This is a genomic window from Frigoribacterium sp. ACAM 257 (genome assembly GCF_007954365.1).
In the GTDB taxonomy this organism is placed as follows: Bacteria; Actinomycetota; Actinomycetes; order Actinomycetales; family Microbacteriaceae; genus Frigoribacterium.
Map to the genome: position 1 here is coordinate 1 of NZ_VOLO01000006.1, position 56267 is coordinate 56267.

General features: G+C 71.8%; 54 protein-coding genes and 1 pseudogene. 37 read left to right on the forward strand and 18 right to left on the reverse strand.

The window, feature by feature from the left end; translation table 11 throughout:
* Positions 1-714: 714 nt before the first annotated feature.
* The 4 genes from ES689_RS13935 to ES689_RS13950 all read right to left on the reverse strand — a co-directional run bounded on the left by ES689_RS13935 (position 715) and on the right by ES689_RS13950 (position 4267).
* Positions 715-1635, reverse strand: a complete 921-nt coding sequence (locus ES689_RS13935) for an ABC transporter substrate-binding protein (protein ID WP_146905909.1) — start codon at positions 1633-1635, stop codon at positions 715-717.
* Between the two features lie 126 nt (positions 1636-1761).
* Complete coding sequence (locus ES689_RS13940; protein WP_146905911.1) at positions 1762-2562, reverse strand: ABC transporter permease; 801 nt, start codon at positions 2560-2562, stop codon at positions 1762-1764.
* Positions 2559-3212 carry an ABC transporter permease gene (locus ES689_RS13945; protein WP_146905913.1) on the reverse strand — a complete coding sequence of 218 codons (654 nt, stop codon included), beginning with the start codon at positions 3210-3212 and terminating at the stop codon, positions 2559-2561. Before ES689_RS13945 ends, ES689_RS13940 begins: the two co-directional genes overlap by 4 nt.
* Complete coding sequence (locus ES689_RS13950; protein WP_146905915.1) at positions 3209-4267, reverse strand: ABC transporter ATP-binding protein; 1059 nt, start codon at positions 4265-4267, stop codon at positions 3209-3211. The genes ES689_RS13945 and ES689_RS13950 overlap by 4 nt, the downstream gene beginning before the upstream one ends.
* A 321-nt stretch (positions 4268-4588) precedes the next feature.
* Between ES689_RS13950 and ES689_RS13955 the strand changes: the two genes are divergently transcribed.
* The 3 genes from ES689_RS13955 to ES689_RS15955 all read left to right on the forward strand — a co-directional run bounded on the left by ES689_RS13955 (position 4589) and on the right by ES689_RS15955 (position 7900).
* Positions 4589-5632 (forward strand): NAD(P)-dependent alcohol dehydrogenase, encoded by a 1044-nt coding sequence (locus ES689_RS13955; RefSeq protein ID WP_146905917.1) that lies wholly within the window; start codon positions 4589-4591, stop codon positions 5630-5632.
* Between the two features lie 202 nt (positions 5633-5834).
* A complete protein-coding gene (locus tag ES689_RS13960; protein ID WP_146905919.1) occupies positions 5835-6632 on the forward strand; it encodes a hypothetical protein in 798 nt (265 codons plus the stop codon).
* Between the two features lie 8 nt (positions 6633-6640).
* Entirely contained in the window at positions 6641-7900 is a 1260-nt protein-coding gene (locus tag ES689_RS15955; protein ID WP_223269625.1) for an amidoligase family protein, read from the forward strand.
* A gap of 174 nt (positions 7901-8074) precedes the next feature.
* Here the strand turns inward: ES689_RS15955 and ES689_RS13970 are convergent, their stop codons facing one another.
* On the reverse strand, positions 8075-8782 hold the full coding sequence (locus ES689_RS13970) for a DUF4232 domain-containing protein (protein WP_146905921.1): 708 nt from the start codon (positions 8780-8782) through the stop codon (positions 8075-8077).
* A gap of 84 nt (positions 8783-8866) precedes the next feature.
* Here ES689_RS13970 and ES689_RS13975 point away from each other — a divergent pair, with 84 nt between their 5' ends.
* The 4 genes from ES689_RS13975 (at position 8867) to ES689_RS13990 (ending at position 13740) form a co-directional block, all read left to right on the forward strand.
* Positions 8867-10348, forward strand: a complete 1482-nt coding sequence (locus ES689_RS13975) for a sensor histidine kinase (protein WP_146905923.1) — start codon at positions 8867-8869, stop codon at positions 10346-10348.
* On the forward strand, positions 10345-11157 hold the full coding sequence (locus tag ES689_RS13980; RefSeq protein ID WP_146905925.1) for a response regulator transcription factor: 813 nt from the start codon (positions 10345-10347) through the stop codon (positions 11155-11157). Before ES689_RS13975 ends, ES689_RS13980 begins: the two co-directional genes overlap by 4 nt.
* Before the next feature lie 190 nt (positions 11158-11347).
* Positions 11348-12862, forward strand: coding sequence for an FAD-binding oxidoreductase (locus ES689_RS13985; RefSeq protein WP_146905927.1), 1515 nt, complete (start codon positions 11348-11350; stop codon positions 12860-12862).
* A complete protein-coding gene (locus ES689_RS13990) occupies positions 12862-13740 on the forward strand; it encodes an alpha/beta fold hydrolase (RefSeq protein WP_146905929.1) in 879 nt (292 codons plus the stop codon). The genes ES689_RS13985 and ES689_RS13990 overlap by 1 nt, the downstream gene beginning before the upstream one ends.
* Positions 13741-13842: 102 nt before the next feature.
* Here ES689_RS13990 and ES689_RS13995 read toward each other — a convergent pair whose 3' ends face one another.
* Positions 13843-15759: a GAF domain-containing protein gene (locus ES689_RS13995; RefSeq protein WP_146905931.1), complete on the reverse strand. Its 1917-nt coding sequence runs from the start codon at positions 15757-15759 to the stop codon at positions 13843-13845.
* Between the two features lie 107 nt (positions 15760-15866).
* On the opposite strand from ES689_RS13995, the gene ES689_RS14000 reads away from it, so the two are divergent.
* The 4 genes from ES689_RS14000 (at position 15867) to ES689_RS14015 (ending at position 21200) form a co-directional block, all read left to right on the forward strand.
* Positions 15867-17255, forward strand: coding sequence for an MFS transporter (locus tag ES689_RS14000; RefSeq protein ID WP_146905933.1), 1389 nt, complete (start codon positions 15867-15869; stop codon positions 17253-17255).
* A 94-nt stretch (positions 17256-17349) separates the two neighbouring features.
* Complete coding sequence (locus ES689_RS14005; RefSeq protein ID WP_146905935.1) at positions 17350-18081, forward strand: alpha/beta fold hydrolase; 732 nt, start codon at positions 17350-17352, stop codon at positions 18079-18081.
* 175 nt (positions 18082-18256) lie between these two features.
* Entirely contained in the window at positions 18257-19852 is a 1596-nt protein-coding gene (locus ES689_RS14010) for a hypothetical protein (RefSeq protein ID WP_146905937.1), read from the forward strand.
* A 334-nt stretch (positions 19853-20186) separates the two neighbouring features.
* On the forward strand, positions 20187-21200 hold the full coding sequence (locus ES689_RS14015; protein WP_146905939.1) for a hypothetical protein: 1014 nt from the start codon (positions 20187-20189) through the stop codon (positions 21198-21200).
* 60 nt (positions 21201-21260) lie between these two features.
* Here ES689_RS14015 and ES689_RS14020 read toward each other — a convergent pair whose 3' ends face one another.
* On the reverse strand, positions 21261-21866 hold the full coding sequence (locus tag ES689_RS14020; RefSeq protein ID WP_146905941.1) for a TetR/AcrR family transcriptional regulator: 606 nt from the start codon (positions 21864-21866) through the stop codon (positions 21261-21263).
* Between the two features lie 55 nt (positions 21867-21921).
* Here ES689_RS14020 and ES689_RS14025 point away from each other — a divergent pair, with 55 nt between their 5' ends.
* The 4 genes and pseudogenes from ES689_RS14025 (at position 21922) to ES689_RS15720 (ending at position 24491) form a co-directional block, all read left to right on the forward strand.
* Positions 21922-22719, forward strand: coding sequence for an SDR family NAD(P)-dependent oxidoreductase (locus tag ES689_RS14025; RefSeq protein WP_146905943.1), 798 nt, complete (start codon positions 21922-21924; stop codon positions 22717-22719).
* Between the two features lie 150 nt (positions 22720-22869).
* Positions 22870-23421 carry a YbhB/YbcL family Raf kinase inhibitor-like protein gene (locus ES689_RS14030; RefSeq protein ID WP_146905945.1) on the forward strand — a complete coding sequence of 184 codons (552 nt, stop codon included), beginning with the start codon at positions 22870-22872 and terminating at the stop codon, positions 23419-23421.
* 190 nt (positions 23422-23611) lie between these two features.
* Positions 23612-24109: pseudogene (locus ES689_RS14035) on the forward strand (putative immunity protein); the annotation flags it as partial.
* Positions 24110-24344: 235 nt separating this feature from the next.
* Positions 24345-24491, forward strand: coding sequence for a hypothetical protein (locus tag ES689_RS15720; RefSeq protein ID WP_191330491.1), 147 nt, complete (start codon positions 24345-24347; stop codon positions 24489-24491).
* On the opposite strand, the gene ES689_RS14040 is transcribed toward ES689_RS15720, so the two are convergent.
* Positions 24481-24912 carry a multidrug efflux SMR transporter gene (locus tag ES689_RS14040; protein ID WP_146905947.1) on the reverse strand — a complete coding sequence of 144 codons (432 nt, stop codon included), beginning with the start codon at positions 24910-24912 and terminating at the stop codon, positions 24481-24483. The genes ES689_RS15720 and ES689_RS14040 overlap by 11 nt on opposite strands.
* Positions 24912-25226, reverse strand: coding sequence for a multidrug efflux SMR transporter (locus ES689_RS14045; RefSeq protein WP_146905949.1), 315 nt, complete (start codon positions 25224-25226; stop codon positions 24912-24914). Before ES689_RS14045 ends, ES689_RS14040 begins: the two co-directional genes overlap by 1 nt.
* Positions 25227-25361: 135 nt before the next feature.
* Here ES689_RS14045 and ES689_RS14050 point away from each other — a divergent pair, with 135 nt between their 5' ends.
* The gene (locus ES689_RS14050; RefSeq protein WP_146905951.1) at positions 25362-25985 is read left to right on the forward strand and encodes a TetR/AcrR family transcriptional regulator; all 624 of its coding nucleotides are present in this window, start codon (positions 25362-25364) and stop codon (positions 25983-25985) included.
* Between the two features lie 321 nt (positions 25986-26306).
* Here the strand turns inward: ES689_RS14050 and ES689_RS14055 are convergent, their stop codons facing one another.
* Complete coding sequence (locus ES689_RS14055) at positions 26307-27353, reverse strand: NAD(P)-dependent alcohol dehydrogenase (RefSeq protein ID WP_146905953.1); 1047 nt, start codon at positions 27351-27353, stop codon at positions 26307-26309.
* Between the two features lie 400 nt (positions 27354-27753).
* Here ES689_RS14055 and ES689_RS14060 point away from each other — a divergent pair, with 400 nt between their 5' ends.
* Positions 27754-29187, forward strand: coding sequence for an MFS transporter (locus tag ES689_RS14060; RefSeq protein ID WP_146905955.1), 1434 nt, complete (start codon positions 27754-27756; stop codon positions 29185-29187).
* A gap of 59 nt (positions 29188-29246) precedes the next feature.
* Here the strand turns inward: ES689_RS14060 and ES689_RS15725 are convergent, their stop codons facing one another.
* Positions 29247-29867: a VanZ family protein gene (locus tag ES689_RS15725; protein ID WP_191330493.1), complete on the reverse strand. Its 621-nt coding sequence runs from the start codon at positions 29865-29867 to the stop codon at positions 29247-29249.
* A gap of 162 nt (positions 29868-30029) precedes the next feature.
* On the opposite strand from ES689_RS15725, the gene ES689_RS15730 reads away from it, so the two are divergent.
* The 3 genes from ES689_RS15730 (at position 30030) to ES689_RS14075 (ending at position 31358) form a co-directional block, all read left to right on the forward strand.
* A complete protein-coding gene (locus tag ES689_RS15730; protein ID WP_191330494.1) occupies positions 30030-30221 on the forward strand; it encodes a hypothetical protein in 192 nt (63 codons plus the stop codon).
* Positions 30222-30558: 337 nt separating this feature from the next.
* Positions 30559-31164 carry a hypothetical protein gene (locus ES689_RS15735; protein ID WP_191330496.1) on the forward strand — a complete coding sequence of 202 codons (606 nt, stop codon included), beginning with the start codon at positions 30559-30561 and terminating at the stop codon, positions 31162-31164.
* Positions 31161-31358 carry a hypothetical protein gene (locus ES689_RS14075; protein ID WP_146905961.1) on the forward strand — a complete coding sequence of 66 codons (198 nt, stop codon included), beginning with the start codon at positions 31161-31163 and terminating at the stop codon, positions 31356-31358. The genes ES689_RS15735 and ES689_RS14075 overlap by 4 nt, the downstream gene beginning before the upstream one ends.
* A gap of 96 nt (positions 31359-31454) precedes the next feature.
* Here the strand turns inward: ES689_RS14075 and ES689_RS14080 are convergent, their stop codons facing one another.
* A complete protein-coding gene (locus tag ES689_RS14080) occupies positions 31455-32024 on the reverse strand; it encodes a MarR family winged helix-turn-helix transcriptional regulator (protein ID WP_191330498.1) in 570 nt (189 codons plus the stop codon).
* 223 nt (positions 32025-32247) lie between these two features.
* Between ES689_RS14080 and ES689_RS14085 the strand changes: the two genes are divergently transcribed.
* Positions 32248-32490: a hypothetical protein gene (locus tag ES689_RS14085; RefSeq protein WP_146905965.1), complete on the forward strand. Its 243-nt coding sequence runs from the start codon at positions 32248-32250 to the stop codon at positions 32488-32490.
* 101 nt (positions 32491-32591) lie between these two features.
* Here ES689_RS14085 and ES689_RS14090 read toward each other — a convergent pair whose 3' ends face one another.
* Together ES689_RS14090 and ES689_RS14095 are read right to left on the reverse strand one after the other, a co-directional pair.
* Entirely contained in the window at positions 32592-33791 is a 1200-nt protein-coding gene (locus ES689_RS14090) for a Fic family protein (RefSeq protein ID WP_146905967.1), read from the reverse strand.
* Positions 33792-33886: 95 nt separating this feature from the next.
* Positions 33887-34291 (reverse strand): hypothetical protein, encoded by a 405-nt coding sequence (locus ES689_RS14095; RefSeq protein WP_146905969.1) that lies wholly within the window; start codon positions 34289-34291, stop codon positions 33887-33889.
* A 186-nt stretch (positions 34292-34477) separates the two neighbouring features.
* Here ES689_RS14095 and ES689_RS14100 point away from each other — a divergent pair, with 186 nt between their 5' ends.
* The 4 genes from ES689_RS14100 to ES689_RS14115 all read left to right on the forward strand — a co-directional run bounded on the left by ES689_RS14100 (position 34478) and on the right by ES689_RS14115 (position 38181).
* Positions 34478-35107, forward strand: a complete 630-nt coding sequence (locus ES689_RS14100; protein WP_191330500.1) for a helix-turn-helix domain-containing protein — start codon at positions 34478-34480, stop codon at positions 35105-35107.
* Positions 35104-36582 (forward strand): MFS transporter, encoded by a 1479-nt coding sequence (locus ES689_RS14105; protein ID WP_146905973.1) that lies wholly within the window; start codon positions 35104-35106, stop codon positions 36580-36582. Before ES689_RS14100 ends, ES689_RS14105 begins: the two co-directional genes overlap by 4 nt.
* 9 nt (positions 36583-36591) lie before the next feature.
* Positions 36592-37095 (forward strand): tetratricopeptide repeat protein, encoded by a 504-nt coding sequence (locus ES689_RS14110; RefSeq protein ID WP_223269626.1) that lies wholly within the window; start codon positions 36592-36594, stop codon positions 37093-37095.
* 342 nt (positions 37096-37437) lie between these two features.
* Positions 37438-38181, forward strand: coding sequence for an SDR family oxidoreductase (locus ES689_RS14115; protein ID WP_191330502.1), 744 nt, complete (start codon positions 37438-37440; stop codon positions 38179-38181).
* A 121-nt stretch (positions 38182-38302) separates the two neighbouring features.
* On the opposite strand, the gene ES689_RS14120 is transcribed toward ES689_RS14115, so the two are convergent.
* A complete protein-coding gene (locus tag ES689_RS14120; protein ID WP_146905979.1) occupies positions 38303-39325 on the reverse strand; it encodes a LacI family DNA-binding transcriptional regulator in 1023 nt (340 codons plus the stop codon).
* Between the two features lie 163 nt (positions 39326-39488).
* Here ES689_RS14120 and ES689_RS14125 point away from each other — a divergent pair, with 163 nt between their 5' ends.
* The 8 genes from ES689_RS14125 to ES689_RS14160 all read left to right on the forward strand — a co-directional run bounded on the left by ES689_RS14125 (position 39489) and on the right by ES689_RS14160 (position 48796).
* Positions 39489-40745, forward strand: coding sequence for an extracellular solute-binding protein (locus ES689_RS14125; protein ID WP_146905981.1), 1257 nt, complete (start codon positions 39489-39491; stop codon positions 40743-40745).
* A 68-nt stretch (positions 40746-40813) separates the two neighbouring features.
* Positions 40814-41800, forward strand: coding sequence for a carbohydrate ABC transporter permease (locus ES689_RS14130; protein WP_146905983.1), 987 nt, complete (start codon positions 40814-40816; stop codon positions 41798-41800).
* Between the two features lie 116 nt (positions 41801-41916).
* A complete protein-coding gene (locus ES689_RS14135; protein ID WP_305038358.1) occupies positions 41917-42678 on the forward strand; it encodes a carbohydrate ABC transporter permease in 762 nt (253 codons plus the stop codon).
* Between the two features lie 65 nt (positions 42679-42743).
* Positions 42744-44726 carry a glycoside hydrolase family 127 protein gene (locus ES689_RS14140; protein WP_146905987.1) on the forward strand — a complete coding sequence of 661 codons (1983 nt, stop codon included), beginning with the start codon at positions 42744-42746 and terminating at the stop codon, positions 44724-44726.
* A gap of 142 nt (positions 44727-44868) precedes the next feature.
* Positions 44869-46593, forward strand: a complete 1725-nt coding sequence (locus ES689_RS14145) for a CBM35 domain-containing protein (RefSeq protein ID WP_146905989.1) — start codon at positions 44869-44871, stop codon at positions 46591-46593.
* Between the two features lie 133 nt (positions 46594-46726).
* Complete coding sequence (locus tag ES689_RS14150; RefSeq protein WP_146905991.1) at positions 46727-47200, forward strand: hypothetical protein; 474 nt, start codon at positions 46727-46729, stop codon at positions 47198-47200.
* 44 nt (positions 47201-47244) lie between these two features.
* Positions 47245-48399 (forward strand): DUF4232 domain-containing protein, encoded by a 1155-nt coding sequence (locus ES689_RS14155; protein ID WP_146905993.1) that lies wholly within the window; start codon positions 47245-47247, stop codon positions 48397-48399.
* Positions 48400-48547: 148 nt separating this feature from the next.
* Positions 48548-48796, forward strand: coding sequence for a DUF4287 domain-containing protein (locus tag ES689_RS14160; protein WP_146905995.1), 249 nt, complete (start codon positions 48548-48550; stop codon positions 48794-48796).
* A 51-nt stretch (positions 48797-48847) separates the two neighbouring features.
* Here the strand turns inward: ES689_RS14160 and ES689_RS14165 are convergent, their stop codons facing one another.
* Positions 48848-50749 carry an ABC transporter ATP-binding protein gene (locus ES689_RS14165; protein WP_146905997.1) on the reverse strand — a complete coding sequence of 634 codons (1902 nt, stop codon included), beginning with the start codon at positions 50747-50749 and terminating at the stop codon, positions 48848-48850.
* Between the two features lie 1071 nt (positions 50750-51820).
* Here ES689_RS14165 and ES689_RS14170 point away from each other — a divergent pair.
* The 4 genes from ES689_RS14170 (at position 51821) to ES689_RS14185 (ending at position 54593) form a co-directional block, all read left to right on the forward strand.
* Positions 51821-52774 (forward strand): FRG domain-containing protein, encoded by a 954-nt coding sequence (locus ES689_RS14170; RefSeq protein ID WP_191330503.1) that lies wholly within the window; start codon positions 51821-51823, stop codon positions 52772-52774.
* A 58-nt stretch (positions 52775-52832) separates the two neighbouring features.
* The gene (locus ES689_RS14175) at positions 52833-53225 is read left to right on the forward strand and encodes a hypothetical protein (protein WP_146906001.1); all 393 of its coding nucleotides are present in this window, start codon (positions 52833-52835) and stop codon (positions 53223-53225) included.
* A gap of 119 nt (positions 53226-53344) precedes the next feature.
* Positions 53345-53671 carry a hypothetical protein gene (locus tag ES689_RS14180; RefSeq protein ID WP_146906003.1) on the forward strand — a complete coding sequence of 109 codons (327 nt, stop codon included), beginning with the start codon at positions 53345-53347 and terminating at the stop codon, positions 53669-53671.
* A gap of 325 nt (positions 53672-53996) precedes the next feature.
* Complete coding sequence (locus ES689_RS14185; RefSeq protein ID WP_146906005.1) at positions 53997-54593, forward strand: hypothetical protein; 597 nt, start codon at positions 53997-53999, stop codon at positions 54591-54593.
* Between the two features lie 82 nt (positions 54594-54675).
* Here ES689_RS14185 and ES689_RS14190 read toward each other — a convergent pair whose 3' ends face one another.
* Both ES689_RS14190 and ES689_RS14195 read right to left on the reverse strand, forming a co-directional pair.
* Positions 54676-55350, reverse strand: coding sequence for a hypothetical protein (locus tag ES689_RS14190; protein WP_146906007.1), 675 nt, complete (start codon positions 55348-55350; stop codon positions 54676-54678).
* A gap of 178 nt (positions 55351-55528) precedes the next feature.
* Positions 55529-56209, reverse strand: coding sequence for a hypothetical protein (locus tag ES689_RS14195; RefSeq protein WP_146906009.1), 681 nt, complete (start codon positions 56207-56209; stop codon positions 55529-55531).
* Positions 56210-56267 lie beyond the last annotated feature (58 nt).

A 56267-nucleotide genomic window follows, 5' to 3' on the forward strand; every position in this document is an offset into this window, starting at 1 on the left:
TCCTCGAGGGCACCACCGTCCACATCAGCCCCGACGCCGCCGCCCTGCTGAACCAGACCTTCAACACCGACGCCGTCCAGGACGAGATGCTCGTCGGCGTCGCGAAGATCACCGTCGCCACCGAGTAGTACCCGTACTGCTCACCGAGGAGGGCTCATCGAGCAGCCCTCCTCGGCTGGCGTCCCCCGTCGGCACCCGCCGACGTTCCCGGTGAAGCCCCGTCCCGCGACCTGCGGGACGGGGCTTCCCGCGTCCCCCGACCCGCACCTCCTCGGCCCGCACCTCCTCGGCCCGCACCTCAGCCGACCGCTACCACGACCGCGACCGCGACCCGCAGCATCCAGGAACACCCGACCCGCACCTCCTGAACCATGCACGACTCAGGACTCGCACTCCCCCCGCTGCGCAACTCAGGCCACATCTTCCTGAACGAGGAGAGACACCATCCCGGGTCGACTCCGGTCGCAGGTCTGTTCCCGGCCCGGGCAGACAAGGCCCTGCGGCTGCTCTCGGCATTCAGGAGATCACGACCCGCACCTCCTGAACCCTGCACGACTCAGGACTCGCACTCCCCCCACCGCGCAACTCAGGCCACATCTTCCTGAATGAGGAGGGGCACGGTCGACGAGGGCGGGACGACGAAGAAGGTCCTCCCCGAGACCGGGGAGGACCTTCTTCGTCGGTTCGCGAGCGAGACCTCCGGTACGGCGAGACCTACAGCAGGTCGTACTCCGTGAGGAACGCGGTGGCGACGGTCGCCGAGTCCTGCTTGTCGACCTGCACCATGGCGAGGTACTCCGTGAGGTTCTCGGTGGTGAGCGCCTCCGAGACGGCGTTGAGCGCCTCCTCGACGGTGTCGCTCGACTTGTCCTCGCGGATGATCGGCACGATGTTCTCCGAGAGGAACAGGTTCTTCGTGTCCTCGAGGGTGACGAGGTCGTTCGTCGTGATGGCCGAGTCGGTCGAGAAGAGGTTCGCGACCTCGACGTCGCCGTTCTCGAGCGCGGCGAGCGTCAGCGGCCCGCCGGCGTCGAGGGGCACGAACTCCTTGAAGGTGAGGCCGTAGACCGACTCGAGGCCGACGACGCCCTGCTGGCGCTCCGCGAACTCGGGGCCGCCGGCGAGGCGGAGCTCGCCCGCGACGGGCTCGAGGTCCTCGATGGTCTCGAGGCCGTACTGGTCGGCCGTCGCGCGGGTGACGGTGAGGGTGTCCTTGTCCTCGGCGTCCGACTGGGGCAGCGAGACGATGCCCTCGGGCAGCACGTCCTGCAGTGCGTCGTAGACGTCGTCGGGCGAGGTGACGCCCTCGTCCACGCCGTCGGTCGCCAGCGCGGCGAGCAGGGCGCCGTTGTACTCGGGCAGCAGGTCGATCGAGCCGTCCTCGAGCGCCTTGAGGTAGACCTCGCGGGCGCCGATGTTGAAGGTGCGGCTGACCTCGACGTCCTTGGCCTCGAGTGCCTGGGCGTAGATCTCGCCGAGCAGCTCGCTCTCGGGGAAGTTCGCCGAGCCGATGGCGATCGTGTCGCTGTCGGACGACGCGCCGCCGCCGGTGCTGGCGGTGGGGTCGGAGCAGGCGGACAGCGCGAGGACGCCGACGCCGATGACGCCGATGGCGCCGAGGAGGGTCTTCTTCATGGGGTGTGAGCCTTTGCTCTCGTGCACCTGACGACGATTCGTTCGGGTGCGGGGGTGTGGGTGAAGGGGATGACCGGGAGGTGCCGGTCGAGTCGAGGAGGCGCGGGCCAGGAGGCGCGCATCGGGTCAGGAGGACGCGCCGTCGCGCCCCGAGGAGACGGGCTCGGGCGTCGAGGTCGTGGACGCGACCCCGTCGGCAGGGGCCAGCGCCGGCGCGGGTGCGGCAGCGGCAGGAGCGGCACGCCGCAGACGCCGCGGGATGCGCCCGGTGAGCCCGGGCGACACGACCAGCCGCTGCGTCCCCGCGGCGAGCAGGTCGAGCACGATCGCCAGTGCGGCGACGACGACGGCGCCCGCCACGACGCGGCCGTAGTCGTTGAGCGACAGCCCGTCGATCAGCAGCCGGCCGAGCCCGCCGATGCCGACGTACGCGGCGACGGTCGAGGTGGCGACGACCTGCAGCAGGGCGTTGCGGAGGCCCGACGAGATCAGCGGCAGCGCGATCGGCACCTCGACCTTGAACAGCACCTGCAGCGGCCGCATCCCCATGCCCCTGGCGGCGTCGATCGCTGCCGGGTCGACCGCGCGGATGCCCGCGTACGTCGTGGTGAGGATCGGCGGGATCGCGAGCACGACGAGCGCGATGAGCACGGGGCCGAAGCCGAGGCCCATGATCACGACGAGCAGGATGATGAGCCCCAGCGTCGGCAGCGACCGGCCGGCGTTCGCGGCGTTGATCGCGATGAACGAGCCCTTGCCGGTGTGGCCGATGTAGAGGCCGAGCGGCAGGGCGATCACGGCGGCGACGACGAGCGCCTGCACCGTGTACCAGAGGTGGGTCCCGATCAGCGCGGGGATGGAGGCGCGCACGCCCCCGCCCTGCCAGTTGGCCGGGTCGAGCAGGTAGCCGAGCAGTCCGTCGCTCATGCGGCGATCCTCCCTGCCGCGCGCGTCCAGGGCGTCACGCGACGCTGGATCAGCACGATGATGCCGTCGCAGACGGCCGCGAGCAGCACCGAGAGCACGATGCCGACGACGATCGGCGGCGCGTAGTCGAGCTGCTGGCCGCGCGTGAAGAGGGCGCCGAGGCCGCCGACGCCGATCAGGGCGCCGACGCTGACGAGGCTGACGTTGGCGACGGTCGCGACGCGGAGCCCCGCGAGCATGACCGGCAGCGCGATCGGCAGCTCGACCGAGACCAGGCGCCGGAGGCGGCGGTAGCCCATCGCGGACGCGGCCTCGGTCACGAGCGGGTCGACCGACTTGAGCCCGTCGGCGACGACCCGCACGAGCAGCGCGATCGTGTAGACGCTGAGGGCGATGATGATGTTCAGCGGCGACAGGATCTGGATGCCGACGATCGTCGGCACGAGCACGATCAGCGCGATCGACGGCACCGCGTAGAGGATCCCGCTGAGGTTGAGCAGCGGGTGGTAGAGGAACCCGAACCGGACCGCGAGGTAGCCGATCGGCAGGGAGACGACGATGCCGATCAGCACCGGCACCAGCGCGAGGAACACGTGCTGCGACAGCGCGGCCTGGATCACCGCGACGTTGTTCTGCAGGTACTGGATCACGCCGGGTCGACCTCCCGTCGACGGCGGGATTCCAGCTGCTGCATGAGGCTGGTGTGGCGGATCACGCCGTCCGCGACCCCGTTCTCGTCGACGCGGACGACGACGCCGACCGGCGACGTGATGGCGAGGTCGGTGACGAGGCGCAGCGAGTCCGTGCTCGTGAACGCGCCTCCGGTGGGCGTCGGGGAGGCGGTCGACCCGAGACCCGCACCCGTCCAGCCGAGCGGGCGGCCGGCCTGGTCGAGCACCAGCTGCTCAGGGCCGGACGTCACCTCGGACAGGGGCGCGACGTCGAGGCTCGCGGCCGAGTCGAACGAGAGGCTGCGGAAGCCGCGGTCGCGGCCGACGAAGCCCGCGACGAAGTCGTCGGCCGGGTTCGCGAGCAGCTCGCGGGGGGTGGCGAACTGGGCGAGGCGGCCGCCCTCCTGGAACACGGCGACGTTGTCGCCGAGCTTGATCGCCTCGTCGATGTCGTGGGTGACCATCGCGATGGTCTTGCCGAGGTCGCGCTGCAGGCGCAGGAACTCGGCCTGCAGGCCCTCGCGGACGATCGGGTCGACGGCGCTGAACGGCTCGTCCATGATCATTACCGGCGGGTCGGCGGCGAGGGCACGGGCGACGCCCACGCGCTGCTGCTGGCCCCCCGAGAGCTGCACCGGGTAGCGGTCGGCCATCGCCGAGGTGAGCCCGACCCGCTCCATCAGCTCGACCGCGGTGGCGCGGGCCGCCTTCTTGCTCGTGCCGACGAGCGCGGGCACCGTCATGATGTTCTCGACGATGGTGCGGTGCGGGAACAGGCCGGCGGCCTGGATGACGTAGCCGATGCCGCGGCGCAACAGAGCCTCGTCCTGGCCGGCGACGTCGACGCCGTCGATGAGCACGCGGCCGGTCGACGGGGTGACCATGCGGTTGATCATGCGCAGCGAGGTGGTCTTGCCGCACCCGGAAGGGCCGACCAGGACGGTGAGCTCGCCGGTCGGCAGCTCCATGTCGAGCTGCTCGACGGCCACCGTGCCGTCGGGATAGACCTTGCTGACGCCCTCGAACGTGATCATCTGTTCTCCTTGCCTGTCGGAACCGTGGTGGCCGGGTGTTCGACATGACCGGTAGAACAGCCATACGTCACTCATTGTCGCCGATTCCTGGTCGGTGCGCGGTGATCGAGGCCTGATCGTGACCTTGGGGTCTTGCGTTCCGTGCGGCGCGGGGGAATTTGCCCGCGAGATCCGACGGCACCGGCACCGAGTGGTCAGAAAGAGTTCCTCGCGAGCCCATGGAGGACGTGTTGTGACCACTCGCGGCGCTCGAGCACGCCAGCGGTCCAGCCAGCCGACAGGTGTCGGGCACGGGCCGTGCGCCCGGCGTAGCCTCTGGCCATGAAGGCACTCCAGTACACGAAGATCGGTCAGCACCCCGAGGTCGTCGAGATCGAGAAGCCGTCGCCCGGCCCCGGCCAGGTGCTGTTGAAGATCACCGCCGCCGGCGTCTGCCACAGCGACGAGTTCGTCATGGGCCTCAGCGACGAGGAGTACACGGCGGGCGGCTATCCCCTCCCCCTCACGCTCGGCCACGAGGGCGCCGGCGTCGTCGCCGAGCTCGGCGAGGGCGTCGAGCACCTGCAGGTCGGCGACGCGGTCGCCGTCTACGGTCCGTGGGGCTGCGGCCGCTGCCGCCCCTGCTCGCAGGGCAAGGAGAACTACTGCGTCAACGCGGCCGCCGAGGGCATCAAGCCTCCCGGCCTCGGCGCGCCCGGCTCGATGGCCGAGTACATGGTCGTCGACGACCCGCGCCACCTGGTGCCGCTCGGCGACCTCGACCCCGTCGAGAACGTGTCGCTGACCGACGCCGGGCTCACGCCGTACCACGCGATCAAGACGTCGCTGCCGAAGCTCGGCGCCGGCACCTTCGCGGTCGTCATCGGCGCCGGCGGCCTCGGCCACGTCGGCATCCAGATCCTCAAGGCGCTCTCGGGTGCGCAGATCATCGCCCTCGACGTCAGCGACGACAAGCTCGAGCTGGCCACCCACGTCGGCGCCGATCACGTGCTGATCAGCGACGAGACGGCCGCCGACGGCATCCGCGAGCTCACGGGCGGGCTGGGCGCGAACGCGGTCTTCGACTTCGTGGGGGCGCCTCCCACGGTGGCCCTGGCCACGTCGGTCGCCGCCTCGGAGGCGGACGTCACCATCGTCGGGATCGGCGGCGGCACCGCACAGGTCGGCTTCGGCTCGATCGCCTACGACGCCGCCGTCCGGGTGCCGTACTGGGGCAGCCGCTCCGAGCTGATCGAGGTGCTCGACCTCGCCCGGTCGGGTCGCGTCTCGGTCGAGACGCAGCGGTACTCGCTCGACGACGGCCCGGCCGCGTACGAGGCCCTCGCGGCGGGCACGGTCCGCGGCCGCGCGGTCATCGTCCCGTAGCGCGTCCGCCACGCTCGGTCGTTCGGAGGAGCGGACGAGGGGTGCCCGGCGCGTGCGGCTCATCCCTCCGGACCGAACCGGACGCCGTGCGGACGGGACCGGGCCGGATCGCTCGACCCGCGCCTCCTCGTGCTCGTAGCGTCCGGAGGGTCGGCACCGCGACGCACCGTCGCACCCCGCCGACCCGACCGAGGAGCACCTCATGGACCAGGACAGCAGCACCTCCGAGACCCGCGGCACCACGAGCACCGGCCACATCAGCCCGACCGCCCGCACCGCCCCCGGCACCGGCCGGGGAGCCTCGTTCCGCCGCGCCGGCGTCGTCGCCGTCGTCGCCTGCGCCGTCACCGGCTCCGCGCTGGGACTCGGCGCGGCCGGCGCCTTCGCCGCCGACGGCGCGGCCCCGGCCACGTCGTCGGCACAGGCCGCGGCCGACGCCGCAGCCGCCCAGGCCGCGAGCACGCCGGAGGGCGCCGAGGCCCCGGCGCCGAAGATCACCTACAGCGACGCCGACCTCGCGGCCTTCGCCGCCTCGCCCTACGCAGACGACGCCCTGAACCTCGCCGTCGTCTGGGGCACGCCCGACGTCGCCACGGCGAAGGGCAAGGCCGGGGCGGCGATCTCGGCCGGCACCCCGTTGCCGTTCGGCCCCGACGAGGCTCCCGGCGCCTCCTACACTGACGACCAGCGGCTCGTGGCGTTCGTTCTCGGACGCGGCGGCTGGGAGCAGGCGCTCGGCCTCACCGTGGCCTGGGGCGAGCCCAGCGTGTACTCCGTGAAGAGCACCATCGGGGCGACGCTGCTGGCCCACCAGGAGGTGCCGGCCGCGCCCGCGACGTTCACCGAGGACCAGCAGGTGGCCGCGTTCACCGCGAGCGGCTACACCGAGGCGAACGCGACCGAGCTCGCCGCGATCTGGCAGAGCGGCTCCGTGCGCGAGGCCGAGGCCCGGGCCGGGGCGGCGCTGCTCGCCGGCGACAGCCTGCCGGTCGTCCCCTGAGCCACGCCGTGACGACGCTGCGGCGCCGGATCGGCGTCGAGATCGAGCTGCTCGCCCCGCCCGGCGTCGATCGCGGCGTGCTCGCCCGCCGGGTCGCCCACGCCTCGGGCGGGGCGGCCCGTCGGGTCTTCCACACCGACTCCGAGCCGTCGCTCGTGCCCGGGATGGGTCATTTCTGGCACCTGACACCGGCGTGGGAGGTGTCCGACGCGCACGGCGCGCCCGTCGCCTCCTTCGTGGACGACATCACGATCGCCGACGACCTGCGACGTGGACACGAGGAGGAGCGGGTCGGCCGGGCCGCGCCCGTCACCTCGGCGTCGCCGTCTCCCGACCTGTGGCGCGTCCTCTCGGACGACCCGCGCCTCCTGCGCCTCGTGGCCGACCACAGCGACCCGGACGCCCCCTTCCACCAGGCGCTCAACGGGATCGCTCGGCTCTTCGCCACGGACGTCGACGTGGTGGGCGGCGTCCGGCGTCTCCGCGACCGCTCAGGGGCGAGCATCGCGATGGCCGCCCCGCTCGCCCCGGGCCGCGAGCGCCCGTGCGAGATCGTGACGGCTCCCCTGATCGTCGACCACGAGGCTGCGCTGGAGGCGCTGCTCCGGCCCGCGAGGGAGCTCGGCTTCACCGTCCCCCTCGAGGCTGCCGTGCACCTGCACGTCGACGGGGAGCCGTTCCGGTCGGCGCACGCTTTCGCGAACCTCGTCCGACTCGTCGGGAACTGGCGCGGGGCGCTGCACGAACTGCTCGGGACGAACCCGGCCTGCACGCGGCTGGCCCCGATGCCGCCCCCGCTTCTCGCCCTCGTCGAGGAGGAGGGGGCCGAGTGGGCCGCGTGGGCCGCGGCGCGGCACGCCGACGCGACGAGCGGAGGAGGTGCCGCCTCCGCCCAGCGCTGGCACCGCCTCCAGCAGGCCGCGGCCGGCACCGGGCTCACCGAGCCCGGCCTCATCAGGCCCGGCCTCACGAAGCCCCGCCTCACGAAGCCCGACCTCACGAAGCCGCTCCTCACGAAGCCGCTCCTCACGAAGTACATGGACGTGAACCTCACGGCCCTGCTCACCGACAGCCCGGCGCGCGACACGGTCGAGGTGCGGATCCTGCCCGGCTCGCTCTCCGCCTCCGACATCACCGGTCGTGCCCGGCTCGTCGAGGCCCTGCTCGACCGGTGCCTCGAGGAGGCGCCCCTCCCGCGCCCGACGACCGCCGCCTCCGTGACTCCCGACCGAGCCGTCGCCGAGCTCCGACGGCTCGCGGGCGTCTGAGCTGTGTGCCGGGGCCACTCAGGCGCGCCCGGCCCGGCCACGTGAAGCCGGGTCACGTGAGGTGAGGCACGGTCATGTGACTTCTCGTGCGGTCAGGGCGCTGGTCGACCCTCACGACGCGACACATGAGATCCACTCGACCGATGCGCGGACGAGCGACGCGTCGCGTGCGCGCTAGAACGCGGCGAGCGCGCTCGTCGAGAGCTGCTGCACGGCCGTGTTCGCGCACGCCTCGAAGCTCGAGCCCGACGCGCCCACGAAGATCGAGCGGACCGACCCGGGCGGGTAGATGCGGAACCCGTCGGTCGCGGTCGGCTGGCAGGTGGCGGCGTCGAAGCCGCCGGCCTGCACGATCTTCACGAGCGCCTGGACCTCGCCGCCGGGCGCGAGGCTCTGGGTGTCGTGCGGGGTGCCGCGGTCGAGCGTCGCGGAGGCGCCGATCTGGGTGCCGTCCCCGCCCCCGACGAACGAGACGCCCGGCCAGCCCTGCAGCGTGCAGGTCCGGTCGCCCGTGTTGGTGAAGATGAACGCGATGCCGTAGCTGCCGGCCGCGCCGCCGCCTCCGTCGGCGATCTCGACGCCGAGCTCGTCGACCGTGCAGCGGGCCGAGGCGTCGCCCGAGGCGCCGTCGCCGAGGTCTCCCCCGCCTCCCGAGGCGCCGTCGGGTCCGGGCGTCACGCTCGGCTCGGCGGGTGCCGACGCGGACGCCGACGGGCTGGCCGACCCGTCGGGCGCGGCGGACGCTGACGAGGCGGACGAGGGCGGAGCCGAGGAGGCGCTGGTCGCCGACGAGTCGGGGTCGCCGGAGGTGCAGCCCGAGACGAGCAGGCCGAGCGACGAGGCCAGCACGAGGGGCAGGAGGATCTTCGCGGAACGGTTCATGCCCTCGATCGTGCACTCACTGCAGAAATATCGTTCATCCTTCTGGCCGAGAAACGCACCCTGGGCCGGAGCTAGCGTGTGGACGTGCAGACAGCAGACGCCCAGGCCGGTGCCGCGACGGCGGAGACGCCGCGGGCCACGAGCCAGGGCTCGTCCCTCGTCGCCCGCCTCCGTGCCGTCGCGCCGCTCCGCGACCTCGGCCCCGGGCTCCGCCGCGTGCTCCTGCTCGGGCTCGGCGTCGCCGCGTACCTGACCGCGCTGATCATCGCGCTGCAGTTCAACTGGTACCCCTCCAGCCTGCCGGGCTACGTCGTCGTCGGCCTCACGGGGCTGGTCGCGGCGGCGACCACGAAGCGGTTCCCCCTCGCCTCGCTCACCGCCGTCTCCGCGATCACCGTCGCGATCGCCTTCGGGCCGGTGCCGGGCGACTGGTACGTCCGTGCGCCCGAGCTGCTGGTGCCGCTGGCGGTGACGGTCTTCATCTCGGTGGCGAACGGGCTCCCGGTGTTCGCGCCCGCCGCCTCCTTCGCGGTGCTCGCCGTGCTCACCATCGTCCCGTGGCCGGTCGTCGTGGGGTCGTGGCTGGCCGACGGCTCCGTGTTCGACGCCCTCGACTGGGCCGTGTTCTACGACCGCTCGACGCAGTTCGGCTACCTGGTCGGCTGCGCGCTCGTCGTCGCCGCCGCGGTCGCCCTGCAGCGCCAGCGGCGGGCCACGGCGCAGCTGGCGGCCCGCAACCGCGAGCTCGTCGCCCTTCGCGCAGAAGAGGCCCTGCGCATCGCCGAGCGCGAGCGCACCCGGATCGCCCGCGACGTGCACGACGAGGTGGCGCACCACGTCGCCGCCCTCGTGATCGGTGCGCAGGCGGCGGTGCGCGTCGCCGACCAGCACCCCGACCGGCTGGTCGCCGCGCTCGACGACGTGGTGCTCGGCGGCAAGGACGTGCTCACCCGCATCCGCACCGTCGTCCGCGTGCTCAAGGCCGCACCGGTCGGGCCGCTCGCCGACACGACGGGCGACCTCGACGTCGAGCTCGAGGCGATGGCGGCCAGGCTGCGCGCGATCGGCTACCTCGTCGACTGCACCGTGCTGGTGCACGGCGAGCTGCCCGCGCCGCAGCGGATCGCGGTGCTCGGGGTCGTGCAGGAGTGCCTCACGAACACGATGCTGCACTCGTCCGCCGAGGAGGTGCGGGTCGCGATCACGGAGGGCCCCACGGCCTGGCAGGTGGTCGTCACCGACCCCGGCCCCGCCGCCGAGCGGTTCCCCGACGTGCCCCGGGGCGGCGCCGGCATAGCGAACATGCGCGAGCGGATCGCAGGGCTGGGCGGCGTGCTCGTCACGGGGCACGACGCGGCCGGCACGGGCTGGGCCGTGAGGGCGGAGCTGCCCCGGGGAGGCGCCTCCTTCTCGGTCGGACCGGCGACGGCCGCCGAGGCGGCTGACGCGGTGGCCGGGACCGGGGTCGTGACGACCGGATCCGTCACGGCGGGGCCGGCGGCCGACGCCTCGACGGCCGACGCCCGCCGCGCCCTCGTGGCGAAGTCCGAGGGAGCCGCGTCGTGACCCTCCGGGTGCTGGTCGTCGACGACCAGGCGATCGCCCGCGCGGGCATCGCGACGATGCTCGACGCCGAGGACGACCTCGTCGTCGTGGGCCAGAGCCGCGACGGCGAGGACGCCGTGCGCGACGCGCGCGAGCTGCGGCCGGACGTCGTCGTCATGGACATCCGCATGCCGCGCCTCGACGGCATCGCTGCCACCCGGCGCATCGTCGCCGAGCCGGCCACGGCCGTCGTGCTCATCACGACCTTCGACGACGACGAGCACCTCTTCGACGGCATCGCCGCCGGTGCCTCGGGGTTCTTGCTCAAGGACTCGGGGCCCGACCTCATGGCCGCCGCCGTCCGCTCGGCCGCCCGCGGCGACTCGCTGATCGACCCGGCGATGACGCGGGCGCTGATCGAGCAGACCGTCGCGACGGAGGCGGCGCGCAGGTCGGGCGACTCGTCCGCGCGCCTGCCCGCCCAGTCGCCCGCCCAGGCGCCCGTGCAGGCGTCCGCGGCCGCGGCCGCTGGAGCGCCGGCGGCCGCCGTCGCGGGGCCCGCCGCGTCCCGGCCGGCCCCGCCGCTCCTCCGAGCGGCGCTCGACGGGCTGAGCGACCGCGAGCTCGACGTGCTCGACGGGGTCGCGCGGGGCCTCAGCAACGTCGACATCGCCCAGGAGCTCTACCTCAGCATCGCGACCGTCAAGACGCACATCTCGAACCTGCTCGCGAAGACCGGCACCCGCACGCGCGTGCAGGCCGCCGTCTTCGCCTACGAGTCGGGCTTCGCGCGGGCCGGCCGCGAAGCCGGCGGCGGCGCAGCCCGCTGACCCGCACCACTCCGCACGCCGCCGCACACACGTCCACACCCCTCGGACCCGCGCACACCCGCGTGCACGCTCGCGGGTGTGCGCGGGTACGAGGGGTCTCGCGCACGCGGCGGGCTGCCAGCCGGAGGCGCGGCCCGGGGAGCGGGGCTACAGTCGGTGCGCACCGAGCCGAGCCAGGAGGACGCCCCGCATGACCGTCACCAGCGAAGCGGACGCACGCGCCGCCTCCTCCGCACCCACGGCCGCGCCCGCGCAGGCCCCCGCACCCGCGCAGGCCCCCGCATCCACGCAGACCCCCGCCGTCTCGGCGCCTTCCCTCGCTGACGAGGCCGTCGCCGCGCTCGTCGCCGACCTCGTGGCGGCGCTCGACGCCGACCGCGTGCTCCTCGACCCGGACTCGCTCGCCCGCTACAGCCACGACGACGCCGAGTGGGCGCCGTTCGAGGCACCCCTCGCGGTCGTGCGCGCCCGCAGCACGGACGAGGTGAGCGCGGTGCTCCGCCTGGCCGCCGCCTCCGGCGTGAGGGTCGTGCCGCGCGGAGCGGGCACCGGTCTCTCCGGCGGCGCGAACGCCGTCGCGAACTGCGTCGTGCTGTCGCTCGAGCTGATGGACGCCGTCACCGAGATCGACGTCGACGAGCGGTACGCCGTGGTGCAGCCAGGTGTGATCAACGAGGCCCTGCGCGCCGCCGTGGCCGAGCACGGCCTCTGGTACCCGCCCGACCCGGCCAGCTCGGCGATCTCCACGATCGGCGGCAACGTCGCCACGAACGCGGGCGGGATCTGCTGCGTCAAGTACGGCGTGACGCGCGACTACGTGCTGGGCCTCACGGTGGTGCTCGCCGACGGCTCCGTCGTCGAGCTCGGCCGCCGCACGGCGAAGGGCGTCGCCGGCTACGACCTCGTCGGCCTGATGGTGGGGTCGGAGGGCACGCTCGGCGTCGTGACCTCGGTGACGGTGCGGCTGCTGCCGCTGGCCGGCCGCGACGAGCGCGCCGTCATCGGGTACTTCCCCTCACTCGTCGCGGCGGGCGACGCGGTGGCGGCGATCTCGCGGGCGGGCATCATCCCGGCCGCGCTCGAGATCCTCGACCGGACCTGCCTCCGCGCGGTCGACGACTGGGTGCACCTCGGGCTGCCGTCCGACGTCGACACGCTGCTGCTGGCCCGGGTCGACGAGCGCGGCGCGGCCGGCGACGAGCTCGCCGACCAGGTCGCCCGGGTGTTCGCGGAGGCGGGCGGCACCGACGTCGAGCTGGCCACGGACCCCGCCGACATCGACCGGCTGTTCCAGGCCCGCCGGCTCGCCTACCCGGCGCTCGAGCGGCTCGGCCCCGTGCTCACCGAGGACATCTGCGTGCCGCGCTCGGCCGTGCCCGAGATGCTCCGGCGCATCCAGGCCACCGCGGCGAGCGCCGACGTCGTCATCGCGAACATCGCGCACGCGGGCGACGGCAACCTGCACCCGCTGATCATCGCTCCCGAGGGAGACGACGCCGCCAAGGCGAGGGCGAAGGAGGCGTTCGACGCCATCGTGGCCGACTGCCTCGACCTCGGCGGCACCGTGACCGGCGAGCACGGCGTCGGCCTGCTGAAGCTGCCCGGCCTCCGGGCCGAGCTGGGCGACCGCGTGCTCGCGATGCACCGCTCCGTGAAGGACGCCCTCGACCCTGCCGGCACCCTCAACCCCGGGAAGGCCTTCTGATGGGCACGTTCGTCAGCACCGACGGCGTGACGCTCGCGTACACGGACTCGCAGGAGGCGCCCGTCGCGACCGGCAGGACCGACGCGGCCGCCGCCTCCCCCGCGACCACCGCCTCCCGCACCACCGCCTCCCGCACCGTCGTGCTCGTCGCCGGCTACGCGATGCCCGCCGTGGCATGGGCGCTGCAGACCGACGCGTTGCTCGCGGCCGGCCACCGCGTCGTCGAGTTCGACCGACGCTCGCACGGCGCCAGCGAGGACGTGCTGCACGGCCAGCGGATCGCCCGCCACGGTGCCGACCTGCACGAGCTGCTCGTGCACCTCGACCTCCACGACGTCGTGCTCGTCGGCCAGTCGATGGGCGCGAGCACGGTCTGGGCCGTGATCGACCTCTTCGGCACCGACCGGGTCGCGGGCGTGCTGACGATCGACCAGACGCCGAAGCTCGTGAACGACGCCGGGTGGAGCCACGGCTTCTACGGCATGACGCCCGAGAACAGCGGCACGTTCTTCGACGCCGGCATCCCCGACACCGGCCGCGGCGCCCGCGTCGACCCGGCGAACACCGGGGTCGCCCGGCTGTTCGAGCGGCTCGGCGGCCCGCCCGCCGTCCGGCAGGCGAACGCGCCGGAGACGCGCAGGCTGCTCCGCGACCACGGCCTCCAGGACTGGCGCGACGTGATCGCCCGCCTCGACGTGCCCTTCACGATGGTCGCCGGCCGCGACAGCCAGCTCTGGCCCTGCAGCCACGCGGAGGCGGCGGTCGGCGACCACGAACTCGGCCGGTCGGTCGTCATCGACGACGCCGGGCACGCGACGAACTTCGACCGCCCCGACGAGTTCAACGGGGTGCTGCTCGCGTTCGTCGCGGGCCTCTGAGGCCGCGCTCGCCCTGCGCGGGCGCGCGTCCGGACCCGTCGAACCCGCGCACACCCGCCGACGCGCACGAGGGTTCACGCGGGTTCGACGGGTCCACGCGACTCAGCGCGAGCGGCCGAGCGCGGGCCCGGGCGAGTGCGCAGGCACGAGGCCGTCCAGCTCCCGCGCTGCCCGGCCGAGCCGCAGCAGCACCTGCAGCTCGAGGGCCCGCTCCCGCCACGCCGGCCCGAGCAGTCCGTCGAGCGTCGCCAGCCGCTGGTAGACCGTGTTCACGTGCACGCGCAGCGCGGCAGCCGTGGCCGTCGGGCGTCGTCCCTGGTCGAGGAACACCTCGAGCGTCTCCGTGAGCGGCACGCCGCGCCGGCCCTCCTCCGCGAGGACCGCCCCGAGCTCGCGCTCGACCTGCTCCTGCAGCTCACGGGTGCCGGCGCGGCTGAGCAGCACGGCGAAGACCCCGAGGTCGTCGCCCCTCGAGAGCCCGCCGCCGCTGCCGGGGCGTCGGCCGAGCGCCGTGAGCGCCCGGGCCGTCCGGGCGGCCTCCGACCACGCGGCGCGCAGCCCGGCCGTCTCGACGACGGGGCCGGCGAGGCCCGCGACGGGCGCCTCCTGCGCTCCCCACCGCGCCTCGACGTCGAGCGCGGCCGGGGCGACCAGCACGAACCGGTCGTGGTGCACGGCCGACGCGACGTGCGCCCCGAGCCCGAGCCCCGCGACGTGCCGCCGAGCAGCGTCGGGGTCGCCCTCGACGACCACGACGACGTGCGGCCGGCGGGGGTCGAGCCCGGCGCCGCGCCAGCGTCGGTGGTCGGCGGCGACGTCCGGCTCGGCCCGGCTGAGCAGGTCGACGGTGGCGATGTCGCGGCCGAGCTGGGCGGCCCGCGCAGTGGCCCTCGCCCCCACGAGCGTGAGCGCGATCAGGGGCGCGGCCCGCTCGAGCAGCAGCAGCGCGTCGGCCGGGTCGGGCTCCCCCGACAGGCCCCGAGGAGGCGCGACCCCGGTGACCGGGTCCGTCACGGCACCCGGCCCGCTCGCCACCAGCGCCCCGAACAGCTGGCCCGCGGCGGCGACCGGCTGCACGATCTCCGCCCCGGCGACGACCGGCCCCGGCTCCCCGCTGCGGGCCGCCCCGGCGAGCGCCGCGCCCACGGCCCCGTCCGCGGGGTGCTCGACCCACCGCACGGGCACGTCCGTGAGCGCCTGTACCCGCTCGACGAGCGACTCCGGGTCGCCCCCGGCGAGGACGGCCCGGGTCAGGTCGGCGTCGAGGCGCAGGGTCGACTCGAGCCCCTCCTTCGCCTCCCGCAGCTCCGCGGCCGTCCGGGCGTTGTGGATCGCGACCGCCGCGTGGGCGCCGAGCCCGCTGAGCAGGCTGATCTCGTGCGGGCCGAAGCGGCGCTCCTCGCGCTTGGCGGCGAGCAGCACGCCGAGCACCCGGCCCCGAACGGCGAGCGGGACGCCGAGCAGGCCCCGGATCGACTCGGCGCGCGCAGCCCGGTCGGCGCCCTCCTCGTGGACGAGCTCGGGGTCGGCGGCGTAGTCGGAGGTCCAGCGCGGCGTCCCGGTGCCGGCGACGCTGCCGACGAGCCCGGCGGTGCGCGGCAGGCGGATCCCGACCAGGGCCGACGACCGGTCTCCGCTCGCGACCTCGATGCGCAGGTCCTCGCCCGAGAGCAGCGCGACGTACGTGAGGTCGACCCCGAGGAGGCGGCGGGCCTGGTCGACGACCTCCACCAGCAGGTCGGCCGGATCGGCCACGGCGGCCAGGTGGCCGGCGATGTCGTTGAGGGCGGCGAGCTCGACGGCGCGCTGTCGGCGTTCCTGCAGCAGCAGGGCGACCTCGACGGCCGAGCGCGCCTCCTGGTCGGTGCGGGCCTCGTCGGCGCCGTCGGCGACGAGGAGGCGGCGGTGCGCCTCGAGCTCGGGCACGCCGGCCTGGTCGACGAGCAGCTGCAGCCAGCCCGGCCCCTGCCGGTCACGTGCCTCGTGCGGGTCGCGCGTCGCCATGGTGGTTCCCTCCATCGGATGAGTCGAGAGTAGACGGATCCGCCGTTGTGGCGACAGGGGGCCGAGGCGCAGGGTTAGGCGTTCCCCGAGCGGCAGCGCCGCCCCTCAGCTCAGGAGTCCCCATGACTGACGCCGACCACCCCACCGCCCCCGCCGGCACCGCAGCCGGCACCGCGCCCTCCCTGGTCGCGCCGACCCCCGGCTCGGCCGGTCCTGCCGGCATCGCCGCCGTGGCCGAGGCGACCGACGTCAGCGTGGGCCCCCCGCGCCTCCGTCGCCTCTCGATCGGCCTCGCGCTCGTCTACGTGTCGATCCTCGCGATCAACTCCGGCGGCCTCGGCATCCTCATCCCGAACCTCGTCGCCGACATCGACGAGGCCTCGAAGATCGGCAACCTGGCGATCGTGACGACGGTGGCGTTCCTGGCGAACGTGTTCGCGCAGCCGATCGCCGGTGCACTGTCGGACGCCACCCGCTCGCGCTTCGGCCGGCGCTCGCCCTGGATGGTCGGAGGCGCCCTGCTCGCCGCGGGCTTCTTCGCCGGCCTGCCGCTGGCGAGCTCGATCGTCACCGTCGCCCTGATCTGGCTCGTCGTGCAGCTCGGGCTGAACGCCCTGCAGGCCGCTGCCACGGCACTCGTGCCCGACCGGTTCCCGGCGGCCAAGCGCGGCGGCGTCTCGGGCCTGATCGGCCTCGGCATCACCGTCGGCAACGCGGTGGGGGCCGTCGTCGCCGGCTCGACCTCCGGTGCGGGAGCCCTGCCCTACCTCGTGCTCGCCGCCCTCGTGCTCGTGGTCGTCGCCGTGTTCGTCGTGGTCAACCCCGACCGCTCGAGCCTCGACGAGACGGTCGCGGGCAGTGCCGGCACCGCCGCGCCCCGACCGACCCTCCGCGAGTTCGCCAAGGGCTTCTGGGTCTCGCCCCGCAAGCACCCCGACTTCGCGTGGGCCTTCGCGGCGCGGTTCCTCATGGTGATCGGCTTCTACGGCGCGCAGACCTTCGGGCTCTACATCCTGCGCGACTACATCGGGCTGAGCGACGCCGCCTCGAACGCCTTCGCCGCCCAGATCGGCGTCGTGCTGCTGCTCGGGGTGCTCATCTCGGCGCTGGCCAGCGGCGTGCTGTCCGACCGGATCGGCCGCCGCAAGCCCTTCATCATCTGGGCCTCCGTCGTCATGGCGATCGGCCTGGTCGTGCCCCTCGTGATGCCGACGACCACCGGCATCCTGATCTACAGCTTCCTGCTCGGCCTCGGCTTCGGCGCCTACATCTCGATCGACCTGGCCCTCATGACGGAGGTGCTGCCCGCCTCCCTGACGTCGGGCGCCAGCTCCGCAGGACGCGACCTGGCCATCCTCGGCCTCGCCACGACGCTGCCCCAGGCGCTCAGCCCCTCCATCGCGGCCGGCCTCGTGTCGATCACCGGGGGCTACCCGGTGCTCTTCATCTCGGGCATCGTGTTCGTGGTGCTCGGCGCCCTCGCCGTGATCCCGATCAAGTCGGTGCGCTGAGGCGGGGGCGCACCCGCTCGCCCCTGCACCGCCCCGCTCGCACCTGTTCGACCTGCCCCACCCGCCCCGTTCGCCACGAATCCCGAGGAACCCCATGCAGCTGCACACGATCACCACCGGCGACGGCGAGCGGCACGTGGGGCTGGTGCACGGGCTCGGTGCGGACGGGGCGACCTGGCAGCCGCTCGTCGACCGGATGCTCGCCACCGGGCGGTACACGGTCACGACGGTCGACCTGCGCGGCCACGGGCACAGCGGCCGCGCGTCGTCGTACCGCCTCGACGAGTTCGCGACGGACCTGGTCGAGGCCCTGCCGTCCGGCCTGCACAGCGTGGTCGGACACTCGCTCGGCGGGTCCGTGCTCGTGCGGGCGGTCGCCCGGCTGGAGCCCCTCAGGGCGGTCTACCTCGACCCGGGCTTCCACCTGGCGCTGCCGACCAGCGGCCTCGCCGGGCGGCTGTTCTGGGCCGTGCCGCCGCTGACGCTGGCCGTCGCCGGGCTCGCCCAGGCGCGGACGACGAAGGCGGTGCGCGCGCGCTACGACGCGGCGACGGTCGCGCTGCTCGACGGCGCCCGCGAGCGGTTCGACACGAAGATGGCGATCGGGGTGTTCCGTGACGTGGCGCACGCGCCGATCGAGGTGGCGCCTCCTGCGGTGCCCTCGGTCGTCGTGCTCTCGGACGACAGCCCGGCCGTGCTGCCCGAGCCCGTCGCCCGCTCGCTCGAGGGAGCCGGCTGGGAGCTGCGCCGCCTGCCCGGCGTGCACCACGACATGCACCTCGAGGCGCCCGACCGCGTGTTCGAGCTGATCGCGGACGCGCTCTAGCGCCACCTCGGCCGATCAGGGCGCGCGGGGACGCGAACGAACTCACAGCACCCTCTTACCGCGGGCATGAGCTTCTGTTATGTTCCGGCCAGGGGCTCGCCCCTGTCTCCTCGGGGCGCTGGGCCGCGACGGACATGCAATGACGCACGTACCCATCTCGAGAGAAAGAACGCCCTTGCGCTCATCAGCCAGAAGGGGACTCGTCGCCGCGCCGACGGCCCTCGCCCTCGCCCTCGGAGGCGTCCTGCTCGCCGCAGGGCCCGCCTTCGCGGCCGGACCCGTGACGATCACGTCGCCGGCGCCCGACTCCACCTACGACAACTCGGCCGGCCTGCCCCAGGTCGTGCCGATCACGGGCACGGGCCTGCCGACCACCGACGACCTCGTGCTCACCTACGACATCGGCACCGGCACCCCCGCTCAGGGACTCTTCGCGGGCACGACGCACAACCCCGACGGCTCGTTCAGCGTCAACGCGAACTTCGGCCAGCTGCCTGCCGGCGAGACCACCGTCGTCGCGAACCTCTCGGCAGCGGACGCCCAGTCTGGTGTCGCCGACCCCGAGGTGACGCCCTCGACCTACACGTTCGAACTCGCCGTCGCGCCGAACCCCGCCTTCCCGTTCCGGGTGGACTACCCCGGCACCGGCACGGTCGTCGACACGACGACCCCGGTCTTCACGGGCGTGGCGCAGCCCGGCAGCACCGTCACGGTGACCTACAGCAACAAGAACCTCGGCAACTCGGTCGCCGGCTCCGCGACGGCGAACCCCGACGGCACCTTCTCGGTCCCGACGACGTTCCTCGACCTGGCTCCGGGCTCGCTCGGCTCGGGCGCGAACGTCACCCAGTCGGACCCGGCCGCGCAGGTCGGCTCGCTCGGCGTGGCCTTCACGTTCGCCGAGGCGCCCGTGCCCGCGATCGCCCCGACGATCACGGCGACGCCCGACGAGGTGACCGTCGACGAGGCGAGCACCACCGGCATCGCGATCGCCGCGACCGGCTTCAGCCCCAACGAGGAGGTCACCACCGTCGTGACCGACTCCGACGACGCCGTCGTCGTCCTGGCCGACCGGGACCTGAACTACTACGCGGACGACAACGTGGGCGCCTACGCCGACACGATCGTCTTCGCCGACGGCGTGCTCGCCGACGACTACACGATCACGCTGACCGGCGTCCGCTCGGGCATCGTCCAGGCCGTGGCCGTCACCGTCGTCGACGAGGACATCCTGCTGACGCCCACCCCGGTGATCACCAGCCCCACGGAGGGGCAGGTCGTCACGGGCGGCACCGTCACGATCTCGGGCACCGGCCCCGTCGGCACGGGCATCGTCCTGACCGTCGCCGACCCGTCGTTCCTCGACGGGACCATCACCGAGTCGCCCGCCGAGGGCCGCTTCTACCTCACCGACCTCGCCGACCCGATCCTGGTCGACGCCGACGGCAACTGGACGGTCTCCGTCGAGCTGCTCCCCGGTGAGTACGTGACCCAGGCCATCGCGGCCGAGCTGAACGCCGACGGCTCCGTGAACGAGACGGGAGGCGTGTCGGACTTCTCGAACGCCGTCGCCTTCTCGCTCGTCGCCGCTGCCGTGGTCCCGCCCGTCGTGACCCCGGTCGCCCCCGGGACGCGTCCGGCCGGTCTCGCCTACACCGGTTCCGAGGCGTCGCAGGGCGTCGTCGGCGCCGCGCTGCTGCTGCTCGTCGGCGGAGGGCTGCTCGTCGCCGCCCGTCGCCGCCGCGCGCTGACGGCCGACTCGGCCGAGTAGGCGTCCTGCGGGGCCGAGCTCCCCGCACCGCTCCACCGCACCTCAGCTGCACCTCGCCCGCCCCGAGCGGCACCACGGACTCCCGTCGGTCGCCGCCCGGGGCGGGCGTCGCTCTGCCCGGTGCGGCACGCCTCCCGGACGCGGGCGAGTTCGTCGTCCGCGGGCTGCCCCGACGGCCCGCGCCCGACGAACACGCCCGTGATGCACCGGTCGCGCGAGCCCAGCAGGCTGCGGCCACGCGAGCCGAGGAGGCGGGCGAGCAGACGAGGCAGTTCGGATGACTTCCGCAGGTGCTCCCGGGGATCTGCACATCGGGGGCCAGCACGATGTCCTCATGCCCGACTTCAAGCGCCTCCTGGGCGCCGCCGCGAAAGCGCTCGGCGACTCGAACTCCTCCTCCTCCTCAGCCCGCAACGGCCAGCAGCGCCCGGGCGCCGGCTCGGGCTCCGGCACGGGCACCGACTGGCGCGACCTCGTCCGCACGGCGGCCGACAAGCTCACCGGCGACGGCGGCCCGCAGCAGGGCGACCAGCGAGGAGGCGGACAGCGGCAGGGGCAGGCCCGCTACGGCCAGCAGGGCTACGGCCCGCAGGGCGGCTACGACGCTCGTCAGCAGCAGGGCTACGACCAGCAGGGCCAGCACCCGCAGCAAGCCGGCGCGCAGCGCGCCGCCGCCGGCGCTCCCCGCGCCACCGAGGCCGACCGCGTCGCCCTCGGCAAGTACGACTACCTGCTCCGGACGGCCGAGCCCGAGCAGCTCGAGCAGGTGCACCGCGACGCGTTCGCCCGCCTGACCCCGCAGCAGCGCGAGCTCGTCCAGGCCCGCCTCACGGAGGAGCTGCCCGCCCACGAGCAGCCCCGCAGCGGTAGCACCGACGACCTCGCGCGGGCCGCAACACGTGGCGAGACCGTGCACCCCGGGCTCATGCAGCGTGTCTTCGGCGGCCACGGACGCCCCGGCCAGAGCTCGGGCGGCCACGCGACCGGCACCCGTCAGGGCTCGGGCGCAGGGAAGTTCGCCGCGGGAGCAGCGGCGGGCGCGGGAGTCGCCGCGCTCGGCGGCCTCGCCCTCGCCGTGGCCGGCGGCGCCGCCGTCAGCAGCGTCGCGGGCCCGCTCCTCTCAGGAGCGCTCGCGAACGGCATCGACTTCGGCGGCCTGGCCGAGAACTTCGGGCTGGAGGGCGTCGCCGGGCTCTCCGAAGGCCTCGGCGGCCTGACCGAGGGCGTCGACGGCATCGCGCAGGGCGGCGAGGAGTACCTCACCGGCCTCGGCGAGCAGGTCGGGGGCCTCGGCGACGGGTTCCAGATCCCCGGGCTGGGCGACCTTGGCGGCCTCTTCGACCGCTAGCGCGCCTCCCGGGGCACCGCACCTGCAGCCGGGCAGCTCACGGTGCCCGCGCGGCGCTCTTCAGACCCGCACGCGGTGCAGCGGGTCGAGCGCCGAGTCCAGCGCCGCCTCGAGCGGCCACGCCGACCGCAGCGGTTGGCTCATCACGAGCCCGCCCTGCACCGCCGTGAGGATCACCATCGCGATCCGCTCCGGGTCGGCCTCGCGGTCGACGTCGCCCGACGCCTGCATCTTGCGGACCCCCGCGGCGAGCAGGTCGCGCCACGCGCCCATGCTCTCGACGATCACGCGCTCGAGCTCGGGGTCGGTCATGGCCGCCTGCGTCGCGAGCGACCCGATCGGGCAGGCCCACCGGCCGAGGCCGAGGTAGTAGTCGACGAGCGCTTCGCGCCAGGCACTCCACGACTCCCACGAGCCGAGGTCGTCGACGTGCGGCTGCTGCGCGGCGAGCAGCTGCCCGCCCTCCCATGCGGCGACCTCGCGGACGAGCTCCGCCTTGCCGCCCGGGAAGTAGTGGAACAGCTGGCTCTTGCTCGTCAGGGTCGCCGCCCGCACGGTGTCGAGGGTCGTCCCGCCGATCCCGGACGCGAGGATCTGCTCCCCCGTCGCCTCGATGATGCGCTGCCGGGTCGCCCGGCCGCGCTCGGTGAGCTTCTTGTCGTCCACCCGTCGATCCTACCGCGATGGACCATGCGGTCCATTCATGTGCTAGGAATGGACCATGAAGTCCAATGACGAAGAACTGCAGACCCTGACCCCCGACACCCGCCTGGTCGGCACCACGGCGCTGGTCACCGGCTCGACCAGCGGCATCGGCGAGGCGATCGCGCGCGTGCTCGCCGCCTCCGGCGCGGAGGTGGTCGTGAGCGGTCGCGACGCGTCGCGTGCTGCCTCCGTCGTCCGTGCCGTCACCGAGGCCGGAGGCCGTGCGCACGCCGTCGTCGGCGACCTCGGCGGCTCGCCGGCCGAGGTGCGACGCGTCGCCGCCGAGGCCGAGGCCGCGCTCGGCGGACGCGTCGACGTCCTCGTCAACAACGCGGGCATCTACCCCGCGGGGCCGACGGCCGACCTCTCCGACGCCGAGCTCGACGCCGTCCTCGCGACGAACGTGCGGGCTCCCCACCTCCTCGTCGCGGCACTCGCCCCGGCCATGGCCGAGCGAGGGCGGGGCTCGATCGTCAACGTGGGCTCGTGGATGGCGCGCGTCGGAGTCCCGTTCGGGGCCGCCTACACCGGCTCGAAGGCCGCGCTCGAGCAGATGACCCGCACCTGGTCGGCGGAGTTCGGCCCGCACGGCGTCGGCGTCACGACCGTCGCGCCCGGGGCGACGAGCACGCCCGGCAACGCCGACAGCGCCGACGTGCTCGCCGCGATGACGGCGGGCACCGTCGCCGGCCGCCCCGTGCGCCCGGTCGACGTGGCGTTCGCGGTCCGCTGGCTCGTCTCGGGCGAGGCCGCGTTCGTGCACGGCAGCACCGTCGACGTCGACGGCGGCATCGCGGCGACCCGCCTGAGCTGACCGGCCGCACCTCCTGCGGGCGTGCCCGCGTCCGCACCCGCGGGACCCGCGCAGGCCCTCGTGCGCGCACGGGGGTCTGCGCGGTTTCCGAGGGTGCCGGAGCATGATCCCCCAGGAGGCGCCACCCGGCCGCCCCAGGAAAGGACCGTCATGAGCGACACCACCGGAAACGACCCCTTCGCCCGCCTCCCCGAGGTGCCGAGCTTCACCGTCACGAGCGCCACCGTCGAGGACGGCGCCCCCTTCGCGCAGCAGCAGTACTCCGGGGCGTTCGGCGTCCCCGGCGGCCAGGACGTGTCGCCGCAGCTCTCGTGGTCGGGCGCCCCCGAGGGCACCAAGAGCTACGCGGTCACGGTCTACGACCCGGACGCCCCCACGCAGTCCGGCTTCTGGCACTGGGCCGTCGCGAACATCCCGGCGTCCGTGACCGACCTGCCCGAGGGCGCGGGCGACGCGACCGGCGCGCAGCTGCCCGAGGGCGCGTACCAGCTGCCGAACGACTCGCGGGCTCCCTCGTTCATCGGCGCCGCACCTCCTGCGGGCCACGGTCAGCACCGCTACTTCGTGACGGTGCACGCGCTCGACGTCGAGGACATCGAGGTGCCCGCCGACGGCACGCCCGCCTACCTGAACTTCACGATCGCGTCGCACATCCTCGCGCGCGCCACGCTCGTCGCGACCGGCGAGATCCCCGCCGAGTAGCCCGCCCCCGCCGCTCGCTCTCCTCATTCAGGAAGCTGAGTCCTGAGTCCGCACTGCGCAGGACTCAGCTTCCTGAACCGTGCACAGTTCAGGAGGCGCCAGTCGCGAACTCCTGGATCAGGCACGAGACCGCACGGGCGCTTCCGAACGGCTGCCTCCACGCGGGTGAGGCCGCGCGTCGGGGCGACTCGTCGCCGCGTGGGCGGCCGACTGCGCCGAGCGCGTCCTCCCCCTCTTCGAGCAGGAGGCGCCCGACGACGGCCGCCCCCGCGACGGCATCGCCCGTGCCCGCGCCTTCGCCCGGGGCGAGCTCGACGCCGCCGGCGAGATCCGCCGCCGCTTCGTCGCCGGTCGAGCCGCGCAGTCCGTGACGTCGCCCGCAGCCCGGGCCGCCGCGTGGTCGGCAGGCCAGGCGTCGGGCGTCGCGCACCTGGGCGCGCACGCCCTCGGCGCAGCGGCCTACGCCGCCAAGGCCGTGGTTCTGGCAGCCGGGTCCTCGCAGGGCGCGACCGCAGGAGGCGCCGCCGAGATCGCCTGGCAGCTGCGGCACCTGAGCCCGCCGGTCCGCACGGCCCTCGCGCGCCTCCCCCTGCTCGGAGAGGACCGCTCGGGCCCCCTCGGCCCGGGCCTGCTCGCGTCGGGGACGCTCGGCGAGGCGATCCGCACGCTCCAGGCGGGCCTGCGCTAGGCGCCCGAGCCTCCCCTCCCCCGCTCGTCCGCGCCTCGCACTCGACGAGTCGCCCCGAGCTGCTGCCCTGAGACCCGTGGAGCAGCGGTTCGGGGCAACTCGATGCCGCCACTGTCCACTTCGCGAAGGTCGGCGGCGACATCGCTAGATGATCTAGCCGATCGTGACAAGATGCACATGCATAGAAATGCGACGTCGTCCCCCTGCAGCACGACGCTGCCGAGAGGAGCCCACCATGAGCATCATCCGCCCCACGAGCCCCTTCTCCGAGGTGCGGGACCACGAGCGCCAGGTGACGCTCTTCGTCCTCGCGTCGTCGGCCGTCGCGACCTGCGCCAGCCTCGTCGTCGGGATGCTGTTCCTCCTCGGCCTCAGCGCGTAGGCCGCCCGGCGGCGCCTTCAGCCGCGCCGCCTTCGTCGCCGCCAGTCGCAGCCGCAGCAGCCGCGGCACCCGCAGCAGCAGACGCCGCCTCGCCCGCGGCCGGCCCCGACTTCAGCAGCTTCAGCCCGACGACGCTGCCGACGATCCCCGCGAGCAGCAGCACCCGCACGACCGTGACGGCCTCGCCGCCGGTGAGCATGCTCCAGGTGACCGTGAACGCGGCGCCGAGCCCGGCCCAGATCGCGTACGCGGTGCTGATCGGGATGTGCCGCGTCACCCAGCCGAGCGTCAGCATCGAGGCGGCGAGGCCGAGAACGAAGACGACGGAGGGGGCGAGCACCGAGAGCCCCTCGCTCCGACCCAGCGCGGTCGCCCAGACCGCCTCGAGCACGGCGCTGACGACGAGCACGACCCACGGCATCAGCTGACCACCTTGAGGCCGACGACGCAGCCGATCAGCACGGCGAGCAGCAGTGCGCGGGCGACGGTCAGCACCTCCTGGCCGCGGACGACCGCGATCACGACCGTGAGCACGGCGCCGATCCCGACCCACACGGCGTAGGCGGTGCCGACCGGGAGGTCGTTCATGGCCAGCGCGAGGCCGACCATGCTCAGCACGAGCGCGACGACGAACAGCGCCGTCGGCCCCTTCTTCGTGAAGTTCTTCGACGCCCCCAGAGCCGAGGCCCACACGGCCTCGAGCACCCCCGCGACGATCAACAGCAGCCAGGCCATGACGGGCCCCTCTCCTCCTGCGCACCGAGCCGACCGGATGTCGACGGCCCTGTGCGACCCGTGGTCGCACAGTCGTGCGGAATCAGTTCTAGCACGTTCTCGCCCGTTTTCGCACGGTCGTGCCAGAATCGACGGATGCCCCGCACCGTGGACCTCGACGACCGCCGCCGCATCGTCGGCGAAGCCGCCTGGCGAGTGCTGGTCCGCGACGGACCGACGGAGGTCTCCGTCCGCAAGGTCGCGGCCGAGGCAGGGCTGCCGCCCTCGTCGCTGCGCTACACCTTCCCGACGCAGGCGAGCGTGCGCGACGCCGCGGTCGCGCTGCTCGTGTCGCGGCTGCGCGAGCGCGTCGACCGAGCGGCGTCGGCGAGCGGCGGGCACGACGCGGCCCGGGCCGTGCTGCTCGAGCTGCTCCCCCTCGACGACGAACGCCGCGCCGAGATGGAGGTGACCGTCGCGTTCGCCGCCCTCGCCCTCACCGACGCCTCGCTCCGCACGGCGCACGAGCAGACGCACGCGGCTGTGCGCGACGTCTGCGCGCTCGCGCTGGCGCATCTCGACGCCCCTGCGTCGGCACGCGCGGCCGGCGCGACCAGCACCCCCGGCGCCCCCCGGCTGGCCGACGTCGACGTCGAGCTCACCCATGCCGTCGTGGACGGCCTGGCCCTGCACCTGCTCGCCCAGGCGGTCGGGACCGACGCCTCCTGGGCGGTCACCGCTCTCGATGCGCATCTCGCACTGCTGGCACGGCGCCCCTGACGCATCGCACCGGGTTTCGTACACTGCACCGCGTCTAGACCTGGTGCAGTGTCCGAAACCCGGTGCGACGTGATGCGGCCGCGCTGACGGCCAGCCCGGCGCCCACAGGAGGTGCGGCTCGCGTCCGCGAGACGGGGTCCGCCCGCCCATCGCAGCCGCCCGGCCGCTCGCACCCGTCGAAGCCGCGCACACCCCTCGGCGCGCGCGAGGGTGTGCGCGGGCCCTAGGGGTCCGAGCGGGAGCGCGCCGGCCAACCGACGCCCGCTCACGCACGAACGCCCCGCGCAGAGCGAGGGCGTTCGTGCGACTGGCGGGTGCGACCTACGCGAACGTCGCCGCGTCGATCACGAAGCGGTAGCGCACGTCCGACTTGAGCACGCGGTCGTAGGCCTCGTTGATCTGGTCGGCGCTGATCAGCTCCGTCTCGGGCAGGATGCCGTGCTCGGCGCAGAAGTCGAGCATCTCCTGGGTCTCGCGGATGCCGCCGATGGCCGAGCCGGCCCAGCTGCGGCGAGCCGGGATCAGCGCGAACGCGGGCACCTCGAGGGGCTCCGAGGGGGCACCGACGTTGACGAGGGTGCCGTCGACGGCGAGCAGGCCGAGGTAGGCGCCCATGTCGATCTTGGCCGACACGGTGTTGACGATCAGGTCGAACGAGTTCGCCAGGTCGGTGAAGGTCTGCTCCTCGCTGGTCGCGTAGTGCGCCTTCGCGCCGAAGCGCAGCGAGTCCTCCTTCTTGGAGGTGGTCTGCGACAGCACGGTCACGTCGGCGCCGAGCGCCGCGGCGATCTTGACGCCCATGTGGCCGAGGCCGCCCATGCCGACGATGGCGACCTTGGTGCCCTCGGTCACGCCCCAGTGGTGCAGCGGCGAGTACAGCGTGATGCCGGCGCAGAGCAGCGGCGCGACCTTGTCGTAGTCGAGCGACTCAGGGACGCGCAGCACGAAGTCCTCCGTGACGACGACGGCCTGCGAGTAGCCGCCCTGGGTGACGGTGCCGTCGGCCGGGTCGACGCTCGTGTAGGTGCCGGTGTTGCCCTTGGCGCAGTACTGCTCGTCGCCGCGCTCGCAGTACTCGCACTCGCCGCACGAGTTGACCATGCAGCCGACGCCGACGCGGTCGCCGACCTTGTGCTTCGTGACCTCGGAGCCGACCTCCGAGACGGTGCCGACGATCTCGTGGCCGACGACCTGCGGGTACTGGATCTCGCCCCACTCGCCGCGGACGGTGTGGATGTCGCTGTGGCAGATGCCGGCGTAGGCGATGTCGATCATGACGTCCTTCGGGCCGACGTCGCGGCGCTCGATGGTCGTCGGGACGAGGGGCTCGGTGGCGGACGGTGCCGCGTAGGCCTTGACGGTGCGCATGTGTGCTCCTGTGTTCGTGTGGTGATGTCGGGGAAGTGGAGAAGAAGAGGGGGAAGAGAAGGAGGCGCGGGCCCGACCGCGGGAGAGGGCCGACCCCGTCGAGCAGCAGCGCTCCGAGGACACCCGCGTTCCACGCTACGCACACGCCCTGAGGGCTGACAGGCACTGTCAGGACACCCCTCGCGCCCGCGATCCGCCGCGAAAGCGACGAACCTCCGCGATCTTCCCCGCCGCTTCGTCGCTTTCGCGTCGGCACGGCACGGCACGGCACCGCCCGGCACCGCACGCGCGAGTGAACACCGGATGTCCCCCGAGCGGACTCCAGGTGTCATTTGCATGAACTGCAACCTTGTGTTCAGCTATGAGTTCGCCCACAAGGCCGTGGACGAGGAAGGCCGAGATGACCACTGATCACCGCACCCCCCGCGCCCCCGCCGAGACGTCGTCACGTCGAGGGCTGACCGCGTTCCTCGCGGCCCCGCCGCCCGCTCCTCGTCTCGACGACGCGACCGTCGCGCGTCGTTACCCGCGCCTCCGGCTGCAGGTGTTCCTGGGCATCTTCATCGGCTACGCCGCCTACTACCTGATCCGCAACAACGTGCCGCTCGTGTCGACGATCCTCAAGGACGAGAACGGCTTCAGCACCGTCGGCCTCGGCGTCATCACCAACGGCGTACTGCTCGCCTACGGCTTCAGCAAGTTCCTCAGCGCGATCGTCAGCGACAAGAGCAGCGCCCGGTTCTTCCTGCCGATCGGCCTCGCGCTGTCGGCCCTCGCGAACCTGTTCATCGCCTTCGTCCCCGCGGTGGGCGCCTCCGTCGCGTTCTTCGCCGTGGTGATGATCTTCAACGGGTTCTTCCAGGGCATGGGCTGGCCGCCCAGCGGGCGCACCCTGGTGCACTGGTTCTCGACCTCCGAGCGCGGCGGCAAGACCGCGATCTGGAACGTCGCGCACAACGTGGGAGGCGCGGGTGCCGGAGGCCTCGCCGGCGTCGCGCTCGCGTCGTTCGGCACCTGGCAGAGCGTGTTCTGGTTCCCCGCGGTCGTCTGCCTCGTCATCGCGGTCGTCGCGCTGGTGCTGCTGCGCGACACCCCCGAGTCCGAGGGCCTGCCGCCCATCGAGGAGTACCGGAACGACCCGGCCCCCGTCGAGACCGACGCCGCCGACGAGGGCGCCTCGACCTGGTCGACGATCCGCCGCTACGTGCTCACGAACCGCACCATGGTGAACCTGGCCCTGGCCAACGTGTTCGTCTACACGCTGCGCTACGGGGTGCTCGTCTGGGCGCCCGTCTACCTGTCGGAGGTGCGCGGCGCGAGCCTCGGCGAGGGCATAGCAGGCTTCTCGCTGTTCGAGCTGGCCGGGATCCCCGGCACCCTGCTCTGCGGCTACATCAGCGACAAGGTGTTCAAGGGACGCCGCTCCCCCACGGGCATCCTCTTCATGAGCGCGGTCGGCGTGGCTGTCGCCATCTACTGGCTGTCGCCCGTCGAGGGCCCGCTGTGGATCTCGCTCGCGATGCTCGTGGCGATCGGCGGGCTGATCTACGGCCCGGTCATGCTGATCGGCCTGCAGGCGCTCGACCTCAGCCCGCGCTCGGTCGCCGGCACCGCGGCAGGGTTCACGGGGCTGTTCGGCTACGTGCTCGGCGCGACCCTCGCCTCCACCGGCATCGGCCTGGCCGTGCACGCCTTCGGCTGGGACGTCACCTTCGTGTTGATCCTCGCCTGCGTGGTGCTCGCGATCGTGCTGCTGGCGATCGTCGGCCGCGACGAGCGCGCGCTCAACGAGCGCAAGCGCGCCCGTGACGCCGAGGAGGCGGCGGCCCGCTAGCCGGGACCGCCTGCGCTCGTCGCCCGCGCACCTCCCCGAGAGCGACCGCGTCGGCACCCTCAGGACCCGCGCGCACCCTCGCTCGCGCGCACGGGTGCACGCGGCTCTGAGGGGTGCGGACGCGGTGCGGGCGTCCGCACGACGAGCAGCACCGCCCGCCAGAGCAGCGCGCCGGCGACGGCTCCGGCGGTGTTGGCGATCACGTCGTCGATGTCGGTCGCGCGGTTGCCGCCGATCGACAGGTGCAGCGCCAGCTGCAGCAGCTCGACCGACACGCTCGCGAGCAGCGCGAGCGCGCCCACCTGAACGATGCCGCGCAGACGACGTCGGGGCGTCTCCCCGCGACCGGCCCGCGCCCGCCCCGTCAGGTACGCGCCGAGCGGCACGGTCATCACGATGTTCAGCCAGAACGATCGGAGGTGCAGCGAGCTGAGCGGATCGAGGTTCATCATCGGGCGCCACGGCGAGTCAGGCGGGGCGTCGAGGTCGATCACGAACGGGAAGAACGTGACCGCGACCAACGCCCCGAGGTAGGCGACCAAAGAGGTCCGCCAGAGGATCGTCCCGAGGCCTGCCCCGGTGCGCCGCGAGCGCAGCTCGACGAGCACGACGGCGACGATCGTCACGGGGACGACGGAGGCGAGCGCCGGGACGACGACGTGCCAAGAGGAGTCGGGCATGGAGTCCTTTCTTCGGCAGCAAGTCTCACGGCCCGCCGCCGCCGCCGCTTCGCCCCCAGGGCTGAATCCCCGGGGCTGGTCTCCGGGGCCGGCCTCCGGGGCTGGACCCCCAGGGCGGGAGTCCCCGGGGCCGGATCCGCCGCGCCTGTGTAGACAGTCCACATGAAGATGAACACGCGCTTCGGGCGCATCATGTACGGCATCAGCCTCGTCGTCAGCGTCGGGATAATCGCCGTCGTGTGGCTCGTGATCCAGCCCGGCGTCGTGTTCTCGGTCCTCTTCACGCTCTTCGTGCTGGCCATCGACGTCTACAACGGCCGCAAGGCCTTCGGCGTCTCGCCCGAGCCTCGCTGACCGCCGGGACGCGCCCGAGTCGCGCCGACTGTCGGCCCGGCCGCGGGACCGGCCGCGGGTCCGGATCCGCACATGCCGACCGGGAGGGCTGCAATACGGGTTCTTCCCTGCATTGCAGACCTCGCCACGCCTCACCGGTCGGGTTCTGCGGGCGCACGGTGACGGCGGCCGCAACGGCAACGGCAACGGCAACGGCACCGCAAGCGGACGGGACCGGAGGAGGCGCCGCTCGCCCCGCCCCCGGGCCCGACCCGGCGCGCCCCTCGCACCCGCGGCCGGCGCATCCCACGATGGAACAGTCCCCGTGACAGATCTGACCACCCCGAAGGAGCTGGGCGTGAGCGCACTCGAGCACCAGGCCTCCCTGGCCGGAGAGGCCGATGTCGACGCGCCGGTCGCAGGCCCAGCCGCGAGTCGACCCCACCGCCCCTCCTGGGAGCTGCTCCTCTGGCTCCTCTCCGCCGCCCTCGTCGCGACCGGAGCAGCCCTGCTGTGGCAGTCGAGCGCGAACGGCTCGTTCGACACGGGGCTCACTTCGTCGACACTCGAGGTGGACCCCGAGACGGGCCACATGATCTCCTGTGAGACGGACGCCGGCCCTTGCCCGTGGACCCTCGCGACGGGCAGCCTCGCCTACGCCCTCGCGCTCCCCGCCCTGGGCTCGGGCACGACCGGACTCCTGCTCGGCATCGCCCTCCGAGCCCGCCGAGCGACCTCGCAGCTGCAGCTGCAGCGGCTCGCTCAGCCACAGCCGCACCCCCAGCGCGACGAACGCCGAGCACCCCCGCAGGAGGCGCCCGCCCAGCCAGGACGACCACCCCAGCCCCGGGACGCCCACGCGACACCGCCCTCGGCACGCTCCCTGCGGGACGGGACCGCCGCCTCCTTCGCCCCCTTCATGCCGCCCGGGCAGCAGCCCGACGACGACCCCGCACGCCGATGAAGCGCCGGTCCCGCGGGGTCGTGGTCGCAGTCGCCCTGGTCGAGCTGGCCGCCGGTCTCTTCCTGGTCGGAGTCGCCCTGCTCGAGCTGCACCGCGTGGTCAGTCTCGGCATCGTCCTGGTGCTCGTGATCGGTGCGGGACTCGTGGTCGCCGGGGTCCAGGCCCTCGCGAGGGGCCGGTCGCCACACGGCTGACCGCGAACGAGGTGACGCGTCGCAGGGGCCTGCCCCGAGCGGACCCCTTCGACGTGTCACATGGTTCGCGAGTGCACCCGCGCACCCGAGCACGCGCTAGAGCGTGGCGCCCGTCGCGCGCGCAGCCGCGTGACGCGTCATCGAGCGGGCGAGCTCGGCCAGCGCGGTCGTCACGACAGCGAGCTCGGGTCGCGACGCGAGCCCGTCGAAGACCTCGAAGTAGTACCTGATCTCGCCCTCGATCAGCGTGACGCCGGCAGGGGCGATCACGAGGACGCTGCTGCGCCGGTCGCTCGGGTGGGCCGCACGGTCGAGGAACCCGGCGTCGGTCATCCGGTCGACGAGGCTCGTGACGGAGCCGGACGAGAGCTCGAGGTACGCCGCGAGCTCGCGCGGCGTGACGTCGGTGCCGCCGTGCACGAAGTACAGCGCACGGAGGTCCGAGACGCCGATGCCGTGGTCGTTCGCGACGATCTTCATCAGGGCCTCGGCGCGCATCTGCGCCGCGCCGAACGCCTGCATGAACCCGGTGACGGAGTCGGGGCCGACACCGGAGTCGTGGCCGGCGCCTCCGTCGAGGGAGGGCGCCGCGGCCGGGGTCGGGTCCGGTGCGGTGTTCGGTCGGGTCATGTGCCTAGGTCGGGTCGAGAGTGTCGGGGTGGTCATGTTCGCTCCTGCGCTGAGATCGGCATCCGTGCCGACCATTAGATTAGCGAGAATCTCGATCGTCGAGACACCCCCCGTTCGGTGCGGCGCAAAACGGATAGCCGAGGAGGCGCGAGGCCGTCGACCGCACCGCCTCGCGACGCGTGCGCGCACCCGCGGCCCTGCTCGACCGTCACCCTCTCGACGGACGCGCCGCGCCTCCTCGCCGACCTACGGTCGAGGCATGACCCGTCGACTGCGCACGCTCCTCCTCGTCGTGGGCGGGGTCGTGACCGCCGTCGGCGGGAGCCTCACGCTGCTCTACCTGTTCCAGCCGTGGAGGACGTGCTCGTACGACGACACCCCTTCTGCGTGCGCGATGCTCCCGGGCGACGCGGCCGTCCTGGCGCTGTCGGCGGTGGGCACGCTCGTCGGCGCGACCGTCCTGCTGGCCGGCCTCCTGAGCCCGAGGCTCGCGGCCGGCTGACGGTCGGCCGGCCAGTCCGTCGCCGACGGGCCGTCGCGACGGCCCGCCCCCGACGAACCCGCCCGCCCCCAGGAGCGACCAGCTGGCGACGGAGACCGCGCTCAGGCCGACCGGCGCCGCCCCGACCGCGCAGCGAAGGCGTCGAGCGCAGCGAGGATCTCGTTGGTCCGGTAGAGCTGGCCGCCGACGTGCTCCGTCTTGGACACGAGGACGCCCGCCTCCTCGAGCCGTCGCAGGTGCGGGTAGGCGTTCTTGGGCTCGATGCCCATCTCGGCGGCGAGCACCTTCGGGTTGAGCACGGGCTGGCGCGCGACCACGTCGAGCGCCGTCCAGATGCCCGAGTCTCGGCGTGCACGGAGGCGCTCACGCCAGCCCTCTCGGATGCCCTGGATCTCGTCCACGAGCTGTCGGGCGTTGTGGACCGCCTCGAACGACGCCTCGGCGACGAGTCGGGTGATCGGGTCGAGGTCTCCTCGGCGGTACGCGGTCAGCGCGGCGTAGTAGCCGGCGGTGTCGCCGAGCAGGCCGGCGGAGACCGGCACGGTGACGTTCCGGGTCAGCTCGTTGGCCCGCAGCATGGACTGGAGCAGCGCGCGTCCCGTGCGACCGTTGCCGTCGGTGAACGGGTGGATGGTCTCGAACTGCGCGTGCGTGACGGTCACCTGGATCAGGCGCGGCACGTCGAGCCGGCGCGCGAAGGCGAGCACGTCGTCGATCAGATCGGGGATGCGCTCCCACCGTGGCCCGACGAAGTCGGCGCCCACGGGGCTGTCGGAGCGCGACCCGATCCAGACGGCCTCCTTCCGGAACTGCCCCGCATCGTGCTGCGCGTCGTGCTCGAGCAGCACCTCGTGCATCGCGAGGACGGCTGCAGCATCCAGTTCGTCGGAGAGCTCGACGGCTCGACGCATGGCTCGCGTGTTCGAGACGATCGCGGAGGCGTCCCGCCGGTTGCCTCCTCCTAGTTCTGCCGTGAGGATCTGGCGGGCACTGGCCGTGAGCTGCTCGATCTGCGACGAGGCAGCAGCCTCGGACCGCAGCAACAAGGAGGCGAAGGGTGCGACGTCAGAGCCGAGCTCGGCATCGAAGACGGCCAGGGCTGTCGACGCCTCGTCGGCGAGAGCAGCGACTTCGGGGCTGACCACAGGCGAGAGGTCAGCGATGAGAGGCGGGACTGCCGCCTGATAGGTCGCGCGCGACGGGCCCTGCCGGGCAGCACGCGGCCCGAACGACGCCGAGCGACTCGTCCACTCGAGCGTCTCGTGGCCGATCGCGGGCCAGGATGCTTGTGATGTCGTCACCGCGCCTCCTCAGTCTGAGCTCAGCCATTTTTCTGAGATAACGCATTATCTCAGAAAACAAGGTCGTCGCATTCTGAGATCGGCGAGGGCGTTCCTCATCGGCGGACCGCGTCCAGGCGGATCGCGTCCAGGCGGATCGCCCAGCGCAGCCAGAAGTCCGCGACGACCAGGACGAGCCACGCCGTGACCAAGACGTGCGCGAGCGACCCCAGGTCGAAGACCCACAGACAGGCACAGAACGCGACGCCCGCCACGAGGGCGTCGATCAGCGTCGCCGACCGGACCTCGACGGCGAGCGCCCGCTCGACACTGTCCGGATCAGCCGAGCGCATCGCTCGTTCTCGGCGGCGACGGAGCGCGAACGAACCGAGGCACCCCGCGAAGATGACGAGCCCCGAGGCGGCGGCCGGCAGCCACCGCGACTCCCCCGACGTGCTGGCGAGCCAGGCCGAGGTGCCGATGAGTGCGGCAGCAGCCGCGAGCAAGAAGATCCAGCGCATGAGGTCGCCTCCAGGGCGTGAGGTGCAGGAGTTCCTGCTCCTCTCAAGCTAGGCCAGACCACCGACATGTCAATGTCTCATCCGAATGACCCAGAGAGCGGGGTCGCAGTCCAGGGCCCGGCGTCACCCCTGAGCCAATCCACAACACCTCTTGCGCAACACCTCTTGTGCACCTACTGTTGCCGCATGATCCCCCGCATCACACCGAGCGACAGCGCACCGAGCGACACCCCCCGCTCCCTCCTCACCGACGCCGCCTCGATGCGGGTGCTGGCCCACCCGACGCGGCTGCGCCTCCTCGGCCTGCTGCGCGAGCGCGGCCCGCAGACCGCGGCGCAGCTCGGCGACGTGGTCGACGAGGCGCCGGGCACGGTCAGCTACCACCTGTCGAAGCTGGCGTCGATCGACCTGATCCAGCCGGCCGAGCCGCAGAGCGCCGACCGCCGCGAGCGCTGGTGGCAGGCGACGACGCCGGTCACCTCCTGGGAGCCCGCCGACCTCCTCGACGACCCCGACCAGCTCGCCGCGTCGGCCGCGCTGCAGAGGCAGATCGCGCACACCTACGCCGCCCGCTACGTCGAGTACGTCGACGAGTCGCCGACCCTGCCGCGGGAGTGGGTCGCGGCGGCTGCGTCCGGCGACCGCAGCCTGCGCCTGACGTCGACAGAGCTGGCTGCCCTCCGCGCCGACCTCGAGTCCGTCGTCGCCCGCTGGCTCGATGCGAGCGCCGCGCACGACCCCGCGGCCGACGACGGGGCCGAGCCGGTCACCGTCGTCTACCAGGCCTACCGCCGCCCAGGAGGCGCGGGCGCGTGACCGAGGACGCCCGCGTCGCCGAGTCAGCCGGCCCGACCGGCCCGACCGGCCCGACGAACTCGCCGGGCCAGACGAACTCGACCGGCCCGACGAACTCGCCCAGCCCGGCCAGCCCGCGCACCCCGACCCGCGCCTCCCGCACCGCCCTCTCGGCCCTCGTCGCCGCCCACGCGATCTCGCAGACCGGCAACGTCGTCACGGCGTTCGCGGTCCCCTTCTACGTCTTGGCGCTGGGCGGCTCCGGCGTCGAGATCGGCGTCGCCGCGGCCTTCGCGACGGCGCCCGTCATCATCGGCGGACCTCTCGGCGGGGTCGTCGTCGACCGCGTCGGCCACCGTCGCGCCGCGATCGTGGCGGACGTCGTGAGCGGCGCCTCCGTGCTGGCGATGCCCGTGCTGGCGCTGACCGTCGGCCTGCCGTTCTGGGCGCTGCTGGCGCTGGTCTTCGTCGCGGGCCTGCTCGACGCCCCCGGCCAGACCGCGCGTCGGGTGCTGCTCCCCGGCCTCACCGAGCGCGCCGACATCCGCATCGAGCGGAGCGTCGGCCTGCTCGACGGCTCCGAGCGCTTCGCCAAGCTGATCGGGGCGTCGCTCGCCGGCCTGCTCGTCGCCGTCGTCGGGCCGATCCCGTCGCTGTTCGTCAACGCCGCGACGTTCGCCGTCTCGGCGGTGCTGACCTGGACGCTGGTGCCTGGGCCTGATCCGTCCCGTGACGGATCAGCCAGCCCGACGAGCCCCCACCCGGCAGCGCCCGCCGGCGAGCGCGCCGAGGAGCCCGGCAGCCGCAACCGCACCCGCACCCGCACCCGCACCGACAGCACCGAACCGGCCCGCGCCTCCTACTGGCAGGACCTCGCCGAGGGAGCCCGCTTCGTCGTCCGCGACCCCCTGATGCGGCTGATCGTCGCGCTGGTGCTGGTCACCAACCTGCTCGACGCGGCCCGCGGCTCGACCCTGCTGCCCCTCTACGCGAACGACCGTCTAGGAGGCGCGGCCGCCCTGGGACTGCTGGTCGCGACCATGGGCGGCTGCGCCCTGCTCGGCAACGTGGTGTTCGGCTTCGTCGCGCACCGGGTGCCGAGGCGGATCACCTTCGCGCTCTGCTTCGCGCTGGCCGGGGGCCCGTCCAGCCTGGCGTTCGCGCTGGGCGCCCCACTGCCCGTGCTGGTCGCCGCTACCGCCCTGTCGGGGCTGGCGGCGGGGGCGCTCAACCCGATCCTCGCGACGGTCGAGCTCGAGCGGGTGCCCGAGCACCTGCGCGGCCGCGTGTTCGGGCTCCTCAACGCGGGGGCCTGGGCCGGGGTCCCGTTCGGAGCCCTCCTCGGCGGGGTCGCCGCCGACACGATCGGTCTCACCGTCGCCTTCGGCATCGTCGCGGCGGTCTACGTGGCGGTGACGCTCACGCCGCTCGCGGGCGGGTCGTGGCGACTGATGGAGCGCGGCGCGGTCCGCCTCGAGACGGGCCGCACGCCCTAGCCTCGGCACATGAGCATCGACGACCGGATGAGCACCGACGACTGGGAAGCCCGGGTCGCAGCCCTCTGGGCCGACTCCGACATCGACGACGAGCAGCGGATCACCCTGATGGAGGCGCTGGCGTCCGCTGCGCCGCACCCGGCCCTGGGCTCGTTCGAGCTGGGCGGCGCCCACGACTCGGGCGGGCAGGAGGCGCAGGCCGACGTCCACTACGCGGCGGCGACCGCGGCCGGTCTCGACGCCGTCGACCCCACGCGTGCGGCACAGCTGGTGGTGCAGCACGCCTCGACCCTCCGCAACCTCGGCCGGCTCGACGAGGCGATCGCGATGCTGCGTGACGCTCCCGAGCACCCTGCCACCGGGGCCGCACCGAGGGTGTTCCTCGCGCTCGCCCTGCACAGCGCCGGGCGCGCGGACGAGGCGCTCCGCGTCGCGATCGAGGCCGTCGAGCCGACCCTGCCGCGGTACCACCGCTCGGTCGCGGCCTACGCGGCCGCCCTGACGGAGCAGTAGCGGCCGCGCGGGCTGTGTCCACGCGCCCGCTCGGGTGCCCACGCGTGTCCCTGTCCGTGTCCCGTCTCGTTCCGATCATCACGTCGCATTACGGCGAGACGGGATGCTCGGAACAAGACGGGACACGTTGACGCCACGAGCCGCCGCGTCGTGCCGTGGTTCCGTCGAGGCATCCTCAGCGAACCCGACGGTTCGGTCGCTACTCTCACGGCACGGCAACACCCGTCGCCCAGAGCGACATCTGCCGAGACCCGCAGAGCACCGACGCTCGCGGACCGCACCACACCGGACCACACCGCACCGCACCGCACCGCACCGCACCCGATGGCAAAGGAGCCACTCATGGACAGACTCACCAGCAAGATCGCCCTCATCAGCGGAGGCGCGCGAGGCATGGGGGCGTCGCACGCCCGTGCGATCGTGGCCGAGGGAGGCAAGGTCGTCATCGGCGACCTGCTCGACGACGAGGGCCGCGCCCTCGCGGACGAGCTCGGGGACGCCGCCCGCTACGTGCACCTCGACGTGACGTCGCCCGCCGACTGGGAGGCGGCCGTCGCCACGGCCGTCAGCGAGTTCGGCGGCCTCAACGTGCTCGTGAACAACGCCGGCATCGTCAACTTCGGCCGCCTCGGCACGTACACGCTCGACCAGTGGAACCTCATCCTCGGCATCAACGTCACGGGAGCCTTCATCGGCATCACCGCGGCGAAGGAGGCGCTGGTCGCGTCCGCCCCGTCGTCGATCGTCAACATCTCCTCCACCGCAGGGCTGCAGGGCACCACGGCGCTGCACGGCTACGTGGCGTCGAAGTTCGCCCTCCGCGGCCTGACCAAGTCGGTCGCGCTCGAGCTCGGGGCGGAGAACGTGCGCTCGAACTCGGTGCACCCCGGCGTCATCCGCACCCCGATGACCGACGGCCTCGAGCTCGGCGACCAGCTCGGCGCCCTGCACCGCATCGGCGAGCCCCAAGAAGTCTCGAACCTGGTGGTCTACCTCGCCAGCGACGAGTCCAGCTTCCAGACCGGGGCCGAGTTCGTGATCGACGGCGGCGAGCTCGCCGGCGAGAGCGACAGCGTCAGCGAATAGCGCGCATCTGGCGACGCACCTCCGAGTGGACGATGCACCCCGCGACGACGAGGTGCATCGTCCACTTCGGGGCGCCGGGCCTGCCCGCCGCCCGTCACCTGCCGATCGGACCGCGACGGGACTAGGCCGAGTCCCGGACGACGAGCCGGACCGGGCCGGCGACGACGCCGGGAGACGGCGCCCCGCCGATGGCGTCGACGAGGTGCTGCGCGGCGGCGCGTCCGAGCTGCTCGAGTGACATGTCCACGCTCGTGAGCGGCGGTCGCGACTCACGGACGAGCAGGTCCCAGTTGTCGAAGCCGACCACGGAGATGTCGTCGGGGACGCTGACGCCCTCGTCCCGCAGCGTGTCGACGACGCCGCGCGCGATGTGGTCGCTGCCGCCGATGATGGCGTCCACCGACTCACTGCCCCGCACCAGGAGGCGAGCGCAGTCGCGCCCCCACCCCTCGCCCCACTGCCCGAAGAGGGACGTCCCCCCGACCAGCTCGAGCCCGGCTGCGGACAGGGCCTGCTGCACGCCCACGGCGCGGTCCCGAGCCGCGGCGTACGAGGCCTCGCCGTTGACGAGGGCGATGCGCGTTCGCCCCTTCTCGATCAGGTGCTCGGCGGCCAGCCGCCCGGCCTGGACGTTGTCGGGCGTGAAGGAGGCGTCGGCCGGGTCGCTGGACGGCGCGTAGACGTAGACGACAGGGACATCCGCGAGCATCGGCACGGGCGGACGAGGATTCGTCGTGCGCCCCACGATGAGCAGCCCGTCGACCCGACGCGTCAGCAGTGTCTGCAGGTGCAGCTGCTCGCGCAGCGCGTCGTCGCGGGCGTCGGCGAGCAGCACCGACAACGAGCCCGAGCCGAAGGCGTCCTCGGCGCCGAGCAGCACCGGCAGCACGAAGCGGTTGTCGAGGTCGCTCGTGACCATCCCGATCGTGCCGGTCCGGGCCGAGTTCAGCGCCTGTGCGAAGAAGTTGGGCGTGAACGAGAGCGCCGCGGCGGCCTCCTGCACCTTGACCCGGGTCGACTCCCGCACCTGCGCCCGGCCGTTCAGGGCCTTGGAGGCGGTCGCGACCGACACCCCGGCGGCCCGGGCGACGTCGGCGAGCGTCACGGGCGCCGTCGTCGCCTTGCCGCCTCCTGCAGTGGTCATGCAACGAAAATAGTTCACAGAGTCATTGACGGGCAACTCATGCGCGTGTAACTTCGCACCCGAAACCAGTTTCGGTCTCTTTGCTCTCGACGATGAGCGCCCTGTGCTGCACCTGCCGGGCTCTCCGACAGAGCATCCGCAGCAGTTCAGAGAGGAACCTCCTGTGATCTCGTTCATCCGCAGCAAGCGCACCGCCGTGGCCGTCGTCGGCCTGGCCGCCGCGTCCCTCGCCCTCACCGGCTGCGCCGGCGGAGCAGGCGGCGGCTCGTCCGACGCGGCCTCCGGCACCTACACGTTCTGGGACCCGTACCCCCAGTTCGACGACTCCAGTGACTGGGCGAAGCTCATCGAGAAGTGCGGCACGGAGGCGGGAGTGACGGTCGAGCGCACCGGATACGACACGTCCGACCTCACCAGCAAGGCGCTGCTCGCCGGCCAGCAGGGCAACTCGCCGGACCTCCTGCTCGTCGACAACCCGGTCGTCTCGACCCTCGCCGAGGCAGGCCTGCTCACCGACACGGACGAGACGGGTGCCGACACCTCCGACATCGAGGCGAACATCCTGGCTGCGGGCCAGCTCGACGGGAAGACCTACGGCGTCCCCGTCGGCGCCAACACGCTCGCGCTGTACTACAACAAGGCCGTCCTGGACGCGGCAGGCGTGGACCCCGCGTCGGTCACCGACTGGGACAGCCTGACCTCCGCCCTCGAGGCGGTGTCCGCCTCGGGCGGCAAGGGCATCACCTTCTCGGGCATCGGGACGGAAGAGGGCAGCTTCCAGTTCCTGCCCTGGTACTGGGGCTCGGGCGCCGACCTCACCGAGCTCGACTCCGACGACGCCGTCTCGGCGCTGGCCCTCTGGACCGACTGGGTCGAGAAGGGCTACGCCCCCAACTCGGTGATCAACAACACGCAGACGACGAGCTGGCAGGAGTTCCTGACCGGCGAGTACGCCTTCAGCGAGAACGGCACCTGGCAGCTCGCCGGCGTCAAGGAGTCGGGCATCGACTACGGCATCATCTCGATCCCCGCCAAGGACGGCGGCGCGGCCCCTGCGCCCACCGGCGGAGAGTTCCTGACCGTCCCGGTGCAGAGCGACGACGCCCGATACGAGGTGAGCGAGAAGATCCAGTCGTGCCTGACGAGCACCGACAACCTCGTCGCGACCGACACCACGCTGTCCTACGTCGCACCCACGAAGGACGCGCAGGCCGAGCAGGTCGCCGCCGATCCCGACCTCGAGCCGTGGGTCACCGCGGTCGCCGACGCCAAGGGCCGCACCAGCGACGACCTCGGCACCGACTACCCGAAGATCTCGGAGCAGCTCTGGAAGGCCGTGCAGAACAGCCTCAGCGGGTCGTCCGACCCCGAGGCAGCCCTGCAGGAGGCGCAGCAGGCCGCCGCGTCGGCCACCGAGTAGTCCCCGCACCGCCACCGCATCACCCCACCCACCGCACCGGGCACCGCCGGACGACGAGGAGCAGCACCATGAGCACCGACACGATCGAACGTCGCCAGGCACCGCCCGGGGGGAGGTCGGCCCCGAGCCCCGACCTCCCCGGCGGGGGGCCGCGACGCCCGCGACGACGCGGACCGGGGGCCTCCCAGGTCACCGCCTGGGCGTTCCTCGCCCCGGTCGTCGTCTACCTCGCCGTCTTCTACGTCTGGCCGCTGGTCCGCAACGTCGACCTGTCGACGCACGACTACACGGTGCGGTCGTTCATCGACGGGACCGCGCCCTTCATCGGGCTCGAGAACTTCGCGGACGTCTTCTCCAGCCCGACCTTCGGGCCGGCGCTGGTGAACACCCTGCTGTTCACGGGCATCTCCATCGCGTTCCAGTTCACGATCGGCATGGCCCTGGCGGTCTTCTTCTTCCAGAAGTTCCCGCTGTCGTCGACGCTCAGGGCCCTGTTCCTCGTGCCGTGGCTGCTCCCTCTGATCGTCAGCGCCTCCACCTGGTCGTGGATGCTCAACAGCGAGAGCGGCGTCGTCAACTCCGTCATCCGCACCCTCGGCGGCGACCAGGTCAACTGGCTCACGTCGCCGCAGTGGGCCCTGACCAGCGTCATCATCGCCAACATCTGGATCGGCATCCCGTTCAACCTCGTGATCCTCTACAGCGGGCTGCAGAACATCTCCGGAGACCTCTACGAGGCGGCCGCGCTCGACGGCGCGAACGGCTGGCAGGTCTTCTGGCGCATCACGTTCCCGCTGCTGCGACCCGTCTCGGCCATCACGATCCTGCTCGGCCTCGTCTACACGCTGAAGGTCTTCGACATCATCTGGATCATGACGCGCGGCGGGCCCGGCGACGCCTCGACCACCTTCGCCATCTGGTCCTACCAGCTCGGCTTCGGCTCCACCCTCCCCTCCTTCGGCCCCGCCGCCGCGGTCGGCAACCTGCTGATCGTCATGGCGCTCGTCTGCGGGTTCGTCTACCTGCGCGTGCAGAGGAAGCAGGACCAGTCATGAGCGCGACCATCCGGCCCGCCGCCGCCCCGACGTCCGCCGCCCGCCGCGCCTCCTCGAGCCGTGCCGGCCGCCGCAGCCTCGCGACCACCGTGATCGGGGTCGTGCTGACCGCGATCATGCTGTTCCCGATCTACTGGATGATCAACGTCTCGCTGACACCGACCGCGCAGATGCGGCAGAGCCCGCCGTCGTGGTTCCCCGCGAGCCCCACGCTCGACGGCTACCGGGCCGTCGTGAGCGAGCAGCTGCCGTTCCTCGGCACGAGCCTGCTGGTCGGTCTCGGGACCGTCGTCGTCACGATCGCCCTGGCCGCGCCGGCCGCGTACTCGCTGGCCAAGCTGCGACCCGTCGGAGGAGGCGCGCTCAGCTTCGTGATGATCGTCGCGCAGATGATCCCCCAGGTGATCATGGCCATGGGCTTCTACGCGATCTACCTCAACCTCGGCATCCTGAACCACTGGTGGGGCCTCGTCATCGCCGACTCGACCCTGGCCGTGCCCTTCGGCGTGCTGATCTTCACCGCGTTCATGCGGGGCATCCCCGACGAGCTGATGAGCGCCGCGAAGCTCGACGGAGCCAGCGCGTGGCGCACCTTCCGGTCGGTCGTGCTGCCGGTCAGCCGCAACTCGGCCGTGACCGTGGGGCTGTTCGCGTTCCTCTGGGCGTGGTCCGACTTCGTGTTCTCGTCGACGCTCAACAGCGGCGGGGACGCCCAGACGATCACCCTCGGCATCTACCGGTACATCGGCAACAACAACCAGGAGTGGAACTCGATCATGGCGACCGCCGTGGTCGCGTCGATCCCGGCCACGGTGCTGCTCGTCGTCGCCCAGCGCTACGTCGCGGCCGGCGTCACCGCCGGGGCCGTCAAGGACTGACACCTGCGCCGCCGACACCAGCTGCCTCCTCCCCCGCTCCCCTCCCTCACCACTCGGAGAACCCCGTGACCACCACCGCACCCCGCACGCCCACCTCCTCGGCACCTGCCCGCGACGCCCGCGACGCCCCCGCCCGTCGCTTCGCCGGTGCCGTCTCGCCGTCCACCTCGACCCTCACCCCGCTCGACGCGACCGAGATCCGGCTCACCGACGGCTTCTGGGCCGAGAAGCAGGCCCTGAACGCCGACGTCGTGCTGCAGCACTGCGAGGACTGGATGGAGCGCATCGGCTGGACGGGCAACTTCGACCGCGCCGCCGCCGGCCTCGACGACCCCGGCACGCCGTGGGAGCACTCCGGCATCGAGTTCGTCGACTCCGAGGTGTACAAGCTCCTGGAGGGCATGGCCTGGGAGCTCGGTCGGGGGCACGACCCGGCCCTGCAGGTCCGTTACGACACCCTCGTCGGCCGCGTCGCCGCGGCCCAGGAGGAGGACGGCTACCTGCACACGAGCTTCGGCCGTGCCTGGCAGCGCCCCCGGTGGAGCGACCTCGAGTGGGGGCACGAGCTGTACTCGATGGGCCACCTGCTGCAGGCGGTCGTCGCGGCGGTGCGCACCGCCTCCTCGCCTCGGCTCGTCGAGGTCGGCACTCGGCTCGCCGAGCACCTGTGGACCGTCTTCGGCCCCGAGGGCCGGGTCGCCATCTGCGGCCACCCGGAGGTGGAGGTCGCCCTGGCCGAGCTCGGCCGCGCCCTCGACGAGCCGCGCTGGGTCGAGCTCGCCCGCCTCTTCGTCGACCGGCGGGGGCACGGGCTGCTCGGCCAGATCGAGTACGGCGCCGAGTACTTCCAGGACGACGTGCCGGTGCGCGACGCCGACGTGCTGCGCGGCCACGCCGTCCGCGCCCTCTACCTCGCCGCGGGTGCGCTCGACGTCGCGGTCGAGACCCGCGACGACGAGCTCGCCGCGGCGGTCCGACGACAGTGGGAGGCGACGGTCGCCGCCCGGACGTACGTCACGGGCGGCATGGGCTCGCACCACCAGGACGAGGCGTTCGGCGCCGACCACGAGCTGCCGCCGGACCGCGCCTACTCGGAGACCTGCGCGGGCATCGCCTCGACGATGCTCTCGTGGCGCCTGCTGCTCGCGGACGGCGAGGCCCGGTACGCCGACCTCATCGAGCGGACCCTGCTGAACGTCGTGCTCGCCTCGCCACGCGACGACGGGCGGGCGTTCTTCTACACGAACACGCTGCACCAGCGTTCCGAGGGCGTCGAGCCCGACGAGGACGACCTGAACGCCCGTGCCCTGTCGAGCCTGCGCGCGCCGTGGTTCGAGGTGTCCTGCTGCCCGACCAACGTGGCGCGCACCCTCGCCAGCGTGGAGCAGTTCTTCGCGACCCGCAGCTCCGACGGGGTGCAGCTGCACCAGTACGGCAGCTACGACGTCGACACCGTGCTCGACGACGGCACGCCCGTGGCGCTGTCGGTCGCGAGCGGATACCCCCTCGACGGGCGCGTCGAGGTGACGTGGCGCGGCGACGTCGAGCGCGAGGTGGAGCTGACGCTCCGTGTCCCCTCGTGGGCTGACGGCGCCCCGGTCACGGTGGCCCTGCCGGACGGGGAGGTCAGGCAGGCCCAGGGCTCGACGGTCGTCGTCCGCCGGCGCTTCTCGGCGGGCGACGTCGTCGTGCTCGAGCTGCCCGTCGTCGCCGAGTGGGTGCTGCCCGACCCCCGGATCGACGCGGTCCGTGGTCAGGTCGCGGTGCAGCGCGGCCCGCTCGTGCTCGCGCTCGAGTCGGTGGACCTGCCGTCCGGCAGCGTCAACGACGTGCTCGTCGACACGACGGTCGACCCGGTCACCACGTCGGTCGGCGCCAGGGTCGAGCTCTCGCGCAGCCGGACGCCTGACGGCGGATGGCCCTACGGCCGCACCCCGTCGAGCGCCAGCTCGCTCGGCAGCGTGGAGCTCCTGACCTACGCCACGTGGGGCAACCGAGGCCCGTCGACGATGCGCGTGTGGCTGCCCGTGGACGACCTTGAGGCCTGACGACGACCGCAGACGTTCGCTTTCTGAAATCACTTCAGGTGTCTGCATTGCTTAAAATAAAGGCACATGCCAGGCTTACTGAAAGCGGTTTCGGACAATGCCGTCCTCGACGGCGCCGCTCGTCCACGCAAAGGAGCACAGGATGAGAACGAAGAAGAAGTCGACAGGGGCCGTCCTCGGCCTCGGCCTGAGCGCAGCGGTCGTCGCAGCGCTCCTCACTCCGGGAGCGACCGCCAGCGCCGCCGGGAACACGCTCGTCGTCGACGCGGCGACCAGCCTCCGGCCGGTCACCCACGTCGGCGCCGGCGGCCTGTACGCCGTCGCGAGCGACACCGACCCGGCGCCGGGCCTGCTGACGCCGCTGAGGCTCAAGCAGCACACCCAGCCCGCACCCGGAGTCCAGCAGCTGGGCAACGGTGCCACGGTCCCCACGGGCGACGTCATCAAGACCGCCCCCGCCTTCACCCGCGACGGCGCCCAGTCCTACGCGCGGATGCCCGACGTCTACCCGAACTTCCCCTACCGCTGGATCAGCTGGGAGGACTGGACCCAGAAGATCGACACGATGGTCAAGGCCCGCGTCGACGCCAAGTCGACCACGAACATCAACGGCTGGGAGCTGTGGAACGAGCCTGACGGCACGTGGGACACTGCCAAGGCCGGCCCGTTCCTCGACGGCTGGACGCGCACCTACCGACAGGTGAAGCTGCAGGACACGACCACGCCGATCGTCGGCCCGAGCTACAGCCGCTACTACCCCGACCTGATGCGCGACTTCATGGCCCGGGCCAAGGCCGACGGCACCCTCCCCGACGTCGTCGTCTGGCACGAGCTCGACGACGGCGGATGGAACGACATCGACGAGCACGTCGCGGACTACCGCTCGATCGAGCGCAGCCTCGGCATCAGCCCGCGGCCGATCTCGATCAACGAGTACGGCTCCCCGAGCCAGGTCGACACCCCCAGCGTCTCCGCCCACTTCATCGCCCAGTTCGAGCGCACCGGCATCAAGGACGCCGAACGCGCCTACTGGTACGAGTCGGGCACCGTCGGCGGGCTCGTCTGGAACAACCGCCCCACCGGCTCGTACTGGCTGTACAAGTGGTACGGCGAGATGGCCGGCAACATGGTCGGCGTCACTCCGTCCGGAGACCTCGACGGCTTCGCCGCGTACGACTCCACCCGGAAGATCGTCAACGTCGCCCTCGGCGGCACCTTCGGCGACAACGCCGTGCAGGTCAAGGGCGTTGCGAGCTTCGGCACCCAGGCCAAGGTCACGGTCAACTACACCCCTCGGTCCGGGCGCATGGCCAACGTCTCCGCACCGACCCAGGTCTCGAGCACGACCGTCCCGATCGTGAACGGCGCCGTCACCGTCCCGATCACGAACCAGGACTACCTGGGCGCCTACCAGGTGGTCGTGACGCCCGCGGCGGGCCCGACCACGGCATATCAGCAGGTCTACGAGGCCGAGAACGCCACGGTGGTCAACGCTCAGAGGCTCACCTCCGCCGGCGCGTCCAACGGAGGGTACGTGGGCCGGATCGACGGACTCGGCGACGGCCGCTCGAACAGCTTCGTCGACTTCATCGTCGAGGTCCCCGCTGCGGGCAGCTACTCGCTCACCACCCGCTACGCCAACGGCGGCGCGGCGACCTCCACACAGGGGCTGGCGACGAACGGCAGCGCGTTCCGGGACGTCTCCTACGCGCCGACCGGTGCCTGGGGTCGCTTCGCCGACTCGGTCGCGACATCGATCACCCTCAAGGCCGGCTACAACGTGATCCGGCTCGCGAAGGGCTCGCCGAACTACGCCGGCGGATCGGGCTTCGCGGAGATCGACTCGATCACGGTGCAGCCCCGCTGAGGCCCCGCACCCCGAGGGTGCTGACAGGAACGAGTGGGAGTCCCCGTGTCCTCCGGGGGCTCCCACTCTGGCCGTCGACCCGGGCGGCCCCTAGGGTCGAGGGATCCACACGTCTCAGCTCGACGGGAGCGTCATGCCACTCCGCATCACCACCGCGACCACGAAGATCGGCGTCGTCATCGTGGCGGTCGTCCTCGGCTCCAGCCTCGGCCTCCTCGCCGCGTTCCTGCTCGGCTCGACGGCGGGTGCCCTCGTGCTCCTCGCCGTGACCGTCGCCACGGTCGTCTTCTGCGGTCGCACCTTCCGGGCGGACGACGAGCCGATCGCGCCGGCTCGCCCCGCGTGGCGCCTCACCGGCGGGACGACCTCGAGCATCGTCATGGCGGGCTTCTTCGTCTGCCAGGGCGTGAGCACTGCCCTCGCCGTGGCGGCCGGCGACGGCCGCCCCTCCGATACGGTCGTCGCCGCCGTCGTCTACGCAGCCCTCGCCGCGGCGTACGTCCTGTCGGCCGCGAAGCAACGGGGAATGCGCACGACGACGCGCAGCACCAGCACCGGCAGCGGCACCGGCACCGGCAGCACCAGCAGCAGCAGGAGCTCCGGCTGAGCACGCCTCCGACCACGCGCACGCAGGCCACGCGACCCGCCGTCGTGGCCGCGACGGCGGCAGCGCTGTGGCTCGTCAGCGGCGCCGTCGCCGTCGCCGTCGGCTGGAGCGGGCTGTTGCCGGCCAGCGTCGGCGCGGTCCTGCCCACGACGATCCCGTTCTCGCCCGGGGTGCGCCCCTGGGCGTGGGGCGTCGGCACCACACTGCTGGCCGCAGCCGTCGTCTTCCTGGTCGCGCGCCTCCTCGTCCCCCTCGCCGACCGGGTCGACGACCGCGTCGCCCGCGTGGCGCTCGCCTGGTTCGCGATCGTCCTCGCCGGAGGTGCGGCCGGCCTGGCCCTCGACCTCGCGACGATCGTGGGCGCGCTCCCGGCACCGCGCCTTCGCATGGTGCTCGACGGCCTGGGCACGGACGCGACCGTCGGGGCCTGGTGGGGAGTGGTGCAGGGCTGGCTGCCGGCCCTGCTCGTCCGGCGACGGGCGACCAGCCCGGCCGCCTCGTCCGCCGGCCCCGGCGACCACAGCGCCTCCGCGACGCAGCCGTCCGCCCGTCGACGGCACGCCGTCCTCGTCACGACGGCCGTCGTCGCGGCCGCGGCGGTCGTCGCCACCGGTGCGCTCGGGCAGCGCGCCGCCCGCGTGACGTCGGCGCAGGAGGCGGCGGTCGCCGAGGGCGCGGACCCCGGCCTGGGCGCCCTCCCCGACCCGTACGCCGAGGGCACGCCCGTCCCGACCCTCGATCCCGACCGTGACCCGGACCGCGATCCGTCGTGGTGCACCCGGGACCAGGCGATGCTGCTGCTCGGCGAGACCGGCGCGGCGACGGGGCACCGCAGCCAGACGCTGCGCCTCACCAACTACACGGACGCCTCCTGCGTCGTCGAGGGCTACCCCGACGTCGCCTTTGCCGACCAGAACGGCAACGAGCTCGCGGTCGCCGTCGAGCCGGGCGGGTCGTTCCTCGCCGAGGACCCGGGCTACGACCAGTTCGAGCTGCCCGCCGGGTCGTCGGCCGTCACGACCCTCGGCTGGGACGCGGGCGCCACCTCCGGCGCCCTCGTGGCGCGGACCCTCTTCGCGGCTCCGTTCGCGACCGACGAGCGCGGCTCGTGGCCCGTCGAGCTCGACGTCGTGGAGGGGTCGGTCGTGCACGTGACCGCGTGGGCACTCGAGACCGGCGGGCAGGGCGCGACGCCCTGACGCGGTCGTCGTCGCGGCCGGGCTGAGCGCCGCGAGGTGTCGCATCGTGTTCCGAGCATCACGTCGGGTCGTGGCGGGACGCGATGCTCGGAACGTGATGCGACACGGCACAACCCGCTCACCCACCCCGACCGCTACCCTCTGAGCCATGACCGCAGACCGCGTCCTCGCCCCCGAGCCGCCCGCCGACGGGGCGAAGCCGAAGGGGCCCGCGTCGTACTTCCCGAGCATCGAGAAGACCTACGGGCGTCCGGTCCAGGAGTGGCTCGACCTCGTCAGCGAGCGACTCGACGGCGACACGCACATGCAGGTCGTCGCCTGGCTGAAGTCCGAGCACGGCATGGGCCACGGCCACGCGAACGCGATCGTCGCCTACGTGCGAGCCGCCCGCGCCTGAGGCGTGCGAGCCGAGCCGGCCCGAACCGACGCGAGCCGAACCGGGCCTGTCCTACGGCCGGGCCGCCGCCTCCTCGTCTGTGGCCACGTTCTTCTGCACGGCGAACTGGGTGCGGTGCAGCTCCTCGTAGCGGCCGGCCGCGGCGAGCAGCTCGTCGTGCGTGCCGCGCTCGACGACGGAGCCGTCCTCGACCACGAGGATCAGGTCGGCGCTGCGGATCGTGGAGAGACGGTGGGCGATCACCATCGCCGTACGCCCCTCGAGCGCCTCGCTCAGCGCTGCCTGCACGGCCGCCTCCGAGGTCGAGTCGAGCGCCGCGGTCGCCTCGTCGAGGATGACGACGCGAGGCTGGGCCAGCAGGAGGCGCGCGATCGTCATCCGCTGGCGCTCGCCTCCCGAGAGCCGGTAGCCCCGCTCCCCCACCATCGTGTCGAGCTGGTCCGGCAGCGAGCGGAGCAGCGGCTCGAGCCGCGCACGACGGACGGCGTCCCACACCTCGTCCTCGGTCGCCTCCGGCCTGGCCAGGCGCAGGTTGCTGAGGATGGTCTCGTGGAACAGGTGGCCGTCCTGCGTGACCATGCCCAGGGTGTGGCGCAGGGAGGCGAAGGTCACGTCGCGCACGTCGGCGCCGGCGAGGCGCACGGCACCGCTGTCGACGTCGTACAGGCGCGAGAGCAGCTGGGCGATCGTGGACTTGCCCGCGCCCGACGTGCCCACGAGGGCGACGGTCTGCCCCGGCTCGATGCGGAACGAGACGCCGTGCAGCACCTCCTCGCCGCCGCGGGTGTCGAGGGTCGAGACCTCCTCCAAGGAGGCGAGCGACACCTTGTCCGCGGACGGGTACGCGAACCGGACGTCGTCGAACTCGACGCTCACCGGGCCCTCGGGGACGGAGGAGGCGGCCGGCTTCTCCTGGATGAGCGGCTTCAGGTCGAGCACCTCGAAGACACGCTCGAAGCTGACGACGGCGCTCATGATCTCGACGCGGGCGCTCGCGAGGCCGGTGAGAGGGACGTAGAGGCGGGTGAGGAGGAGCGCCAGGGTGACGACCTCGCCGGTGTCGAGCTGGCCGGCGAGGGCGAGGAAGCCGCCGAGGCCGTAGACGAGGGCGAGGGCCAGGGCGGAGACGAGCGTCAGGGCGGTGACGAAGACGAACTGCAGCAGGGCGCTGCGGACCCCGATGTCTCGGACACGGGCGGCGCGCACCCGGAACTCCTCCGCCTCCTCGTCGGGACGGCCGAAGAGCTTGACGAGGGTGGCGCCCGGTGCCGAGAAACGCTCGGTCATCTGGGTGCTCATCGCGGAGTTGTGGTCGGCGGCCTCGCGGCGGAGGGCGGCGAGGCGGCTGCCCATGCGGCGGGCGGGGATCAGGAAGATCGGCAGCATGATGACGGCGAGCACCGTCACCAGCCAGGAGGTGCTGAGCATGACGATGAGGGTGAGGATCAGTGCGACGACGTTGGTGACGACGCCGGAGAGGGTGCCGCTGAAGGCCTGCTGGGCGCCGATGACGTCGTTGTTGAGGCGGCTGACGAGGGCGCCGGTGCGGGTGCGGGTGAAGAACGCGATCGGCATCTTCTGGACGTGGTTGAAGACGGCGGTGCGGAGGTCGAGGATCACGCCCTCGCCGATCCGGGCCGAGAACCAGCGCGTCAGCAGCGAGACGCCGGCGTCGGCTACCGCAACGACGGCGATGAGGACGGCGAGCCGGACGATCATCGAGACCTCGCCCTTCGCCACGATGACGTCGACTACGCGGCCGGCCAGCACCGGTGTCGCGACGGCGAGGAACGCTCCCACGACGGAGAGCGCGATGAAGACGACGAGCTTGGTCCGGTACGGCACGGCGAACGTCATGATCCGCTTGACGGACTCACGGGAGATGCCGTGCTTGCCGTCCCTCGCGGACGAGATCTTGTAGAGCGAGCTCCAGGCCGCGCCTTCCATGCTCATGGGTGGTTCCTTCCGTGGGGTGCAGGCCCGACGTCTGCGGCGGGCCGTCCCGGGGTTCGCGGTTCTCCCCCTGGGGCGGCGCGATGGGGGCACCACGAGTCAACTCGGGTGGCGGCGGTTGTGTGGGCGGTGGGCGCGACGTGGCCACGGAGCTGGCCACGGGCGCGCCCGCCACGACCGCGATCCGCGTTGCCTTGGCAGGTCGCACGCACAGCGAATCAGGAGGCGGTTGCCCAAGCCACCCGACTGCTGACGGCAATCAAGGTCCGACATGATCGGTTCGCTCCCGCCGGTGGAATTGACTACCTCGACGGGCACGACGCGCACCTGGGGCTCACTACCGGCTGCCCTAATGGAGAATCGGCCCACTTAGACAGGACACCGACCGTAAGCGATCAAGACGACCCACAAGCCTGATTATGTCAGATCTTGAACGCCTTACTTCTAGTTGGCCTCACTCGAAGCGTCTTCCGGATCCCGCTGGAGCGACTCCTCCCCATCGCTGATGGCGCAAAGTTGCACTAGGCGGGTGTGTCCGTACGGGGTCAAGGTCCAGTAGTTCGCAGTGTCCTTGACGGATCGGTTTCGTTGCGAGGGTGGATCAATCCCAGGGCATCGAACTGCAAGAGAACAGTCTGGAAGTCCTCGTCTGAGACGTCGACCTAGTTGACCTTATAGGTCGGGCCATCGACACCCCCACCGAGCTCCGCTCGCGAGAGGACGTAAGACACCGAACGTGCCAGGGGTCGGCGGCACTGCGAACGGGTGCGTTGGGATCGGCCGGCGCAGGATGTTCGCCGCCGCCTCACCTGGCCCTCTGACGCCCATGCGGCCAGACGGCATAGCGGACCGCCGTCAAAGCTGACCAGCACTGCTGGTCGGAGAGTCGACGACAGTGGACAATTCGGAGTTCGAAGTGGACACGTTCTGCAGGTACGACCGCGACACTCAGCGCGCACGAGGGGGCACGCCGCGGTCGATTCGGCGCGCACCATGCATGGCTTCGGAAAGCCGATGCTCACGCCACCACCGTCACCCGGGACAGCCGTGAGGCGACGTTACTCTGACCGAATGGTCGGTGATATTTGGAAGACGACGAACCATTACGTTGTGCCGAAAGACGCACGTGCGGTGATGGCGGTGATCGGCGCCATCGGCGTTTACAGCAAGGGACAACGGTTCGCGTGGCGCGGCGTCTCGGACGCTGACTACGAACTGGTCTCTTCTCTTCAGCGCCATGTCGGTGGCATCGATGAGGAAGCGCTGCGATCCGCCGAAGTTGACGTGATCCAAGAGGCACGCGACTGGGGCCTTGGCACGCATCCGACCGGTCGCGTTGATGACCTTCAGCTACTTGCGGATCTTCAACACTTTGGGACACCCACACGCCTCATCGACGTCACCAGCAACCCCATGACCGCTCTCTGGTTCGCGTGCCAGCCAGCTTCCACTCCTCAGGGAAAAAGCGGCCTGCTACTCGCGCTGAATATTACCGACTGGCCGCGTCTCTCCACGGTTCCTGATGGCAGCCGTTCTTACGGGCAGGTCGGCCGGCCGGAGAGCTTTCGCCTCGAGGCAGCCCTGCAAGATGGCAGACCGCATGTCGTTGGATCGGGAGCCCCGAATGCAAGGATTCGAGCTCAAGAAGGCTTCTTCGTGACCAGTGCGGTGCCAGACACTCTCCCCATGGCGCTGATTGATCTTGGCAGCGAACAAGTCGCAATACGACGGCACTCGCCGTTCCGGTCTCTTCGGGTCGACTGGCAAGACGGTGTGGACCCCGAGGTCTTGGAGCAACGACTACTGAAACCAAAACGCGGACAACGCGCGTCCTTGCCGTTTGTCGCCGTCATCATCAAAGCCGGATTGAAAGCAAACCTTCTCTCTTACCTAGGAGGGACCTACAACCGATCAGCTCAAGTCCTGTTCCCTGATTACCAGGGCTACGTGGAGCATGGCGAAAGAATCAGGTCGCTTCGAACGACCGGCGGATCTCCGGAGGGGCCTGACCGCCGAGGTTCCTAGTCGCCAACCGGCACCGCAACCCGTTGGGCACGTCGGTGGCGCGCTCTAGGGTGTGCCCATGAACGCTCTGGTGCCCCGCGAGCTCCTCACCGTCCTCGTCCACGTCGGCGCCGACAGCGTCACGGCGACGTTCGATCTGGGAGATGCGTACGAGCTCGATGTTGCCCCGGACTACTTCAGCTACGGCTTCGCAACCGTCGAACACGACGGGACCCCGGTGAAGCGGTTCGGGGTGAAGTTCGGTCCCGACAAGACCACCGCGCACATCTACGACATGACGAATAACACCGGGGCCAACTACGACGCTTCCCACATCACCGATCGTGACACCTCTGTCGTGGTCCACTTCCGTGACGCATCTCTAGACACCACGACGGTCGTACCCCTGACTGGGTTCGGATCAGTCGAGGGCGAAGACGTCGCCGTCGCCGTCCCCGTGCAGGTTCTCTGATGTTGCGGCTGCTTCAGGTCGTCCAGGACCGCGACTACGCGTCCCCTTTCGACACGACCCTTGAGGGATTCCATCCCACCTGGTGGGGGCCGACCTGGCGTCTAACGCAGGGAGCAGCGATGGATCACTTCATCTTTATCCGTGGATTGGAGGAAGTCGCTCGCGCCCAGGTGATGCCCGTTGCGGTCATCGATCCGTCCTTGTTCACCGGGCATCCCATACCGACGCAGATTGTCAGTATCGAACGCATCAACGTCCACCAAGACTTGCGACTTGAAGACATAGGCCGGGAGGCCGTATCAGCCTTGATCGAGCACTACGGCGATGCGCAGCTCGGGGCTTTTGCGCTTGACGGTCCGGCGGAAAGATTCTGGATGCGGATTGGGTGGACCGCTTTTCGGCGGCGTCCTGGCGAGAGAGGCGATCCCCTCTTTTGCTCGCCGTAAGACTGCAGAAAGCGACACTGGCCTCATCACAATCAAGCATCGGACGGGAAGGCTTAGGTAGCCGCCATGGGCGGAAATGAGTAGTGAGGATGGGAAGGATCAGCCGCATCCGTTGCATCTGCGTGCCGATCGGTGGCTGCAGGCCGTTGAGGACTTCCATACCTCCTCCTCTCGGCTTCCTACGTCGGGGTCGCCTCGAGCAGACGACTTCGGAAAGATTCAGGACACGCTGGACCCCGCCTACATCGCATCGGGGAAGCTGCTTGCGGCGCACGATGCTGCCCGGGCCCTATCGCTTTTGTGGAACGCGGGGCACGTGCACAACGTGGCCGACTACGCCCTGCTGCGCACGATCATTGAGTGCGCAGGAGCGGCCTGGTGGATTTTGGAGGGGCGCACGCCCCGAAGCCGATTTGTGCGCGCCTACGTCATAGCCCGCGATGATCTGGAGTCAGCCCGCCGGCGAGAAACGCAATCTGTGAGGTACGCCCGGACCGACGAGGGACGAGGGAAGCGCACCGCGGTTGTGAACCGGGTTAACCAGCTCATTACGAGGTCCCAGAAAGCAATCACCGACGCGGGATACGGCGATGAACGCGTCGTGCAGAAATGGGTCCGTTTCGACTTGTCTGAAACAGTCTTGAAGAAAGCGCAAGAACACCTCGGCCAACCAGACCTCACGTTCACTTTGGCCTTGGGTTTGCTCAGCTCGCTCGCCCATGGGTCCATCACCAGCGTTATCGGCTTCGCTGACACCACCCCTCCGGACGCCTCGGACGTTCCACAGCGATTCGTAAGAACGAGGCCGGAGAGCGTTGAAGATCTGGCCGCCGCGGTGGACATCTTGTTCCAGGCAGCCAACTGGGAGTGGTTCCGCTACTCCGACAGCGTCTCGCTTCACGGAACACCGTCTGGGCAATAGCACCTGAGGCGCCCAAGCTAGTTCAAGAGCACTTCTTCAGCCGCGACATGTGCGGCACCGCAGGGGTCTCTCGCTGAGACGTTCAGAACCGGGTGAGGCGCGCGCCTGAGATGGTGAGAGCCTTGGCGACGGCAACTCCCGGAACCCTTGAATGGCTTGCTATCCAGGTCTGCAAATCAGTTTCAGCGTAACCGGCCAGTTCACACATGAACTTGTGGTCAACCAACAGATCGCGTTCAAAAATGGGTTCGTGGTGCGCAGCACGGTTGCGCAGCAGTCGTAGGCGTTGCATTTGTTTCCGGAGGTCATCCCGAAGACCCGTGTAGTTCGGGAAAGCGTTCTTCAAGCCGGCCTCCCAAAGGAGCGTGTGGTACCTGTTGGTGAGAAGACCCTCCCAGAACGACGTTTTCAGTTCTGCGACCATGTGCCCCGCACCCCAGGAGCCAGCCCCCTTGCGACCGTCGAGGTAAGTCTCCGTGTCCGAGATCTGCGCGCTGTCCTTCGCCGCGAGTGTCACAGCGTGCCACCAATCGGCGGAGCTAAAGACGCTCGTGAGAGTGTCGTGCATGGCGTTTCGCATGCCCACTTCCAGAGCTGCGTATGCGCCGAGGAACGCAGCGGACGCCTCGACGTTCCAGGAGTACAGCCGGAGCGCTTCGGCTGCGTCGCCGCTACGCGCTGCCAGATACGGCGCGAATCGAGCCGCACCAATCACAACCGGAAGGGCAGACAGAGAAGCAGGGTCCACGGGGTTCACGGGTCTCCAGCCAGCAGGCCAGCACATGGCCTCATGTGTGTTTGAGTGCTATGGTCGTCGACGTAAGCCCCGGACGAGGCACGGAAACGTGTCGGCGCGCCGGGGCAATTCTTTTTGCCCAGCGACCATTGTCCTGCAAATCCCGAACCTCTCTGGGTTCGGGATGGACCGCTTCGCGTCAACTTGATGACGATGCACCTCCGTCCGGATCGATCAGCAGTTGAGCGCGCGTACCGGTCGGGATGGTGATGATGATGGTTCCGCCGGGCTGGCGAACCACGGTGACGCCGGTCTCCGCGGCCAGCTGGCTGCCCGTACCCGCGGAAGCGAGTTGGGGGTAGTCGTCGATAGCGATCGCCCTACCTGTAGCAAGATGCTCGAGAAGGTTCGTCGCCATGCGGCCTCCGAAGTCTTCGTCGACGCGGCCTGCCAGCTCCGGGTGGTCTGCGAGGTATGCCTCAGTTGAGTAACGCCGTGTTCCACGAGACTCTCCTTGACGCCAAGCTCCTCCTGGCATGGGGCATCCGACTAGCCACTCCCCCGGCACGTGCGAGGCGTTGCTACTTGGCAGGCCCAGCCAGTCATTCTGGGGCCGCTCGCCGAACGGGCTCGGGCCGGCAAACTTAATGGTGCCGTCTTCTAGCTGTTCCACCTGATCCACTCTGTATGCAGAGACGATCATGTTGTCGTAGGTGCCGACGACGAAGTCGAGGTAGCCGTCGAGCGTCGCCGCGTTCATCTTCTTCCAGTTGCCGCGCGTGATGCTTTCGAGCCGCAGCTCGGGCAACATCGCGTTGCTGCCCTTTCGGACATCATCGAGCAGGTTCGGGTAGCTGCGCTTGAGGGACGTCACGATCATCAAAATCCCTTCCTTTCTCGCAACAGTGACACATGATGGCTAGAGGCGCAACTGTTGC

Excerpts from the sequence above, each read along its gene's own strand:
- ES689_RS14115 (WP_191330502.1), top strand. The coding sequence starts at position 37,438 with ATGGACAGACTCACCAGCAAGATCGCCCTCATCAGCGGAGGCGCGCGA.
- ES689_RS13970 (WP_146905921.1), bottom strand. The coding sequence starts at position 8,782 with ATGAACCGTTCCGCGAAGATCCTCCTGCCCCTCGTGCTGGCCTCGTCG.
- ES689_RS14080 (WP_191330498.1), bottom strand. The coding sequence starts at position 32,024 with ATGACCACCCCGACACTCTCGACCCGACCTAGGCACATGACCCGACCG.
- ES689_RS14120 (WP_146905979.1), bottom strand. The coding sequence starts at position 39,325 with ATGACCACTGCAGGAGGCGGCAAGGCGACGACGGCGCCCGTGACGCTC.
- ES689_RS14095 (WP_146905969.1), bottom strand. The coding sequence starts at position 34,291 with ATGCGCTGGATCTTCTTGCTCGCGGCTGCTGCCGCACTCATCGGCACC.
- ES689_RS14085 (WP_146905965.1), top strand. The coding sequence starts at position 32,248 with ATGACCCGTCGACTGCGCACGCTCCTCCTCGTCGTGGGCGGGGTCGTG.
- ES689_RS14135 (WP_305038358.1), top strand. The coding sequence starts at position 41,917 with ATGCTGTTCCCGATCTACTGGATGATCAACGTCTCGCTGACACCGACC.
- ES689_RS14110 (WP_223269626.1), top strand. The coding sequence starts at position 36,592 with ATGAGCATCGACGACCGGATGAGCACCGACGACTGGGAAGCCCGGGTC.
- ES689_RS14195 (WP_146906009.1), bottom strand. The coding sequence starts at position 56,209 with ATGATCGTGACGTCCCTCAAGCGCAGCTACCCGAACCTGCTCGATGAT.
- ES689_RS14015 (WP_146905939.1), top strand. The coding sequence starts at position 20,187 with ATGCCCGACTTCAAGCGCCTCCTGGGCGCCGCCGCGAAAGCGCTCGGC.
- ES689_RS13960 (WP_146905919.1), top strand. The coding sequence starts at position 5,835 with ATGGACCAGGACAGCAGCACCTCCGAGACCCGCGGCACCACGAGCACC.
- ES689_RS14030 (WP_146905945.1), top strand. The coding sequence starts at position 22,870 with ATGAGCGACACCACCGGAAACGACCCCTTCGCCCGCCTCCCCGAGGTG.
- ES689_RS14165 (WP_146905997.1), bottom strand. The coding sequence starts at position 50,749 with ATGAGCATGGAAGGCGCGGCCTGGAGCTCGCTCTACAAGATCTCGTCC.
- ES689_RS14175 (WP_146906001.1), top strand. The coding sequence starts at position 52,833 with ATGAACGCTCTGGTGCCCCGCGAGCTCCTCACCGTCCTCGTCCACGTC.
- ES689_RS14160 (WP_146905995.1), top strand. The coding sequence starts at position 48,548 with ATGACCGCAGACCGCGTCCTCGCCCCCGAGCCGCCCGCCGACGGGGCG.
- ES689_RS14100 (WP_191330500.1), top strand. The coding sequence starts at position 34,478 with ATGATCCCCCGCATCACACCGAGCGACAGCGCACCGAGCGACACCCCC.
- ES689_RS15725 (WP_191330493.1), bottom strand. The coding sequence starts at position 29,867 with ATGCCCGACTCCTCTTGGCACGTCGTCGTCCCGGCGCTCGCCTCCGTC.
- ES689_RS14050 (WP_146905951.1), top strand. The coding sequence starts at position 25,362 with ATGCCCCGCACCGTGGACCTCGACGACCGCCGCCGCATCGTCGGCGAA.
- ES689_RS14150 (WP_146905991.1), top strand. The coding sequence starts at position 46,727 with ATGCCACTCCGCATCACCACCGCGACCACGAAGATCGGCGTCGTCATC.
- ES689_RS15730 (WP_191330494.1), top strand. The coding sequence starts at position 30,030 with ATGAAGATGAACACGCGCTTCGGGCGCATCATGTACGGCATCAGCCTC.
- ES689_RS13985 (WP_146905927.1), top strand. The coding sequence starts at position 11,348 with ATGACCGTCACCAGCGAAGCGGACGCACGCGCCGCCTCCTCCGCACCC.
- ES689_RS14060 (WP_146905955.1), top strand. The coding sequence starts at position 27,754 with ATGACCACTGATCACCGCACCCCCCGCGCCCCCGCCGAGACGTCGTCA.
- ES689_RS14075 (WP_146905961.1), top strand. The coding sequence starts at position 31,161 with ATGAAGCGCCGGTCCCGCGGGGTCGTGGTCGCAGTCGCCCTGGTCGAG.
- ES689_RS15720 (WP_191330491.1), top strand. The coding sequence starts at position 24,345 with ATGAGCATCATCCGCCCCACGAGCCCCTTCTCCGAGGTGCGGGACCAC.
- ES689_RS14055 (WP_146905953.1), bottom strand. The coding sequence starts at position 27,353 with ATGCGCACCGTCAAGGCCTACGCGGCACCGTCCGCCACCGAGCCCCTC.
- ES689_RS13950 (WP_146905915.1), bottom strand. The coding sequence starts at position 4,267 with ATGATCACGTTCGAGGGCGTCAGCAAGGTCTATCCCGACGGCACGGTG.
- ES689_RS14145 (WP_146905989.1), top strand. The coding sequence starts at position 44,869 with ATGAGAACGAAGAAGAAGTCGACAGGGGCCGTCCTCGGCCTCGGCCTG.
- ES689_RS13940 (WP_146905911.1), bottom strand. The coding sequence starts at position 2,562 with ATGAGCGACGGACTGCTCGGCTACCTGCTCGACCCGGCCAACTGGCAG.
- ES689_RS14040 (WP_146905947.1), bottom strand. The coding sequence starts at position 24,912 with ATGCCGTGGGTCGTGCTCGTCGTCAGCGCCGTGCTCGAGGCGGTCTGG.
- ES689_RS14045 (WP_146905949.1), bottom strand. The coding sequence starts at position 25,226 with ATGGCCTGGCTGCTGTTGATCGTCGCGGGGGTGCTCGAGGCCGTGTGG.
- ES689_RS14180 (WP_146906003.1), top strand. The coding sequence starts at position 53,345 with ATGGATCACTTCATCTTTATCCGTGGATTGGAGGAAGTCGCTCGCGCC.
- ES689_RS13935 (WP_146905909.1), bottom strand. The coding sequence starts at position 1,635 with ATGAAGAAGACCCTCCTCGGCGCCATCGGCGTCATCGGCGTCGGCGTC.
- ES689_RS14170 (WP_191330503.1), top strand. The coding sequence starts at position 51,821 with ATGGTCGGTGATATTTGGAAGACGACGAACCATTACGTTGTGCCGAAA.
- ES689_RS13990 (WP_146905929.1), top strand. The coding sequence starts at position 12,862 with ATGGGCACGTTCGTCAGCACCGACGGCGTGACGCTCGCGTACACGGAC.
- ES689_RS14025 (WP_146905943.1), top strand. The coding sequence starts at position 21,922 with ATGAAGTCCAATGACGAAGAACTGCAGACCCTGACCCCCGACACCCGC.
- ES689_RS14005 (WP_146905935.1), top strand. The coding sequence starts at position 17,350 with ATGCAGCTGCACACGATCACCACCGGCGACGGCGAGCGGCACGTGGGG.
- ES689_RS13995 (WP_146905931.1), bottom strand. The coding sequence starts at position 15,759 with ATGGAGGGAACCACCATGGCGACGCGCGACCCGCACGAGGCACGTGAC.
- ES689_RS13955 (WP_146905917.1), top strand. The coding sequence starts at position 4,589 with ATGAAGGCACTCCAGTACACGAAGATCGGTCAGCACCCCGAGGTCGTC.
- ES689_RS14000 (WP_146905933.1), top strand. The coding sequence starts at position 15,867 with ATGACTGACGCCGACCACCCCACCGCCCCCGCCGGCACCGCAGCCGGC.
- ES689_RS14130 (WP_146905983.1), top strand. The coding sequence starts at position 40,814 with ATGAGCACCGACACGATCGAACGTCGCCAGGCACCGCCCGGGGGGAGG.